Raw genomic sequence first — 54,498 nt, forward strand, 5'->3', positions numbered from 1 at the left:
CAAAAGTCACGCCACCACGCCGAAGAACGCCAGACCAGCACTGGAATTGACTTCAGCGCAATCTGGCGTTCCGGAAATAGCTAGGAAACTCCCGCTAGCTCCTCTCCCGCGCGTCTGATTACTTTCCGGGCCCGGGCCCGGAAAGCGGGCCCATGCTAGATCATGGGCCCGCTTTCGCAAGGTGGGCCCAGGCGGATGCCGACGCCGGGATCAGCGCATAATCCCGCCTAGCGCCACGGCCACCGACCCGTGAGTTTGCAGTGTCGACCCGTGAGTTTCGCTCGCCGAGCCGTGAGTTTCGCGGCGTTGAAACGTTTAATTCGCCCCAACACTCACGGCTCGGCAACGAGCGCGCGCTCAGGATCGGGCGTAGCGCAGAAAGAGCATGTCGCCAGCGCGCAGCACGTGCAGCAACTCCATAGCGCGGGTCACAGCACTAGCGCCAACGGCGATACGCCCAGCAGAGCCCCCCACCAGCACCGGGCTGAAACTCAGGCACAACTCGTCGACACAGTCCGCCGCGAGCAGGTCGCCGAACAGGTGCGGCCCCCCCTCGCACAGGATCTGCGGCAATCCGCGTTCGGCGAGCGCCGCCACCACGCGGTGCGGCTCGACTTCTTCGTCGCCGCACACGATCACGTCGGCCACCGCGGCGAGCGCGGCCCGCCGGTCTGACGGGGCGGCCGCGTGGGTCAGCACGATAGGGCGGGTCGCGGCTTCCCTGAAAAGCGGATGCCGCGGGTCGAGATCCAGACGCCCCGACACCACGGCCAGCGGAGGCTGGGCGGCCAGACCCGCCTGCGTGCGCCAGGCCGCGTCATCCACTGGTAAACGAATGCCGCCGTAGCCCTCGGCCCGAACGGTGCCGGCCCCGATGAGGATCACGTCGGTCAGTAGCCGCAGGGTGTCGAACACGAGTTTGTCGTCGGCGTTGTTCAGGCCGCCGCTCAGGCCGTCGATGGTTGCGGCGCCGTCGAGGCTCGCGATGAAGTTGACGCGCGTCCGCGGCGCCCCGCGGTCGGCCACCCGGTAGTGCTCGATCAGTTCCGCTCGTGGCGGCAGCTCGGCGCGCATCAGGTGAGGTTGTGACGCTCGTAGGCGGGCTGCCGAAGCCCGAGGATGGCCTCGGTCATGCGCACGGCATCGACCGCCGCGCGCACGTTGTGCATGCGCACGATCCGCGCCCCCTGCAGAATGCAGACCGTCATGGCGGCCAGCGACCCGTCGACCCGTTCGCCGCGCGGCCGATCGAGGCTCTCCCCGACGAAATCCTTATTGGAGACGGCCACCAGCGTCGGCAGGCCGAGCCCGGTAATCTCGCCGAGCCTCCGGGTGAGTTCGAGCGAGTGCTGCGTGGTCTTGTTGAGGTCATGGCCGGGGTCGATGATGATGCGGTCGGCCCGCACGCCCCGCCCGAGGGCTCGGTCGACGCGGGCGAGCAGAAACGCGCTGATCTCGCCGACAACATCGTCGTACTGCGGCGCAGGGTAGGGCATGCGCGGCGCCGCGAGGCTGTGGGTGATCACGAGGGTGGCATCGCTGTCGGCGACGACGTCGGCCATCGCCGGGTCGTGCACGCCGGTGGTGTCGTTGATCACGTGCGCGCCGGCGGCAATGCTCGCGGCTGCCACGGCCGGGTGGAAGGTGTCGACCGAGATGACCACGCCGGCGCCGCGCAGCGCCTCGACCACCGGAACGACCCGGTCGATCTCCTCCTCGATCGGCACGATTGGCCCGGGCGCAAACTTGGCGCCACCGATGTCGACCCAGTCTGCCCCGTCGGCAATGGCCTTCTGCGCCGCCAAAACGGATGCGTCGAGCGCGAACGTTGCACCCTGGTCGTAGAACGAGTCCGGCGTGCGATTGACGATCGCCATCACGGCCACCTCGCGATCGAAATCGAAGGTGCGGCCGCCGATCAACCGGCGCGGAGCATCCAGTTGAGGAAGCATCACTCCCGGAGCGGAGTTGATTCTCGTGCGTGTCATAACGGTCCTCACCATTGGAACAAATCGATTGTTCCATTCCATCATGTCGCCAACTCCTGCCGCGGAACGGATCGTCGGCCGTCGATCCCCGCACACGGACTTACTCTCAGCAAAGCTCCAGCTAACACGCAGATACTGGGGGCATGACTGACGGCCCCCGCATCCTTATCGTCGATGACGAACCCAATATCCGCGACCTACTCACCACCAGCCTCCGCTTCGCCGGCTTCGCCGTACGCGCAGTGGGCAACGGCGCGCAGGCTATCTCCGCCGTGCTCGAGGAGGAACCCGACCTCATCATTCTCGATGTCATGCTGCCCGACATGAACGGTTTCGGTGTCACCAAGCGCCTGCGTTCGGCCGGCTACACGGCCCCGATCCTGTTCCTGACGGCCAAGGACGACACCGAAGACAAGATCACCGGCCTCACCGTCGGCGGCGACGACTACGTGACCAAGCCGTTCAGCCTCGACGAGATCGTCGCCCGGATCAAGGCCATCCTGCGTCGCACCATGCACGCCGATGAAGATGCCGTCATTCGCGCCGGCGAACTCACCATGGATCAGGACACCCACGAGGTTCTCGTCGGCACCGAGGCCATCGAACTGAGCCCGACCGAGTTCAAGCTGCTGCGCTACCTCATGCTCAACCCCAACCGGGTTCTGTCGAAGGCGCAGATCCTCGATCACGTCTGGGAATACGACTTCAACGGTGACGCCGGAATCGTGGAGAGCTACATCTCCTACCTGCGCCGCAAGGTCGACGTGCACTCGAGCGAACCGCTCATTCAGACCAAGCGTGGCTTCGGCTACATGCTCAAGGCCGCCAAGGCGTAGTCACGGCGTTCGTTATACACAGCGAGCTTTCGTAGACTAAATCCTCTTATGCACGAAACCCTGTCCAGGCGGTGGAGCAGCATCTCCCTCCGTTCCAAGATCACCGGTGTCACGGTGTTGATGCTCACGCTCGGCCTGCTCGTTTCCGGCATCGGCACAATGGCCATGCTCAAGCAGTATGTGGTGACCCAGGTCGACACCCAGTTGCAGGTCGACACGCAGACCGCGCTCAGCGGTTACTCGTCGAGCGTGTTCTCGCAGGGTGACACCGAGGGCGTCGCTTCGGACTATTTCGTGGCCCTGTACGACCAGGACGGCGCGCTGATCACCCGCACCTGGCAGGAACGCGACCACGCCGAGCTGCCGGTTGTCGGCATGCCGCTCGACCTGAAACGGGTCTCGCAGCTTGACGGACAGATTCAAACTCTGTGGGACGCCGCCCACGACACCGAGTTTCACGCGATCATGGTTCCGGTCGTGATCAGCCCCACCGGCACCTACGGCACTCTCGTCATGGCCGTCTCGCTGCGGCCCACCGAGAACACCATGGCCACCTACCTCACGATCTTTCTGGGTTTCGGCGCCGGGGTCGTGCTGATCGGCGCCATGCTCACCCGCGTGCTCGTCACCACAACATTCGTGCCGTTGCGCGAGGCGGAGCAGACCGCGGCCGCGATCGCCGACGGTGACTTCAGCCAGCGTCTCGGCGGCGCAACGCCGAACACCGAGGTCGGACGTCTCAACCGCTCGCTCAACATCATGCTCAGCCGCATCGACCGGGCCTTCAAAGACCGCGCCCGCACCATTGACCAGATGCGCCGCTTCGTCGGCGACGCCAGCCACGAACTGCGCACCCCCCTGGTTTCGGTGCGCGGCTACGCCGAGCTGTACCGCATGGGTGCCCTGCAGACCCCCGAAGATGTTGCCCAGGCCATGGAACGCATCGAAAAAGAAGCCATTCGTATGGGCGGTCTAGTCGAGGATCTGCTCGAACTCGCCCGCCTCGACGAGACCAAGCCGCTCGCGCTCACCCCGGTCGACCTCGTTCCGCTGGCCCGCGACGCCGCCCTCGATGCCATGGCCAGCTCACCGGGCCGCCAGGTGACGGTGGTGACTCCCCCGCCCGTGGTTGCGTCACTCGAGGCTGACGCCGATCTGGACCACCACTTCGGTGACTCCGGCGAGATCGACAACGATGGAACGGAGAGCGTCACCACCGGCACGATTACCCGGCCGTCCGGAACGGGCACTCCGACCGGTGCTATTGCCTTCGCCGGCGCCACCCTGGCCCGGCTGCGCACCCGCAAACCGCGCCGCACAACCGCTGTGCTGCCCGATGCCGGCCTGACTGTGTTGCCCGTCGTGCCCCAGCTGCCGCCCGTGGTGATGGCCGAAGAGAACAAGATTCGCCAGGTCATCACCAACCTGATGGGCAATGCGATGCGGTTCACCGCCTCGGACAGCCCGATCGAACTCGAGGTCGCAGTCGACCCGCGCACCCTGCGGGCATCGATCGCCATCGTCGACCACGGCGAGGGAATCCCGCCGCAGATTCGGGAGAAGATCTTCCAGCGCTTCTGGCGCGCCGACTCCAGCCGCGCCCGCGAAACCGGTGGCAGCGGCCTCGGCCTCGCCATCGTCGCCGCCATCGTCGCCAGCCACAACGGCACCGTCGACGTCGTCGACACCCCCGGTGGCGGCGCCACCTTCCGGGTCTCGCTCCCCCTCGCCGGCACGCCGAGCGCGCCGCTGCACGCCCAGCCTGTCATTCCATAGCGGCCCTCCTGCACCGGCCGCGGCAGGCGGCATCCATTCACAAATTGACTGCCGGGCAGCGGATGCTGCACGCTCGCCTTCTACGCTCATGGTCACCAACATCCATGTTTGAGTAGCAGGAAGGCACACCATGACGAGCTTTCAGGTCGACAGCGATGCGGTGCAGAGCACCGCCAACACCGCACGCGGCACGATCGGTCGGGTGCAGGCCGATGTGGCCGAGCTCAACGCCCAGCTCACCAGCCTCGAAGGGTTCTGGACCGGCCAGGCGTCTGCCGCGTTCCAGGGGGCTTTCGCCGAGTGGCGCGGCATGCATCAGCAGCTGGAAGAGAGCCTGACCCTGCTCAACCAGGCGCTGAGCCTGGCCGGGCAGCAGTACGCCGAGACCGAGCAAGCCAACACCCGGCTGTTCGCGCGGTAGGCGATTCGTGGCCGGTCGGAGTGTGTTATCCCGCGCGGGATAGCACTACCGCACCCACCGCATCCCGAAAAAGCCCGGAAAGACGCGGATTTTCGGTTGCTAGAGTGACAGACGCGCTTACGCCGCCACCGCGGCCACTCGGACAGCCAGCCCGCGCACACGCGGCCGGCGCCACCCCGACATCACACCAAGCACCAAGGATGAGATGACTCTCTCTGCCCACACTCCCGCCACCGAACCATCGACCGGACCGCCTGGCCTCCCCCCGGAGAACAAAACCCGGGTGAACAAGACGGTCTTCTTCGGTTCAGCCTCCGGCATCATTGCCATCGCCCTCTGGGCGATCCTCGCCCCCCCGCAACGCGAGCGACGTCATTGCCGCCGTCGTCGGCTGGGTGTCGGTCAACCTCGGCTGGTATTACTTTCTGATCGTCACTGTCGTGCTGGTCTTCGTCATCGTCGTCGCGCTGTCCCGGGTCGGCAAGACCCGCCTCGGGCCAGACCACTCCAGGCCGCAGTTCAGCCTGTTCACCTGGACCGCCATGCTGTTCGCCGCCGGAATCGGCATCGACCTCATGTTCTTCTCGGTCTCCGAACCGGTCACCCAGTACCTCGCCCCGCCCACCGGTGACGGCAGCTCCGTTGAGGCCGCGCGCCAGGCCATGGTCTGGACCCTGTTCCACTACGGCCTCACCGGCTGGGCCCTCTACGCCCTCATGGGTCTGGCCCTCGGTTACTTCGCCTACCGGCAGAACCTGCCGCTGAGCATCCGTTCGGCGCTGTACCCGATCTTCGGCAAGAAGATCCACGGCCGGATCGGCGACGTGGTCGACATCGCCGCGATCCTCGGCACCATTTTCGGCATCGCCACGAGCCTCGGCATCGGCGTCGCCCAGCTCAACTACGGCCTCACTTTTATGTTCGGAACGCCGGAGACCCTGCTCGTGCAGGGCTCGCTCATCGCCCTGAGTGTGGTCATGGCCACGATCTCCGTCGTCTCCGGGGTCGAGAAGGGCATTCGTCGACTGTCCGAGCTGAACGTTCTGCTGAGCGTCGGCCTCATGCTGTTCATTCTGATTGCCGGCAACACGAGCTTTCTGCTCGACGCCATCGTCCTCAACATCGGTGACACCCTGAGCCGGTTCCCGGCCATGACCCTCGACACCTTCGCCTACGACCGCCCCGATGAATGGCTCAACTGGTGGACCCTGTTCTTCTGGGCCTGGTGGATCGCCTGGGCACCGTTCGTCGGGCTGTTCCTGGCCCGCATCAGCCGCGGCCGCACCATCCGCGAGTTCGTCGCCGGCACCATGATCGTGCCGTTCGCGTTCATCCTGATCTGGATCGCCGTGTTCGGCAACAGCGCCCTCGCCATCGTGATCGGCGGAGATGCCGGCTTCGGCGAGGTCGCCATGAATTCGCCGGAGCGTGCGTTCTATTCGCTGCTGGCCGAGTTCCCGTTCGCCCCGGCTACCGCCGCGATCGCGACCTTCACCGGACTGCTGTTCTATGTCACCAGCGCCGACTCCGGCGCCCTCGTCATGGCCAATTTCACCGCGCATCTCAAGGACTCCGAGTCCGACGGCCCGAAGTGGCTGCGCATCTTCTGGGCGGTGACCACCGGAGTGCTGACCATGGCGATGCTGCTGGTGGGCGGCATCCCGACCCTGCAAAATGCCACGATCATCATGGGGCTGCCCTTCTCCGCGGTGCTGCTGCTCGTCATGCTCGGGCTGTATCGGGCGCTTCGGTTGGAGCAATCGCTCACCGACAGTTACCGGGCCAGCCTGCCCGGCCTGTTGTCCGGTCGCAGCACCGACCCGGCCCGGGCGCGCAACTGGCGTCAGCGGCTGACCCGCGCCATGAGCTACCCTGGCCCACGTCAGGCCGAACGCTTCGTGTCGAGCGTGGCCCTGCCCGCCCTGCAGGAAGTGCGTGACGAGCTCGTGACGCAGGGTGCCGAGGTGACGCTATCGCAGGGCGTGGTCGATGGCCTGCAGATTCCGCACCTCGACCTCAACGTGTCGATGGGCGACGAGCGCGGTTTCAAATACCAGATCTACCCCGTGCAATTCGACACTCCGACCTATGCGGTGCGTTCGGCGAGCGCCAGCGGCAAGTATTACCGCATGGAGGTTTTCTCCCTCGAGGGCAGCCACGGCTACGACCTCATGGGCTACAGCAAGGAGCAGGTCATCACTGACGTGCTCGACCATTACGAAACCCACCTCGACTTTCTGCACCTGAACCGGGCAGAGCCGGGAAACACCGCCCTCGCCGAGGACCAGGTGGCTAAAGACAATTGGGAAGCCGATTTCGAATCGGACGAGGTCAAGCAATGAACACACCGATCAATACCGCGCCGCCGGCCACGCTGTTCATCAGCGGCGCCTGGGTACCAGCGAGCGACGCCGGCACCCGCGAGATCCACTGCCCGGCCGATCAGAGCCTGGTCGGCACGGTCAGCGAGGCGACCACAACGGATGTCCATGCTGCGATCCGCGCGGCCCGCACCGCCTTCGACAGCGGCCTGTGGAGCAGCGTTCCTGCGCCCGAGCGTGGTGATTTCCTGCTGCGCGTCGCCGCTGAACTGCGCGTGCGCCGGGCCGAGTTCGCCCGCGCCGAAACGCTCGACACCGGCAAGCGTCTGGTCGAGAGTGAAATCGATATGGACGACATCGCGAACTGCTTCGCCTACTTCGGCAAGATCGCCGGGCAGGACAGCGGACGCATCGTCGATGCCGCCGATGAAAACGTCGTCAGCCGCATCGTGCACGAGCCCGTCGGGGTCTGCGGGCTGATCGCGCCGTGGAACTACCCATTGCTGCAGGCCGCGTGGAAGATCGCCCCGGCCCTCGCCGCCGGTAACAGTTTCGTGCTCAAGCCGAGCGAGCTCACCCCGCACACCAGCATGCTCATGATGGTGCTGCTGGACGACCTCGGTCTGCCGGCCGGCGTCGCCAATCTCGTGCTCGGCGCTGGCGCTGTGGCCGGGGCCCCGCTCTCCAGCCACCCCGACGTCGACCTGGTCTCGTTCACCGGCGGTCTCGAGACCGGCCGGAAGATCGCAGCGGCCGCCGCCGGAACGGTCAAGAAGGTCGCCCTCGAACTCGGCGGCAAGAATCCCAACGTGATCTTCGCCGACGCCGACTTCGACGCCGCCGTGGACAACGCGCTGAACGGCGCGTTCGTGCACTCGGGGCAGGTCTGCTCGGCCGGCGCGCGCATCGTGGTGGAAGCATCCGTTGCCGAGAAGTTCGTCGACGAGCTCGTGCGCCGGGCCAACCAGATCCGTCTCGGCGGACCGTTTGACCCGGAAGCCGAAACCGGGCCGCTGATCAGCGCAGCGCACCGCGACAAGGTCACCGCCTACGTTGCGAAGGGCATCGCCGAGGGCGCCCGCCTGCGCTGCGGAGGAACCTGGGGCGCAGGCGACCTCGCGCAGGGCTTTTATTACACGCCGACCGTGCTCGACCAGGTTTCGAGCGGCATGTCCGTCGTGATCGACGAGGCTTTTGGCCCGGTCGTGACGATTGAAACCTTTGAGACCGAAGCCGAGGCCGTGCGCATCGCCAACGACACCGTCTACGGCCTGGCCGGAGCGGTCTGGACCCAGGACGCCGGCAAGGCCCAGCGCATGGCCAAGGCCTTGCGACACGGAACCGTCTGGATCAATGACTTTCACCCCTACCTGCCGCAGGCGGAGTGGGGCGGCTACGGCCAGTCCGGCGTTGGTCGCGAGCTCGGCCCGATGGGCCTCGGCGAGTACCAGGAAACGAAGCACATTTACCAGAACACCGCACCGGCCATCACCGGCTGGTTCGCCGCACGTTAGGACCACCGATGACCGTACTGACCCAGACCGACTTCGACTACATCGTGATCGGTGGTGGTTCCGCCGGGGCCGCTGTCGCCGCCCGGCTGAGCGAGGATCCTGCCCTTGAGGTGGCCCTCGTGGAGGCCGGTCCCGACGACCGTGGCATCGACGTCATCCTCCAGCTCGACCGCTGGATGGAGCTGCTGGAGAGCGGCTACGACTGGGACTACCCGATCGAGCCGCAGGAGCACGGCAACTCGTTCATGCGCCACGCCCGTGCCAAGGTGCTCGGCGGCTGTTCCAGCCACAACTCCTGCATCGCGTTCTGGGCCCCGGCCGAAGACCTGAACGACTGGGCGTTCAAGCACGGAGCCACCGGCTGGGACGCCGCCACCACCTTCCCGCTGTTCCAGCGTCTGGAAACCAACGAGGACCAGGCCCCGCACCACGGCCAGGACGGCCCCGTGCACCTGATGAACGTGCCGGCCACCGATCCGTGCGGCGTGGCTCTCCTCGACGCCTGCGAGCAGACCGGAATCCCGCGCACAACGTTCAACTCCGGTACGACCGTTGTGAACGGCGCGAATTTCTTCCAGATCAACCGGCAGGTGGACGGAACGCGCGCGTCGTCATCCGTTTCGTATATTCACCCGATTCGGGATCGCGCCAACTTCACTCTGCTCACCGGCATGCGAGCCCGCAAACTCACCTTCGACGGGAACAAGCGCTGCACCGGCGTACAGGTCGTCGATGCCAGCTTCGGCAAGACCCACCAGCTCACCGCGCGCGCCGAGGTCATCCTCTCGGCCGGCGCCATCGATTCGCCCAAGCTGCTCCTGCTCTCCGGCGTCGGTCCGGCCGAGCAGCTTGCCTCCTTTGGCATCGAGGTACTCGCGGACTCCCCCGGCGTCGGCGAGAACCTGCAGGACCACCCGGAGGGCGTGATTCAGTGGGAAGCGAAGCAGCCGATGTCCGAGACTTCCACCCAATGGTGGGAAGCCGGCATCTTCACGACGACCGAGGAGGGCCTCGACCGCCCCGACCTCATGTTCCACTACGGTTCGGTGCCCTTCGACATGCACACCGCCCGTCAGGGTTACCCGACGACGGAGAACGGGTTCTGCCTGACGCCGAACGTCACCCGGGCACGCTCCCGCGGTACGGTCAAGCTGCGCTCGAGCGACTACCGCGACAAGCCCATGGTGGATCCGCGCTACTTCACCGACCCACACGACATGCGCGTCATGGTCGCCGGCATCCGCAAGGCCCGGGAAATCGTGGCCCAGCCGGCCATGGCCGAGTGGGCCGGCGAGGAACTGTATCCGGGCGTCGCTGTGCAAACGGATGCCGAAATCACCTCGTACATCGAAAAGACCCACAACACGGTCTACCACCCGGCCGGGACCCTGCGAATGGGCGCCGTCGACGATGTGCTCGCGCCGCTCGATCCCGAGCTGCGGGTCAAGGGAGTTACCGGCCTGCGCGTCGCCGACGCGTCGGTCATGCCGGTTCTCGTCACCGTAAACCCGAACATCACCACGATGATGATCGGTGAGCGCTGCGCCGACCTGGTGAAGGCGGCCCGCAGCATCCGCTGACCTGCGCCGAGGTGTGCGTCCGGGCCCGATTTTTGCGAATAATGCGGTCAGCCTCACACCTCGGCGACGGAACATGAAAAAAGTGGGCGCCTCCCGAGGGAGACGCCCACTTTTGTGTGGTGCTAGCTGGCGGGGACTTAGAAGTCCATGCCACCCGAGGGGTCGCCGGCCGGAGCCGAGTTCTTCTCGGGCTTGTCGGCGACGACGGCCTCGGTGGTGAGGAACAGTCCGGCAATCGACGCGGCGTTGAGCAGCGCGGAGCGGGTGACCTTCACCGGGTCATTGATGCCGGCAGCGATCATGTCGACGTACTCGCCGGTGGCGGCGTTGAGGCCCCATCCGACGGGCAGGTTGCGTACCTTGTCGGCGACAACGCCGGGCTCCATGCCCGCGTTGAGTGCGATCTGCTTGAGCGGAGCGTCGATGGCGACGCGCACGATGTTCGCGCCCGTTGCCTCGTCGCCGACGAGAGCGAGAACTGCTTCGCTCTCGAATGCGGTCTTGCCAGCCTGGATCAGTGCAACGCCACCACCGGCGACGATGCCCTCTTCGACGGCAGCCTTGGCGTTACGCACTGCATCTTCGATGCGGTGCTTGCGCTCCTTGAGCTCAACCTCCGTTGCGGCTCCGGCCTTGATGACAGCAACGCCGCCAGCAAGCTTGGCGAGGCGCTCCTGGAGCTTCTCGCGGTCGTAGTCGCTGTCGGTGTTCTCGATCTCGGCGCGGATCTGCGAAACGCGACCGGCGATGGCTTCGACGTCGCCGGCACCCTCAACGATGGTGGTCTCGTCCTTGGTGATGACGACCTTGCGGGCGTTACCAAGCAGGTCGAGCGTGACGTTCTCGAGCTTGAGGCCGACCTCTTCCGAGATGACCTGTCCACCGGTGAGGATGGCGATGTCCTGCAGCTGAGCCTTGCGACGGTCTCCGAAGCCCGGAGCCTTGACGGCGACGGACTTGAAGATGCCACGGATCTTGTTCACAACGAGCGTGGCCAGGGCCTCGCCGTCGACGTCTTCCGCGATGATGAGGAGCTGCTTGCCGGTCTGGATGACCTTGTCCACGATGGGGAGCAGGTCCTTGATGTTGGAGACCTTGGAGTTGACGATCAGGATGTAGGGGTCTTCGAAGACCGCTTCCTGACGGTCAGGGTCGGTGACGAAGTACGCCGACAGGAAGCCCTTGTCGAAGCGCATGCCCTCGGTGAGCTCGAGTTCGGTGCCGAAGGTGTTCGACTCCTCTACGGTGACAACACCTTCCTTGCCGACCTTGTCGATGGCCTCGGCGATGATCGCGCCGATTTCGGTGTCGCCGGCAGAGATGGAAGCCGTGGCCGCGATCTCTTCCTTGGTTTCGATTTCCTTGGCGCTGGCGATGAGCTCGGCGATGACAGCTGCCGTGGCCTTCTCGATGCCGCGCTTGAGGCTGATCGGGTCGGCGCCGGCTGCGACGTTGCGCAGGCCTTCGCGAACCAGAGCCTGGGCGAGGACGGTTGCGGTGGTCGTTCCGTCGCCGGCTACGTCATCCGTCTTCTTGGCGACCTCTTTGACGAGCTCGGCACCGATCTTCTCGTACGGGTCGTCGAGCTCGATCTCCTTGGCGATGGACACACCGTCGTTGGTGATCGTGGGGGCGCCCCACTTCTTCTCCAGAACGACGTTGCGGCCGCGCGGGCCGAGGGTGACCTTGACGGTGTCGGCGAGAATATTCAGGCCGCGCTCAAGCCCACGACGGGCCTCTTCATTGAATGCAATGATTTTTGCCATATGTGTAACTCGTCCCTCCCGGACGTTCCAAACGATGATGGGGTTAGCACTCAGATGACGAGAGTGCTAGATCGATTCTGGCACTCTGGGGTCGAGAGTGCAAGCGAGCATCCGGGGTGATGCCGGGCTATCTGCAGCTGTCAGGGAACGAGATCGGCCGAGCCGGTGCCGTTGGGCACCAACTGGAACCAGGTATTGCCCGGTGCCAGCCGAATTGTCACTCCGTTGGCGTCGATGAGGCGGATCGGCGACGTCTGGGCATCCTTGCTCCAGGTGGCCGCGAGGGTCTTGCCGCCGGACGAGATTGACGCTTCACCGGAGGCGATCAACTCGGTCTTGGGGATACTGTCGGAGACGGTTACATCGACCCGCAGTACGACCACGTTGGTCGCCTTGAGCTGGGCCCCCTCGGGGGTCAGGTCGGGCGCGCCATCCTGAGCGCGCAGGTAGGCGGCCGCCTCGGCGTTCCAGGTCCAGCTGCGGGCGCTGGAGTTGGAGAACCTGGTGTTGATCACCGAAATCGGCGTACCGTCCGTGGCAGCGGATGCCGCGGCGAGGGTGGCCGCGTAGGCGTACTGCTGGGCGGGCGGGGCGACGGAGGCATTGCGGTTGACGAATTCCGACGCGGCGAGGATCACGTTGTGCGGGGCTGAAGTAGCGGAGGACCGCGAGAACAAGCCGCTCGTGTCGTAGTCGAAGATGGCGCTGATCTGGCCGGTCGCGTTCATCGCGTCGACGAATCGCTGCTGGCCGCCGGAGTAGGCGACCAGTCCACCGAAGGGGGCGATAATGTCGGGGTCCATCGGCCGGATCGACCGCACCGGTCCGAGCTGATCGGGAATGCTTGACTGCCAGACCGCAACATAGCGGGTGATGCCGCCCTCGACCAGTTCTTCGAACACGAGGTCGGTACGGTCAATGGCAACCTGCGGCCGGGCCGCAACGTGGTTGTCGATCTTGGCCGCCAGCGACGGGTGGGCCGACGAGCCGCCTTCGACGCTCAGCCCGGTTAGCGGTGCGATCTCGGTCGCCGCCGGGGCGACATAGTCAGAGGTCCAGGCCGTGCCGGTCGGTGTCGAGGAGGGGGCCGGGGCACTGCCGCTGCACGCGCTCAGGAGCAGTGCCGGCAGCACGAGGGCGAGCAGCCCCGCGGCCCGAAGCGGTCCAGCGGTGCGGGCCGTATTTTTCATAGTCACCGGTAAACACTAACGCCGCCCGTTGCAGCGGGCGGCGTTAGTGTGAAATGCGAGGCGGGTTAGGCCGGTCGAACCGATTCAGCCTGCGGGCCTTTCGCTCCGGCACCGACCTCGAAGACGACCTGCTGGCCTTCTTCGAGAACCTTGTACCCGCTCATGTCGATGGCGGAGTAGTGGACGAAGACGTCTTGGCCTCCCCCGTCGACAGTAATGAAGCCGAAACCCTTTTCAGCGTTGAACCACTTTACGGTTCCGTTCGCCATGTGTTACTCCTTGCTCAGTTTTCAACGGCAACCGCCCATTGGCTGTTCCGGGCCGTGCCGCAGAGACTGCGTTCATCCTGTGCGAGCAGCAAATCCCCGAGAGCAAGACGTCTGTTACAAGTTACCTACTGGTGCAAGTTTCCTTGGGCGAGCTTTCTTGATCCGGGCGGGTATTGCCCGAACAAAATGTGTGACCAAAACGCATGTTACTGAAATCGGAACAGAAGACTAGGGGCTTGACGAATCAAATCGTGGCCGCTAAGACCACGGCTTTCGTGTTTTGCTCAGTCAACCGGTGAAACATAGTCGTTGCCGACGACGACGGTCATACTGGCGCCGGAATCAACGAAATTGGTGGAGACCACGATCTGCGCTCCCGGAAGGGAAGCAGCGACGCCGCGGGCGGCGCCTTCCTGGCTCGCATCGGCGTAGTAGATCACCGTGGTCGCTTCCGTGTTCGTGCTGGCGTTCCCGGTGGCATTGACCACCCAGCCTGCAGCGGTGAGCGTGTCACTGACGGATGCTGCAACGCCGTCGTTCGCGGATCCGTTGAGCACGTTGATGGTCTGCGCCGGGTCGACGGTGGCAACGGCAGTGGGGACGGCGGTCGCTGTTGGCGTCGCGCTTGAGCTGCTCGCGGGCAGCCCGGGAATGTTGGAGAAGTCGAGGCGATTGTTGATTGCGAGGATGCCGACTGCACCGATGGCGATCAACAGCCCGGTGGCCCCCAGCGCCCACCAGAATCCGATCCAGCCGCGTCCTCTCTTGCCGGGGGCGCGATGGGCTCCCACCCGGTCGAGGGCATGCGTGTGGGTGTCGAAACGGTCTTTCGCAAATTTTTGCGCCATGGTGGTGGAATCCTTGGTTGGCCGGCCGGGCCGGAATCGAGCTGCAGCGCAAGGTTCCGTGCTGGCCGAAAAGCGGGTGGGTGCCTAGTCGCGGGTGGGCAGCGAGCGACTGGCGCGTGCCTCGGATCGGACGGAACGCATCCGCTGCAATCGTTTCACCAGCATGGGATCAAAAGCCAACGCCAACGGTGAGTCGACTAATGCGCTCAATAGTTGATAGTACCGGGCGGTCGACAGGCTGAAGGTGGCCCGGATGGCCTCCTCCTTGGCGCCGACGTGCCGCCACCATTGCCGTTCGAAGGCGAGCACGGCCTGGTCGCGTTCGCTCAACTGGGTTGTCGGGGCGTGCTCAGTCATTGCTGCATCCTTCCCCCGGTTGACTGTCTGTCAGGCTCATCCTATTTGCGGGCGGCTGGATGTTGCCTCCGGCACGCCCTGCCGCGGTGGGACACGCCGTGTGGAATGCGCGCGGGGCCAAGCGAGTTTAGGCTTAGTAGAAGCGGCCAGTGCCCGGTCGCCGGAACGAAGGGATCTGAACATGGACTACGAAATCAAGAAGTCAGACAGCGAATGGCGCTCCGAACTGGGCGCGGAGAAGTTTGCGGTGCTGCGCGAAGCCGGCACCGAACGCCCCGGCACCGGCGAGCTGCTCGACGAGGGTCGGGCTGGCCTCTACACCTGTGGCGCCTGCAACGCCGAGCTGTTTCAGAGTGGCACCAAGTTCGATTCCGGCTGCGGCTGGCCGAGCTTTTACGAGTCGGTTCGTCCCGAAGCGGTCGAACTGCTTGAGGACCGCTCCATGGGAAGCGTGCGCACCGAGGTGCGCTGCGCGAACTGTGGCTCGCACCTCGGCCACGTTTTTCCCGACGGTTTCGGCACTCCGACCGGCGACCGGTACTGCATGAATTCGCTATCGCTCAATTTCACGCCCGCTGAGTAGCGCGGTGTCGATGACGGGTGCGGTTGCCAGCTCGGCAGTGGCAGGTTCGGCCGGAGCGAATCCTGGTCTTCCCGGCCGGGACACGACCGGTTTCAGAACGGATACCGCGGCGGTCTTCAAAGCTGTCGCTGACCGGCGCAGTTATTCCAAGGTAACGACGCTCGCCCCCAGCCGGGCGGAGTTACTTCCGCTCGTGGCGGCGGCCGCGCGGGTGGCCGATCACGGCGCGTTGCGTCCGTGGCGGCTGCTCGAGCTGCGCGGCGACGCCCGCGACCGGCTCGGAGCGGCGTTTGTGGCAGCATCCGCTTGTGAAGGGCTCGAAGCGATCAAGCTGGCCGCCAAGCCGCTGCGCGCACCGCTGCTGATCGCGATCGTCGCGTCACGGCAGGTGAACTTCAAGGTGGCTGGCTGGGAACAGGATGCCGCGGCTGCGGGCGTCGCACACCTTCTCACGCTGCTGCTCGAAAACGCCGGCTGGGGGGCGATGTGGCGCACCGGGCCGTTGGTGCGATCAGCGCCGGTGCGAGCGTTGCATGGCCTTGCCGACGGGGAAGAGCTGCTTGGCTGGCTCTACGTTGGGGGAATTCCCGAGGAGTCGAAACCGTGCGTGCGGCTGTCGATTGATCCGGAGGAGTTTTTGGGGGTGCTGTAGCTCGGGGCCGTACGCTTCTTCCCCGGCCCACCTCGGAGCGCCGGCCCGTGATCTATCAGGGGCCCCTTTCCGGGCCCGGGCGGAAGGGACAGGACGTTCAAGGGCTGCGGTCAGGTGCGGGCGTGGCCGGGCCGGTGCCAGCGCACCGCGGCGATGACCACGGCGACGAGGGCGAGCGCGGTTCCGGCCACGGTCGTCACGCCGAGCGGATGCCCCTGAGTGGGCGCGAGCAGATCCAGCGCAAGGGCGCAGAGCAGCTGGCCGGCGACGATGCACAGGCCGAGCATGAGCACTCCGGTGGTACGCACGACGAGCGCGGCGCCGGCGATGAAGATGCAGCCGATGAGCCCGCCGGTATAGAGCCACGGGTTGCCCGGCAGATCGAGGGCGAAACCGACCAGCACACCGTGCACGAGCGCCGCGAGTACGAGCGCGACAGATCCGGTGAGAAAGTTCAGAAAAGTTGCCGTGAGCGCACTTTGCGCGGTGACCCGCACCTGACCGTTCACGGCCTGCTGCCAGCCCTGGCCGATACCCGCCACGAGGGGTAGCACGAGCAGCCAGAGCGCGTCGCTGCCGCCCAATTCGCCGCTCACCGTCCAGGCTACGGCGACCAGGGCGAGCACCGCGCCAACGATTTTGGACGCGTGCAGCGGTCGGCGCCCACCCGGACCGATGCCAAACCGGTCCATGAGTACACCACTCACGGTCTGACCGGCCACAACGGCGACAGTGAACAGGGCGATGCCGAGTGGCGCGGCGACAAGGCCCTGCGACAGTACGAACAGCGCGCCGGCCAGGCCGCCGAACAGGTGCCACCAGGACAGGGTTTTCGCTCGCACCGCGCGAGTGACGAGTTGCAGGCCGCGGCGCCCGCTTCGGAACACGACGAGGCCAAGGCTGAGAATGACCAGCCCGGAGCCGAAGGAGATGACGGCGGCAGTGAATCCGTCGCCGATTTGATGCCCGAGTTCGCCATTCACGCGCGATTGCACGGCATACATGGCCCCGATCAGCACCGAGAACAGAAGCGCCAGCCAAATCGGCACAGCAGATGCCGCTGGCGCGGCCGAAGCATCCGTTCGGGTCCGTGCGCTGTCCTCTGTCACTTGGCAATACTACGAGATGGGTGCGTGCGGGTTCTGCCCGGTGCTACCCAGTCGGGCTCCGATTCGCCCGGGGCCCACCTTAGGTCGCCGGGCCCATGATCTATCATGGGCCCAGTTTCCGGGCCCGGGCCCGGTTGAAAACAGCGCGCGGGGCGAGGCTTGGCGCGTCAGGCGGCGCGCACCTCGATTTCGCCGGGGGCTGCACCCTCGCTGCCGAAGACCAGGCGGCGGTTGGCGATCTTGTCGGTGAAGAAGCGATCGTGGCTGACCACCACGACGGCCCCGGGAAAGTGCACGAGGGCGCGTTCCATCACCTGGGTGCTCGACATGTCGAGGTGGTTGGTCGGCTCGTCGAGCAGCAGCACCGACGCTCCGGAGAGCAGGCATTGCGCCATGGCGACGCGGGCGCGCTGACCGCCCGAGAGAGCACCGATCTTCTGTTTGAGGTCGGCCTCGCTGAACTGGAACATGGTCAGAAAACGGTTGACCGACTTCTTGGTCGCGGTGAGGGCGAGGCTGCCGGGCATGGCGTTGACGGCATGACTGACGGTGTCGCTCTCGTCGAGTTCGGCGAGAATCTGGTTGTACGATACAACGCCGGCGCCGCTGGCCCAGGCGACGTCACCGTGGTCGGCGCTCTCCTCGCCGGTGAGCACCCGCAGCAGGGTCGTCTTTCCGCTGCCGTTACTGCCGAGCACGACAATGCGGTTGCCGCGGCGCACCTCGAAACTGAGGTTTTCGAACAGCACCTTGTCGCCGAAGCTTTTGGCCAGGCCGTCGACCCGGCAGAGGACGTCCTTGACGTGCAGGTTGCCGTAGATCTCGGTGATGATCTGGTCGACCGGGCGCGGTGTGCGCGACTTCTTGATGTGCGCCAGCTGATTGCCGAGCTGACGACTCTCGGCCTTGGCGGCCTCCCGACGGTCGGCAATCCCCTCGGCTTCGAAGGCGAGCAGCTCGGATTCGTGCACGAACTGTGCCTCGAGGGTCTTGAGGCGAAACTGCTTCTGCACGATGTACTCGCCGAAGTTGCCGGGGTACTCGTGCAGGTGAAAGTTCTCGACCTCGATGATGCGGGTGACGACAGCGTCGAGAAACTTACGGTCGTGCGAGACGACGATGGCAGCACCCTTGAAGCTCTTGAACCAGGCTTCGAGCCACTCAACCCCGGCCACGTCGAGGTAGTTGGTCGGCTCGTCGAGCAGCAGTACGTCGGGAGCTTCCAGCACGATCTTGGCCAGAGCAGCCCGGTTACGCCAGCCGCCGGAAAGCTCATCGATCGCGCAGACGCGGTGCGCCTCGTTGAATCCGAGGGTGGTCAGCGCGGTGTCGATGTGCCGCTTGTAGTCCCAGCCGTCCAGCCGATCCATCTCCTCGAACAGCTCACCCTGCCGCCCGATCAGCCGGTCGAGTTCGGCGCTGGCCGAGGAATCGAGGGCAATCGCCGCATCAATCGCGGCGAGCTCGGCCTCAACTGCCTTCACGGCCACGAACAGTTCGTCGAGCACCTCGGTTATGGTCTGTGCACCGTTGAGTTCGGAGAACTGGGAGAAATAGCCGACCCGAATGCCATCTTCGAGGGTGACCTCGCCGGCGTCTGGCGAGACCTGGTCGAGAATCAGCTTGAGAATGGTGGACTTGCCGGAGCCGTTCTTACCGATCAAGCCGACCCGGTCGCCGGGTTCGAGGCGAAAGAACGCCTCGCGCAGAATCTGCGTGTTCTCAAAGCGGATGCTGACATCGTTCAGCCGGATCAGGCTCATGTGTGTTTCCTCCCGGGGTTTCTGCAGCGGGCATCCGCTCGAAAAACCCCAGCCATCAGTGTACGTGGCGGCCCTGTGGGACCCTGGCGGCACAGAAAAACCCCTACATCCCAGTGGGGAGCAGGGGTTGAGAGGGCCGGCCACGGGACTTGAACCCGTAACCCCCACTTTACAAGAGTGGTGCGCTACCAATTGCGCCAGGCCGGCATGAGACCAGGGCCTCGAAAGACCATCCTAAATGATTCCCGGGCCTTTGCCGCCATCGGCCAGGCGAAGCGGATGCAACAGCGCGAGCAGCAGCATCCGCTTCATAGCTACCCGGCGGGTGTCGGGGTGGGGGTCGGCGTCGAGGTCGAGTAGGTCTCGCCGAGGGCCTGCTGCACGAAGGAGGCGAATTCCTTGGGGTCATCGAGCGAGCCGGTGTAGGGCTTGCCATTGACCAGAACGGTCGGGGTGCCGGTGATGGCCTTGATCGAGGAGTTGGCGATCGGACCGTCGAGGGATCGGTCGGTGGCGGCCTGAACCCAGGACTCGAAGGTTCCGTCGTCGATGCAGGTGTTAATGCTGGAGAGCGCGGTGCGTACTCCGGAATCCTTGACCACGGCCTTGAGCTCATCGTTGCTGCGGCCGGGCTTGTTTTCCTCGGGCTGGTCAACGAACAGCGCCGAGTTGAAGTCGAAGAAGTCATCGGGCGAGTAGTTGGCGACGCAGGCTGCAGCGTTGGCGGCTCGCAGGGAGTATTTGGTGCCGGCGGACTTGCTCTTGAGAATCGACACCGGGTGAATTTCGATGGTGGCGGCACCGGAGTCGACCCACTCGGCGATCTGCTCGGTATTGGCTGCTTCGAAGTCCGCACAGAACGGGCAGAGGTAGTCAAGGTAGACGCGAATGTTGGCGACGGCACCGGTGGGATCGGGTTCGGAGGGCCGAGCGGCGGCGTCGGGCTGCAGCGCCGGGGTGAGGGCCGTGATCATGCCTTCGCCGATGAGGACGCCATCGCTCGCCATGTTCCTGGGGCCGGGACCGGCCGGTTTGATGGAATTGACGATGATGACGGCAACGAGCACGACGATGGCGATGCCCGCGATGCCGATTCCGCCCTGTAGGAAGACCTTGTTGCGGCGGTCCTTCTTCTTCTGGCTGACGCGCAGCTGCTTGGCCTTGATGCGGGCCGCGTCACGGCGTCGGTTTTTTGAGGGACTGCTGTCGCTGGGTCCGCCAATAGTCATAAAGATCGCTTTCGAGGAGTGAGTGCGCGCGTTAGCGCACCTTTCGAATAGTAGATCCCCTGACTGGGAATCGACCAAACGGGGCGGGCGGGCGAAAACCGGCAGCGGGGCATCCGTCGTGCAATAATAAAAAGGTCGTGTGCTTCGGCGTGCGGCAGACAAATCCTATTCACAACGGATCGTCCGGCACGTTCCTGCCGGTGAAGGAGTAATAATCATGGCTTCAGTGACCTTTGACAAGGCAACTCGGCTCTACCCTGGTTCCACCAGGCCCGCTGTTGACCAGCTCGACCTGCAGGTCGCCGATGGCGAGTTCCTGGTTCTGGTCGGCCCGTCCGGCTGCGGAAAGTCCACCTCGCTGCGGATGCTCGCCGGCCTCGAAGAGGTCAACGACGGCAACATCCTCATCGGTGACCGCAACGTGACGGATGTTCCGCCGAAGGACCGCGACATCGCCATGGTCTTTCAGAACTACGCGCTGTACCCGCACATGACCGTCGCCGAGAACATGGGCTTCGCGCTCAAGATCGCCGGCATCAACAAGGACGAACGTGCCGCCCGCGTACTCGAGGCCGCCAAGCTGCTCGACCTGGAGCCCTACCTCAGCCGCAAGCCGAAGGCCCTCTCCGGTGGTCAGCGTCAGCGCGTTGCTATGGGTCGCGCGATCGTGCGTCAGCCGCAGGTGTTCCTGATGGATGAGCCGCTCTCCAACCTTGACGCCAAGCTGCGCGTGCAGACGCGTACCCAGATCGCCTCGTTGCAGCGCCGACTCGGCGTCACGACCGTCTACGTGACCCACGACCAGACCGAGGCGCTCACCATGGGCGACCGGATTGCTGTACTCAAGGACGGCATCCTGCAGCAGGTAGGTTCGCCCCGCGACCTGTACGCGAAGCCGCAGAACGTCTTCGTGGCCGGCTTCATCGGCAGCCCCGCGATGAACCTGTTCCTCGCGGACACCGTCGACGGCGGCATCAAGTTCGGCACCGCGACCGTTCCCGTGCAGCGCGACACCCTGGCCAGCTCCACCGGCAAGAAGGTCACCGTGGGAATCCGTCCGGAAGACATCCAGATGTCGTCGACCGCCGGCGAGGGCCTGCAGATCGAGGTCGACCTGGTCGAAGAGCTCGGCGCCGACGGCTACCTCTACGGTCACTCCACGATCGAGGGCAAGCGCACCGACATTGTCGCTCGCGTCGACGGCCGCTCGCACCCGAACGCCGGCGAGACGGTGTACCTCACGGCTACCCCGAACCACCTGCACGTGTTCGACGCTGAAACCGGCCTGCGCCTCGGCGGCGCCGTCACCGACTAGTCAGCTTTTCGAGTATTTTGGCTTTCGGCTGGAGGGAGTTCGCTCCCTCCAGCCTTTTTCTTAGGGTCACACTATGAGCGGTTCCCTCAATATCACCGCGGCCACGGCCGACCCGGCGCTGCTCGACCTGCCGTGGCATCTGCCCCTGGACGCCTGGCCGAACGAGAACATCGCCTCGCTGCCCAAGGGCATTTCCCGGCACCTGGTGCGGTTCGCTCACCTGAGCGGGCGGGTGGTCGCCATCAAGGAGACCACGAGCGAGATGGCCAAGCGCGAGTACGACATGCTGCGCACCCTGGCCAACCTCGAGATTCCCTGTGTCGAGCCGGTCGCCGTCATCACCAATAGAACGGATGCCGACCTCGACCCCCTGAATTCGGTTCTGGTCACCCGGCACCTCAAGTTCTCACTCCCCTACCGCGCCCTGTATTCACACGCGCTGCGCCCGGATACTGCCACCCGGCTGGTCGACGCCCTCGCCGTTCTGCTGGTGCGGCTGCACATGATCGGATTCTTCTGGGGCGACGTGTCCCTCTCGAACACCCTGTTTCGGCGCGATGCCGGTGCCTTCGCGGCCTATCTCGTCGACGCCGAGACCGGACAGTTGTATTCCGGTGGGCTGTCGAACGGCCAGCGCGAGAACGATTTGGAAATCGCCCGGGTGAACATTGCCGGCGAATTGATGGACCTCGAAGCCGGCGGCCGCGTCGCCGACGAACTCGACCCGATCCGGGTCAGCAACGGCATCGTTGCGGCCTACCGGCTGCTTTGGAAGGAGCTCACCGGCTCCGAGTCGTTCTCCAGTTCCGAACGGTGGCGCATCACCGAACGCGTCGAGCGCCTCAATAACCTCGGCTTCGACATCGAGGAACTCGCGATCAAGACCGATGGGACCGGTTCGCGCGTGCGGATTCAGCCCAAGGTTGTCGACGCCGGCCACCATCAGCGTCGCCTGCTGCGCCTGACCGGCCTCGATGCCGAAGAGAACCAGGCTCGTCGGCTGCTCAACGACCTCGACTCCTACCGCGCTGCGTATGGTTCGCCGGCCGCCGACGAGGAAATGGTCGCGCACGAGTGGCTCGTGCGCGTGTTCGAGCCGGTGGTGCGGGCGATACCCGTGGAGATGCAGGGCAAGCTCGAGCGGGCGCAGGTGTTCCACCAGCTGCTCGATCACCGCTGGTACATGGCGCAGAACCAGTCGCGGGACATTCCGCTCGCCGAGGCCGTGACCTCGTATGTGCAGGATGTGCTGCGGCACCGGCGCGACGAGGCAACCGTGATGGACCCGCTGACTGGCGCAATCACGCTGCCGATCCGCACGCAGCTCGGCGACGATACCACGGTCGACCCCGATGACGCCGACGACTGGACCCTCAAGGTCTAGCTCCCTCCTCTTCTTCGACCGGGCCCGGGCCCGGAAACGGGGCCCATGATAGATCATGGGCCCCGTTCCGTAAGGTGGGCCTGGAGCACCAGAACACCACTCTGACGCCAAGGTCGGATCGTGAGGCGGCGGGCATCCGCTTTGCTGATTAGGCTCGGGGAACGTCGTGCTCGGTCAGGAATTCGTGAAACAGGCGGGGCGAGTAGGCCGTGTCCCAGTCCCACCGATCGAAGCTGCTGACGCCAGGTCGCAGCAGGTTCTCGCGATCCTTTTCAACGATGACAACTTCTGAGGGATGACGGTCCCCCAGAATGGCGCCCCGGGTGTACTCAATTTTGCCGTCGAACTCGCCGATCTTGCGCACACCGCGCCAGAAGAAGTCGACCCAATACTCGCGCCCCTTCACCACAAAACGCACCTGAAGGTCGGGAATCTCGAAGCCCAACTCGGCCATGCGAACGCGACTGAGGGACTCGCCCGGGTTAGCTGAGAGCGGATTCGCGAATTCAATTGCGCGGCGCGCCTGGGCGCCTCCGTTCCGCGGATGCACACTGGTGAGTTCGGCATACAGAGCGTCTTTGGTGAGGGCCGGGGGACCAAGGGTTCCATGCTGGCGTTCCGTCTCCGCGCGCTCCTGCTCCACTCGTAGGGCGTGGTCCATCATCGTGACGCCGACGAGAAAAGTCGAATTGGCTGCCACGTCGATGAGGGTGCGGGGAAGGCTGGTGGCGGCGCATCCGTTCACCGTGACTGTTTCGGGCTCGACCACGCTGCGATGACTCGTGGTGAATCGGGCACTGCTCCCGCCAGCGGTGTCATTGTTGATTGCGTGCACGACCTGCGGCCACGGGCCGATGATGGGCAGGCCATGCAGCACCGCCGCCGAATGATGCGAGAGGAGCAGCGGCTGCTCGGCCGCGAGGACGGTGGCACGTACGAAGAGTCGATATCGGTCCTCGCTGTGGCCGGAGCGCCAGGCCGTCCCCAGGGCGTAAATTCCACGACGGATGCGCACCAGCTGCCCATTCGCAAGGAGTGCGCGCACGGCATGGGTGGTGAGTCCCGACGCGAGCAGGGATTCGGCAAGGATGAGGCCCTCGTTGCGGGCATTTGGTAGATCCAGGCTGTCAAGCATGGCTACTTTTTACCGGGTACGGGTCTCGAGCGTCGAAAAGTTGGCGGACTTGTGGGAACTGGATGGCGGCATCCGCTGTGGAGGAGAGCCGCGGGCCGCCGCGGAGCGCACGCCGGCCTCGCCCCGCTTGCCCGGCCGGGCCCACCTTACGGAACCGGGCCCATGTTCTATCATGGGCCCCGTTCCCGGGCCCGGGCCCCGTCGCAAAAGGAGACGGCGGCAGGGCCGCGCGGGCCGCCGCGCAGGGACTACTGCTTCGCGGCCTGCTTGGCCTTCTTGATCTCGGCGCGCAGGCGGGAGACCTCGTACAGGGTGACGCCGGCGGCGATTCCGGCATTGAGCGACTCGGTCGAGGCGCTGATCGGAATCGACACGATCGCGTCGCAGGTCTCGGTGACGAGGCGGGACAAGCCCTTACCCTCGCTGCCGACGACGATCACGATCGGGCGCTCGGCGAAACCGGTGCCGAGGTCGGGCAGCGACACATCGCCGTCGCCGGCCAGGCCGAGCACGAACACGCCCTGAGCCTTGAGGGCCTTGAGCGTCTGGGTCAGGTTGCTCGCCATCGCGACGGGCGTTCGGGCGGCGGCGCCGGCGCTGGTCTTCCAGGCTGAGGCGGTGACGCCGACCGAGCGACGCTGCGGAACAATGATACCGTGGCCGCCGAACGCAGCGGTCGAACGGATGATCGCACCCAGGTTGCGCGGGTCGGTGATGCCGTCGAGGGCCACGAACAACGGCTTGTGGCCGCGGCTGATGGTCAGTTCGAGCAACTCCATCGGGTGCGCGTACTCGTAGGCCGGAACCTTGAGCGCGAGGCCCTGGTGCACGGCGTCGCGACCGGCGAGACGGTCAAGCTCGGGGCGCATGACCTCGAGAATGGGGATGTTGCGGCTCGTCGCCATGAGCAGCACCTCTTTTACGCGCTCATCCATTTCGATGCGCGCCGCGATGTACAGGGTCAGCGCCGGAATCTTCGCGCGCAGCGCCTCGAGCACCGAGTTACGGCCGGTGACAATCTCGTGCTCGTCGATCTGCTGGGCGCGACGGGTCGAAGAGCCGCCGCCGCCGGTGTTGCCGGTGCCGCGCTGCGGGCCGCCCTGCGATGCGCCGCGGGCACCGCCGCGAGCAGCGGGGCCGCCACGCGAGCCGCCGCGGTTGGCGGAAGCATCCGCTGCGGGGCGGGAGTTGAAGCCGCCGGCCGCGGTGAAGCGCTCGGCAGCAGCCTTGCGCTTGCCCGCGGGGTGGTACGGACGGTCTTCGGCCTTAGGCGTGGGCTTCTTGCCCTCGAGCGCCTGACGGCCCTGGCCGCCGGAGCCGACTTGGGCTCCACGGCTGCCCTTGCGCACCGCTCCGGTACGCGATTTGCGGTCTAAGTTCTTCATCAGTCAAAGCTCCAATGGGCACCCGACGGGGTGTCTTCGATGGTAATTCCGGCGGCGACGAGTTCGTCCCGGATTCGGTCTGCGGCCGCGTAGTCGCGGTTTTCCCTGGCGAGGTTGCGGTCGCCGAGCAGCCGCTCGACCAACGCACTCAGGGCCACCATGGCCGGTTCGTCCGTCGCCACGGCCCAGCCGGGCGACAAAGGGTTGATTCCCAGCACTTCGCTCATCGCGAGTACCTCACTGCGAGCGGATGCCGCAGCGTGCAGGTCTTCGGCATCCAGCGCGGCGTTTCCGGCCCGCACGGTGTCGTGCAACACACCGAGCGCCTGCGGAACGGCAAGGTCGTCGTCCATGGCCGCGGCGAACTCGTCGGGCACGACCTCGACGCCACTCCCGGCGAACCGGGTACCGGCAAGGCGCCGGTCTGCACGGTCGAGAAAACTTTCGACGCGCTCGAGGGCCGCCTCGGCCTCGGCCAGGGACCCGTCGTTGTAGTCAATGGTCGAGCGATAGTGGGCCGCGCCGAGAAAATAGCGAACGACGATGGCGCGAGCCTGGTCGAGCAGTTCGGCCGCGAACACGGAATTGCCGAGCGACTTGGACATCTTCTGCCCGTTCACGTTCACCAGGCCGTTGTGCACCCAGTAGTTCGCGAAGTCGCTGCCGGCCGCGTTCGACTGGGCCAGCTCGTTCTCGTGGTGCGGAAACCGCAGGTCGAGTCCGCCGCCGTGAATGTCAAACCGGTCGCCGAGGTAGCGGGCTGCCATAGCCGAGCACTCGATATGCCAGCCGGGGCGACCAACGCCCCACGGCGATGGCCAGGCGGCTGAGGTCGGCTCGCCCTCCTTGTGGGCCTTCCACAGGGCGAAGTCGTGGGGGTCGCGCTTGCCGCGCGGCGAAGCATCCGCTGCCGCTTCCATATTGTCCGGCGACTGGTGCGTGAGCGCGCCATAGGCGGCCCAGCTCGCACTGGAGAAATACACGTCGGCCGAACCGTCAGCGGCAGGGTAGGCGTTGCCGCGTTCGATCAGGGTGGCGATGAGGGTCTGCATCTCGGTGATGCTCGCCGTCGCGCGCGGCTCGTAGGTGGGGGCAAGAATACCGAGGCGCTGGTAGCCGGCGGTGAACTCGAGCTCGTAGCGGTAGGCCAGCGCCCACCATTGCTCGCTCGAGCCCTTGGCGTTGATCAGAATTTTGTCGTCGATGTCGGTGACGTTGCGCACGAACGTGACGTTCAGTCCACGGTAGCTGAGCCAGCGGCGCAGCTGGTCGTAGACCAGGGCGCTGCGCAGGTGACCGATGTGCGGGCTGGACTGCACAGTGGGTCCACACACGTACATTCCGACCTGGCCCGGTTCGAGGGGGACAAAGTCACGCAAGGCCTGGGCCTTCGAATCGTACAGTTGCATGGTCACGCCTCCCAGTTTAGGTCAGGGGTCTGACCCGGCTCTGGTGCTGCGGGCGGGAGCGGGTAGAGCAGCGCCGTGGCCGTCGCCGCGACGCCCTCGCCGCGACCGGTGAATCCGAGGGCGTCGGTCGTGGTTGCTGCGATATTGATCGGTGCAGCGAGGATGCCGGCGAGTCGCGTTTCGGCCTCTGCCCGACGCGGCGCAAACTTGGGGCGGTTGCCGATAATCTGCACCGAGACGTTGCCGATCTGGTAGCCGGCGGCTGCGACCAGGCGCACCGTTTCGGTGAGAAAAACGTCGCCGTGGGCGCCGCTGAACCGCGGATCAGTCGTGCCGAACACGCTGCCGATGTCACCGAGACCGGCGGCGCCGAGCAGGGCGTCGCAGATAGCGTGGCAGGCGACGTCGCCGTCGCTGTGACCGCTGAGGCCGCGCTCCCCCGGCCAATACAGCCCGGCCAGCCAGAGCTCGGTGGTGTCGTCAGGCTCAGTGTCGGCGGCGAAGGCGTGCACGTCAAGGCCGGTACCGATGCGCGGGAGGAGCGGGAGCAGCGGCGGGGTTGCGGCGGCGTGCAGGATCAAGTCAGCTCGGTCGAGGTCTTCCGGCGTGGTGATCTTGAAGGCGAGGGCGTCGCCGGCAATGACGGAGACCGGGTGACCGGCGTCGGCGACAAGGGCTGCATCGTCGGTGAGCGCCTCGAACCGGCCGTTCTGCACGGCCCAGGCGCGGGCAGCGGCGAGCATGGCACGGGGAAATCCCTGCGGGGTCTGGACGGCCAAGAGTTCGGATCGGTCGACGGTGCCGAGGATGGCGCCGGAGGCGGCGACCCGTTTGATGGTGTCCACGACCGGGAGCCCCGGAATGATGCCGTGCCCGGTGGAACGCACGGCGTCGACGACGGCGTCGCACAAGCTGGCGGGGGTGAGAGCACGCGCGGCATCGTGCACGAGCACCACGTCAATACTCGGCAGCAGGGCGGCGAAGCCCTGGTCGACCGAGTCCTGACGGGTGCGTCCGCCGACGACGATCGTCAGGGCCGCCGCGGGCGACTCGTGACGAGCCGCGGCAGCGGCGGCGATGGCGCGGGCATCCGTTACCCGGTCGCTGGGGGCAACGACGATGATCTGCACGGGCGAACGCATTCCAAAAATGGAATCTAGGGCGTGGTCGAGCAGCGGGCGCATATGCAGCAAAACGAATGCTTTAGGTTCGGTGTGCCCCAGACGGATTCCGCTGCCGGCAGCGACGATGATCACGGCAACGGTGGGCGCATCGGGTGAGGGGTCGCCGAGCGGGCTGGCCGGCGGCAGGAGGGGAACAGTCATATCTGGAGGGTATCTATCTGGGCGATGCAGCGGGATGAACATGCAAAAGGCGGCACCTCGCGGCACCGCCCCTCACGAAGCAAAATAAAGAATCAGGAAGCGAGGACTTCATCCAGAACGGTGGAGGCCCGCTCTTCATCGGTCTTCTCGGCCAGGGCCAACTCGCTGATCAGGATCTGCCGGGCCTTGGCCAACATGCGCTTCTCACCGGCGGACAGGCCGCGGTCTTGGTCGCGACGCCACAGGTCGCGCACGACCTCCGACACCTTGATGACATCGCCGCTGGCGAGCTTCTCGAGGTTGGCCTTGTACCGGCGGGACCAGTTGGTGGGCTCCTCGGTGAACGGTGCCCGCAGCACTTCGAACACCCGGTCGAGGCCCTCCTGGCCGATCACGTCGCGCACGCCGACCAGGTCGACGTTCTCGGCGGGAACCTCAATTGTCAGATCACCCTGCGTGACGTTGAGCTTGAGGTAGAGCTTCTCTTCACCCTTGATGATGCGCGTTTTCACCTCGGTGATCGTCGCAGCGCCGTGGTGGGGATAAACAACAGTTTCGCCAACCTCAAACAGCATAGGGATCCCTTCAGCAACGTCCATAATACCACATCAAGGTGGTGCTAGAGTACGCGCGCCCCCGCGAGGCGCGGCGACGACATGTCGCCGCCCAGACTCGCCGCTAAGCTAGTGACAAAGCGAATTCTGCAGCGCCGGCCCACCGTCGACCGCTGCTTCGGTATGGAGGTCTTGTGAGAGCGCGCATCGCTGCATCCGTTGTATTGGCGGCCGGCATTCTGTTGGGCACGAGCGCATGCGGATTTTTCGCACCGCAGGCCACCTCGATCGAGTACAACGCGAGCGACGGAGTCAGCGGTGATGTTGGCGAGATCCACATTCGCAACGGTCTGCTGCTCTCGACCGACGGTGAACTGGCGAACCTGATCGTGTCCGTCGTGAACACGACCGACTCCGAGCAGAACCTGGTCGTGCAGTACGAGTCCAGCACCGGCACGGTATCGCAGGATATTCCGGTCGAGGCCAACACGACCGTGACGTTCGGCACCGAGGGTGAAGAATCGGTCATTCTCGAGAACATGGACAGCCAGCCCGGGTCGCTGTTTCCGGTGTTCTTCCAGTACGGCGAAGAGACCGGCGTCGAGCTGCTGTTGCCGGTGCTGACCGGCACTCAGGGTGAGTATTCGACCCTTCTGCCGACGCTCGCGCCGACCGAGACCCCCGAGCCGACTGAGACGCCCGCAGCGTAGGTTCTTCGGCACACAGGCCGCCATCCCCTCGGGGACGGCGGCCTGTTTTATGTCTGCGGCAGCCGGCGCCGAGCGGCCGGCGGGACGCGCGCGAGTGCGCGCATCCACTGCCTGCCTGGTCAAGCGGATGCCGCCCGTCCGTGACGGCTCAGGCCTCGAAGCGGTAACCGAGCCCGCGCACGGTGACGAGCATGGTCGGGTCAGACGGGACCGCCTCGATGCGCGAACGGATGCGTTTAATGTGCACGTCGAGCGTCTTGGTGTCGCCGAAGTAGTCCGTGCCCCAGACCCGGTCGATGAGCTGACCGCGGGTGAGCACCCGGCCGGCGTTGCGCAGCAGAAACTCGAGCAGCTCGAATTCCTTGAGCGGCATATTCACGAGTTCGCCGGAAACTGAGACGGCGTGCCGCTCGACGTCCATGCGCACGGTGCCGGCGGCAAGCGTGGTGTCGTCGTCATCGCCGCCCTGATCGTCGTGGCGCCGGAGCACCGCACGGATGCGCGCGACGAGTTCGCGCGTCGAATACGGCTTGGTCACGTAGTCGTCGGCGCCGAGTTCCAGCCCGACGACGATATCGATTTCGGAGTCCTTGGCGGTGAGCATGATGATCGGCACCGTCGACCGGGTGCGGATCTCGCGGCACACCTCGGTGCCCGGAATTCCGGGCAGCATGAGGTCGAGCAGGATGAGATCGCTGCCGTTCTGGTCGAATTCGCTGATCGCGCTCGGCCCGTCTTCGGCCACGACGACCTCGTAGCCCTCACGTTCGAGCAGGAAGCTCAGCGGCTCGCTCAGCGCGCTCTCGTCTTCGACCAGAAGGATGCGTGTCATGGTGTGTCTCCTGCGGCCGCACGTGCGGCTGGTTGCGGCTTCTTGGGGCCGGGTTCGATCGGCTGCGCCGCCTCGGGGAGACGGATGGTGAAGGTGGATCCGCTGCCCGGCTGGGACCAGACGCGAATGTCTCCGCCGTGGTTCTGCACGACGTGTTTGACAATGGACAGGCCCAGTCCGGTTCCGCCGGTGTGGCGCGAACGGGCCTGATCGACCCGGAAAAATCGTTCGAAGACCCGGTCCAGATCGGCCTCGGCAATGCCGACGCCCTGATCGGTGACGGTGATTTCGACGATCCCCTTCTGCAGGCGCACGCCAACGCCCACGCGCGACCCCTCGAGGGAATAGTTCACCGCGTTGGCGACCAGGTTGTGCACGGCCACGATGAGCAGGGCTTCATCGCCATAAACGTGGGCACCAGACTTCTTGCCCAGAACAATGGTGATGCGTTCCGCCTCGGCGACGACCCGACTTTGGTCGACGGCCGCGGCGACGATGTCGTCGACGCTGAGATTCTCCGGCTCGGCGAGCACGTCCTGCGCCTGCAGCCGGGACAGTTCGATGATCTCCTGGGTGAGGCGGCCGAGCCTGGCCGACTCGGTCGTCAACCGGTTGGCGAAGCGGCGAACCTGCGCCGGTTCATCCGCTGCCTTGTCGAGCGCCTCGGCGAGCAGACCGACGGAGGCGATCGGGGTCTTCAGTTCGTGGCTGATGTTGGCGACGAAGTCGCGGCGCACCTCGTCGAGGCGGAAGGCTTCGGTGCGGTCTTCGGCCAGGAGCAGCACGTAGCGAGTGCCGAGCCGGGCCAGGCGCACCCGAAACCGCATGCTTGCGTCGCCGAACGGGCCGCGGGAGAGCACGAGGTCTTCGCTGATCGGCTCGCCGGTGCTGCGCACTCGTCGGGCGAGTTCGAGCAGTTCGGGATGCACGAGCTGATGGTTCCAGACCAGACCGAGAGTGAGGGCGCCCGGGCTGGTCTTGATGACGTTGTTGGACGGGTCAAGCACGACGCCGGCGGTCTCGAGGGCGTCGAGCACCTGGTCGATTCCGTCGGGCACGGCCGGGTTGACCACTTCGCTGGCGCGGCGTCCGTGCCGTTCGGCGACGTGCAACAGGGTCACGAAGCCAGCCCCGACGCCGAGGCCGAGTGCCAGCGACAGCAACACCAGCAACGTCGATTCCATAACCTACAGGTTACTGACACTCTGGGGCTCTACTTCGCAGCGAAGGCCGCCGGAGACCTGTACTTTAGAAAGTGTTCAAGACCACGGCACCTGCCGTTAACCTAAATCCGGCATTCTAGGTCGGAGGCCAAGGCGGGTCTCACAGGCCCGTGCGTGCCCGCGCGGCAAGGAAGGACCACAGCATGCGCGACGTATTCCAGCAGGAGCTGGCAGAAGTTCAACAACGACTAGTCGAGATCTCTCGGCTCGTCGCCATCTCGATGGACAAAGCCACTCGCGCCTTCAACGAGAGTGACGTCAGCCTCGCCGAAGAGGCCATCACCGAAGACGAGAAGATCGACGAACTCACGGTCGAGCTCGACGAGCTCGCGATCACCATTTTGGCCCGCCAGCAGCCGGTCGCCCGAGACCTGCGAATTGTCGTGAGTGCCCTGCGCATCAGCGCCTCCCTTGAGCGGATGGGCGACCTTTCGACGCACATCGCCCAGCTGGCCCGCTACCGTTTTCCCGACAAGGTCATTCCCAAGGGGCTGCGCGGCACGTTCGCCGAAATGGGCGCGCTCGACGTGGTCATCGCGAATATGCTCACCGAGCTACTCCTGCACCAGGACATGGCCCTCGCCGAGACCATTCGCAATGAAGACGACAAGGTCGACGCGCTGCACGTGAGCGTGTTCGACGCCGTGCTCGGCGAAACCTGGAAGGGGCTCGCCGCCGACACCGTCGATGCGACCCTGGCCAGCCGGTACCACGAGCGATTCGCCGACCACGCGGTGTCCATCGCGAAGAAGGTGCAGTACCTCGGCACGGGGGCCTGGCACCAGGACAACAACGACTGACTTATTGCACGTGAGAGGCCCCGGAGCATGCGCTCGCGGGGCCTTTTGCGTGAAACTGATGCCCCGCCCGGTTGCGGCACGGGTGAGCGCACCCGATATGGGTGGCCGCGCTCGGTTTGGCGGCACGGCACGCAGGACCGCGCCCGATATCGGTAGCCGCTACGGTAACTAACGAACGGGCGTAGCGCGCACCAGTTTCGGGCGCGCTCAGAACCTGCGGGCAGATAGAAGGCCCCGGAGCACCTGCTCCGAGGCCTTCTATGCGGGCTACTTCTTGTTGCCCTGGGCTGCGACGGCGGCAGCTCCGGCGGCGGCGGCCTCGGCGTCGAGGTACTCCCCCGGGCCAAGCGGCATGAAGTCTTCGCCGAGCCGATATACCAGCGGGATTCCGGTGGGGATGTTCAGTTCGGCGATGTCGGCGTCGCTGATGCCGTCGAGGTGCTTGACCAGGGCGCGCAGGGAGTTGCCGTGCGCGGTCACCAGGACGGTCTTGTTCGCCTGCAGGTCGGGCACAATGTCGGACTGCCAGTAGGGCAGCATCCGCTCGACGACGTCTTTGAGGCATTCGGTGCGGGGAAGGTCGTCGCCGAGGTCGGCGTAGCGCGCGTCGTGCGCCTGCGAGAACTCGCTGGAGTCGTCGAGCACGGGCGGCGGGGTGTCGTAGGAGCGGCGCCACAGCATGAACTGCTCCTGGCCGAACTTGGCCTGGGTGGCCGCCTTGTCGAGGCCCTGCAGTCCGCCGTAGTGGCGTTCGTTGAGGCGCCAGGAGCGCTTGACCGGGATCCACGAGCGGTCGGCTTCTTCGAGCGCGAGGTTCGCGGTCTGGATGGCGCGGGACAGCAGGCTGGTGTGCAGCACGTCGGGCAGCAGGCCGGCGTCCTTGAGCAGTACACCGGCGCGCGCGGCTTCGGTGGCACCCTGCTCGCTGAGGCGAACGTCCACCCAGCCGGTGAACAGGTTCTGCTGATTCCAGGTGCTTTGGCCGTGGCGGAGGAGGACGAGTGTGTAGGGGGCAGACATGTGCCCACTCTATCGAGCGTGGGTGACGCAGTTGCGCCGGAGCGCACCCGCCGGCGGGGGCTAATTCAGGAAAACTGGTCACAACGGATGCCGCCACCCGCGCCGACACGCGGGAAGCAGCATCCGTCACAGAAGAGTTCCTGAATAAGCCATCGAAAGTCGGCGAGCCCGGGGACCCTGGAAGGTCAGCGAACGGGGGCGCGGACTCCGAGGCGGGGCAGGCGGGGAATGTCGGCGACCGACCCGGCGGACTGCGGCACGATGATCTCCTGGCCGGCCGAGATGGAGATGCCCTCGGACTCGACGTAGAGCGTCGATGCGCCCGGGATGGTGCGCTTGATCACGGCGAGCGCGATCGGTCCGAGCTCATAGTGGATGGCACTGGACGTGATGCTGCCGACAACGACCCGTTCGGGCTCGGCTTCGGGCCGGACGCGGTCGGCCTGCACCGGGTCGCCGGGCGCGGGCAGAACGCCTTCCGACCCGTCGAGGTGCAGCATGACCAGGCGGCGCGGCGGGTGGCCGAGGTTGTGCACCTTGGCCACGGTTTCCTGTCCGCGGTAGCAGCCCTTGCTGAGGTGCACGGCGGTGCGCAGCCAGTCCAGCTCGTGCGGGAGGCTCTTCTCATCGACCTCCCGGGCCCGGCGCGGACGCCACGCGGCGATGCGCAGCGCCTCGAGCGCGAGCAGTCCGGCCGGTTTTACCAGCGAAGCAGATGCTGCAGCGCCGGTTGGGACTGGGGCGGCCGAGTCGGAGGCGGGCGCTGTTGCGGCGGGCGTGGCGGACTCGGGCCTGACGGTCAGGGCGCCGGCGGCGAGTGCGTCACGCAGGGCGGGGAGGCTGGCGCGGGCCACGAGGGTCTCGGTGTAGGTCCAGCGGGTTCCGGGATGCTCGGGCGCCTCGGCATACTGATAGCCGCCTCGGGCGACGGCGGCCCAAGGATCCAGCCAGGTCAGCGGCACGCCGTTCGGGGCGGCGGCGGTGATGCCAACGGAGGCGGGGGCATCACTCATGGCGCCGATGGTGGCGTAGGCGAGGGTGTGGTCGACGACCTGCACCCGCAGCATGAACTTCATGCGGTCGAGGAAGGTTTGCAGGCCGGGCAGCTCGGCGGCCTCAACGAGGAGCCAGGTTTCGACGCCGTCATCGAGCACGCGGACGGCGTACTGAAGGTGTCCGTTGGGGTCGAGCAACAGCATCTCGGTGGATTCGCCGGGGGCGAGGGTTTTGAGTTCCTGGCTGGCGATGGAGTTGAGCCAGCTGAGACGGTCGGGGCCGGCGACGGAAAGCACGCCGCGGTGCGAGAGGTCGACGATGGCGTGTCCGGCGACGAGCGAGCGTTGTTCGATCATGGGGTTGCCGTAGTGCGCGGCGACGCCGGCATCGATTCCCGCGGATTGCACCGCGCCGGGCAGTCCGAGCAGCGGTGAGACGGTTGTTGCCGGGTCAGTCATGGCGCTCAATTCTGCCGATCCGGGTTGACGGTCGGCGATCGTGCTTGGGGGCGTGCTCGTTGGCACGGCTCATGCACTAACAACACTACGGCCCGCGGATTTATTCGACAGGCGAGCCGGGTCGCGGCCCGACCGGGCCCACCCTACGGCAGCGGGCTCATGATCCATCATGGGCCCGCTGCCCGGGCCCGGGCGAAAGAGGAGGGTGCGCGCTGCTGGGCCCACCTTATGACCGCGGGCCCAGTTTATAAACTGGGCCCAGGGGCGGAGCCCAAGCCCCGTCCCGATTAGGAAGGGACTACTGGACCCGGGCGAGGCGGCCGGAGGCGTGGGTGCGCAGGTTCTGGCCCAGGGCGGCGATGTCCCAGGCCCAGAGCAGGTCATTGTCGACCAGGCCGTAGAGGCGGGTGGCGGCCGCGTAGGGCTTGGATCCGGCGGTGCGCAGCACGGCATCCGTGGCGAGGTCGATACGGGGGCCCTTTACCTGGCCGAGGTAGAGTTCGGCGACGCCGCCGGGATGCACGAGCGTGACCTCGATGTCGAAACCACCGTCACGATTGCGCAACGTTTCAACGGCCGCCGCCGAGGTGAACGGGCGCTCCCCCGTGCCCGGCAGCATGCCGGGCCCCGGGTCGCCGTCACCCTGGTGACGGCTGAGCCGCCAGTAACCGGTTTCGGTGACCAGCGGGAGCTTCTCATCGGACAGCATCTCGGGCGGCAGCGTCGGGGCCGGCGTGGCGACATCCGTTTCAGAGGGAGCGTTTTGTTCAGCCAAAGCGGATGCGGCATCCGCCTCCAGAGCAGCGCCAGAATCAGAAGCGCCCTCGGACTCGGGCACAGCGGTATCCGATTCAGAGGCGGCCGCAGCCAGCGGCTCCAGCCAGGTGTACGAGCTGTAGTTCAGGTGCGGCAGGCCGTCGTGGCTGAAGCTGATGCGGTGGCCGAAGGTACGGCTGACCGACTCCTCGCCGATTTTGTATTCGAGCACACCGGAACCTTCCCAGACTCCGATCAGCCAGGAGAGTGGAACAAGTTCGGACGGCAAACCGACCGGAAGGTCAAACATGCTTACTTACCGCTGCCCCCGGAACAGCTTGAAAACGACCATGCCGGATACCCAGGCGATCGACAAGCTGGCCAGTCCGAGCAGGCCTAAAAAGAAAAGTTCCAGCGCTAACAGATCCATGCTGCGAGTCTAGCGGGAGCTCAGAGCAGAGCGACCACAATCGTCGCCGCGACGAGGATCACGAGGGCACCGGCGATGCTCAGCGTGACCCGTTTCACGTAACCTTCTTTGGTTCCGGTGGCGATCTGCAGTCCGAGCGTGACGAGCGTGCAGCCTGCCAGGGTGAGCCCGAACCAGCCGAGCGCCGACGCCGGGGTGGCGAGCAATCCGGTGAGAATGGCCCCCACAATCGCCAGTAACCACACGGTCGCGATCGTTCTCCAGTGCCAGCTCACGTCTCTATTGTGCCTGAACGGTCGCATCCCGTGGCACGCTAGTATGAAATTCGAGACACTTGGAGGGCGCCCGTGGCGCAGTTGTTGATCCTGACCTCGGCGGCCAACAATGACGTACTCCCCGCCCTGGCGTTGCTGTCACACAGCGCGAAACTGATTCCCGCCCAGGCGGATCAGCTCATTCACGCCCCGGATTCCGATCTGATTTTGGTGGATGCCCGCAGCAACCTCGCCGCGGCCAAGTCGCTCTGCCAGATTCTGCGCACGATGGGCACCATTACTCCCCTGCTTCTCGTCATTACCGAGGGCGGACTGGCCGCGGTCAGTCCGGACTGGGGCGTCGACGATGTCATTCTCGACACGGCCGGCCCAGCCGAAGTGGATGCCCGTATCCGCCTGAGCATCGGCCGGCTCGCCCAGACCGTGCCCTCGAACACGATCCGCGCGGCCGGAGTCGTGATCGACGAGGCGAGCTACTCGGCCAAGGTGCACGGAAAACCGCTCGACCTCACCTATAAGGAGTTCGAACTGCTGCGGTTCCTGGCCGCGCATCCGTCACGGGTGTTTACCCGTGAACAGCTCTTGAGCGAGGTCTGGGGCTACGACTATTTCGGCGGCACTCGCACGGTCGACGTGCACGTGCGGCGCCTGCGCGCCAAGCTGGGCGACCAGGAATCGCTCATCGGCACCGTACGCAACGTCGGCTACCGGTTCAATGTGCACGAGGAAAACGATGAGCGAGTTCCCAATTCTCTCCGCGCTTAGTAAAACGGATGCCGCCGGGCTGACCGAATTCCACCGCATCGCCGCGGAGGCGCTCGCCTTCGACGGCTACGCGCCCTTCAATGAGCAGGGGCTGTTCGACCTGCACAGCGGCCTGCGGACCGCTTATTTGGTGCGATCGAATGACCTCTTGGTGGGGGCGGCGCTGGCTGGGCGCGGCGAAATCGACCTGGTTATTACGCCGGAGTGTCGCCGAAGCGGGTACGGACGGGCGGCATGGGGCGAACTCGGCGCGCTCGAGCCCGGCGAGATGACCGCGTGGTCGCACGGCGACCACCCCGGCGCGCGCGCCTTGGCGGTCGAGCTGAACTTCGTCGCGGTGCGAACCCTTTTGGAATTGCGCAAGTCATTGCCGGACACCGAGGAGTCGGCATCCGTTTCCCTGGATGGCGCAGGCATTTCGGCGTTTCGGCCAGGCCTGGACGATGCGGAGTGGGTTGACCTGAACGCGCTCGTGTTTGCGACGCACCCGGAACAGGGCGCTATTACCGAGGCCGACCTGGCAGCGCGACAGGCCGAATCGTGGTTCAGCAGCGACGACTTTCTGATTCTGCGGGACGTTGACGGTCGCATGATCGGCTACAACTGGCTGAAGATTGACGGGGCGATCGGCGAGATCTATGTGATCGGGGTGCATCCGGATGCCGCCGGTCACGGCTTCGGCCGCGCGCTCATGCAGGCGGGGCTTCAGCGCTTGCACGCTGCCGGCTGCAGTACAGCCGCCCTCTACGTGGAGGCCGACAGTGCCGGCGCCGTGCACCTGTATCGGTCGCTCGGTTTCACCGACCACACGGTCGACGTGCAGTACCGCCGCCTCGCCGGCTGAGGCCATTTCACCCGGTCGGGGCCGACTCGCAGGGTAACACCGGCGAGTTAATCCGGTCGACACGCCAAATAGTCAACGGCTCAGAGAATATTTCGTCAGACGTTCACCCGGTTCGTCGCGGTGGCGTGACCAAGGGTGTCAGGATGGACAGATGGACGGCGAAATCACCCAGGCAGACTCCGGTCTCACAGACTTTGATGACGACTTTGACCCACTTTTCGGAAAACTCGACCCGGCGCTGCCCGCCGACCGCTACCTCGACCGGGAGCTCAGCTGGCTCGCGTTCAACCAGCGCGTGCTGGAACTGGCCGAGGACGAGTCCCTTCCGGTGCTGGAACGCACCAACTTTCTCGCCATCTTCGCCAGTAATCTCGACGAATTCTTCATGGTGCGCGTCGCCGGCCTGAAGCGCCGCATCCTCACCGGTCTGGCCGTGCCGACCAACGTCGGCCGGGCCCCGCAGGACGTACTCAGCGATATCTCGGCGATCGCCCACGACCTGCAGGAACGCCACGCACGCGCTTTTCAGAACCTGGTGCGGCCCGCCATGGCCACGGCCGGCGTCGACGTCGTCGACTGGCAGAGCCTCGGCGACGCCGACCGTCGCTCGCTGCGCACCTACTTCTCCAACCAGATCTTTCCGGTGCTGATGCCCCTGGCTGTCGACCCGGCGCATCCGTTCCCCTATATCTCCGGTCTCTCCCTCAACCTGGCCGTGCGGGTGCGCAACACCAAAACGGGCAAGCAAGAGTTCGCCCGGCTCAAGGTGCCACCGATGCTGCCGCGCTTCGTGCGGGTCGACCGCACCGAGTCGGTCGATCGCATCCGCTATATCGCGCTCGAAGACCTCATCGCCAACCAGCTCGGCGACCTGTTTCCGGGCATGGAGATTCTGGAACACCACGTGTTTCGGGTCACCCGTAACGAAGACGTCGAAATCGACGAGGACGAGACCGAGAACCTGATCAAAGCGCTCGAGAAGGAGCTGCTGCGGCGCCGGTTCGGCCCGCCCATTCGACTGGAGATCACCGAGGACATGGACGAGGTCACCCTCGGGCTGCTCGTGCGCGAACTCGACGTGACCGAGCAGGAGGTCTACCACCTGCCGGCGCCGCTCGACCTCGGCGGACTGTTCGACCTGCGCATCGACCGCCCCGACCTGCACTTCGCCAAGCACGTACCGACCACGGCCGCGCAGCTGCTGCCGAGCGAGCCGAACGCCGAGCAGGACATTTTCACGGCCGTCGCGCGGCGCGACGTGCTGCTGCACCACCCGTACGAGTCATTCGCCACGAGCGTGCAGGCGTTTCTGGAGCAGGCCGCGGCCGACCCGAACGTGCTCGCCATCAAACAGACGCTGTACCGTACCTCCGGTGACAGCCCCATCGTCGAGGCGCTCATCGCCGCCGCCGACAGCGGCAAGCAGGTGCTCGCCCTGGTCGAGATCAAGGCACGGTTCGACGAGCAGGCCAACATCACCTGGGCACGCAAGCTCGAAAAGGCCGGCGTGCACGTCGTCTACGGACTGGTCGGCCTCAAAACGCACTGCAAGCTCGCCCTCGTGGTGCGCTACGAGAAAGGCGTTTTGCGGCACTACAGCCACATCGGCACCGGAAACTACAACCCGAAGACCAGCCGCATCTACGAAGACCTCGGCTTGCTGACAGCGGATGCCCAGGTCGGCAAGGACCTCACCCGCCTGTTCAACGAGTTGTCGGGTTACGCCATCGAGAAAAAGTTCAAGCGACTGCTCGTGGCTCCCCTGCATTTGCGCAAGGCCCTGCTCAAGCAGATCCAGGCGGAAACCGACAACGCCCTCTCGGGGGCGACCAGCGGCATCCGCATCAAGGTCAACTCGATGGTCGACGAGGACATTATCGACGCGCTGTACCGGGCCAGCCAGGCCGGCGTGCACGTCGACGTCTGGGTGCGCGGCATTTGCAGCCTCAAGCCGGGCGTTCCCGGCATGAGCGAGAACATTCGGGTGCGGTCGATTCTCGGCCGGTACCTCGAGCACTCGCGCATCTTCTCCTTTCACAACCTCGGGGACACGCAGGTGTTCATCGGCAGCGCCGACATGATGCACCGCAACCTCGACCGCCGGGTGGAGGCGCTCGTGCGACTGGTCGACCCGGAACATCTGCTCGAAATCGAGGCGCTGTTCGAACGGGCCATGGACGATCGAACCTCCAGTTGGTGGCTCGATGACACCGGTCACTGGACCCGCCACGACGTCGACGAGAACGGCGTGCACCTCAGCGACATGCAGAACCGGTTGATGCAGCAGATCAGTGCCCGCAAACGACCGCCGGCGCGGCGCTGATGGCGCTCAAGACCACCGACCCGAACGTGTACGCCGCCGGAGCCGTCTGCTGGCGCCTGATCGACGGCCGCATGCACGTGCTGCTCATTCACCGCACCGTGCACGGCGATGTCACCATCCCCAAGGGCAAGGTGGATCCGGGCGAGTCGCTGCCCCGCACCGCGGTCCGCGAGGTCGCGGAAGAGACCGGGCTGGACGTGGCGCTCGGGGTTCCGCTCGGGGTATCGCACTACGACATGCCCGACGGCCGCACCAAGATCGTGCACTACTGGGCCGCCGAAATCACGCCGGACGCGATCGCGCGGTCAACCTTCGTTCCCAACGGTGAGGTCGCCGCGATCGAGTGGGTGACCATCAAAAAGGCCCGCAGCTACCTGAGTTACCCGGCCGATGTCGAGATTCTCGAGACGTTCTCCGCCCTCGTCGACTCCGGCGTCACCCGCACGTTCGCGCTGATCGCGCTGCGCCATGGCAAGGCTGCGCCGCGCACCGGCGCCGGCCCCGATGCGCGTCGTCCGCTGACGGCGCGTGGGGTGACGCAGGCAACGGGCCTCGTGGCCACGATCACGGCCTGGCGCCCGCTGCGCATTATCTCGAGCACGGCCGTGCGGTGCGTCACGACGGTGGCTCCGCTCGCCGCCGCTACGGGCATCCCGATCAAGCAGACGGATCTGATCAGCCAAGACGCGCTCGAAAGCGGTGAAGCGGATGTGCGCTCCATCGTCGGCAAGCGCGTACGCTCCCGCAAAACCGCTGTTTTCTGCAGCCACGGGCCGGTGCTGCCGGAGATCATGCGGGAAATCGCGCTGGCGACCGGGAGCCAGCCGACCACGGCGCTGTTCGACGCCGCAGACCTCGACACCGGCGGGTTCTCGATCGTGCACCTGTCGTCGGAGAACCCGGCCGCGGGCATCCTGGCCATCGAGACGTTCCGCGCAACCGCCTGACCCGCGTTTCGCGGGCCCGCTCGCTTTGGTCGATGGCGGTCTCGCGAAGCGTCGCTACGGGATCGGAACGGGAGTGATGCCGAACTGGGCGAGGCCGGCTGCGCCGCCGTCTTCGGCGGTGAGCACCCAGATGCCATCCTTGTGCACGGCGATACTGTGTTCCCAGTGCGCTGCGGCCTTGCCGTCGCTGGTGGCAACGGTCCAGTCGTCGTCCCGGGTGTAGGTATCGATCGATCCGAGCACGACCATCGGCTCGATGGCGACGACGAGGCCCGGCTTCACATCCGGACCCTTGGGGCGTACGCGGTAGTTGAACACGGGCGGAGCCTCGTGCATCGAACGGCCGATGCCGTGGCCGACATAGTCGGTCAGGATGCCGTAACTGCCCTGCGACTCCACGTAATCTTCGATGGCTTCGCCGACCTCGTTCAGGTGGCGCGCGGTGTGCAGCCGGGCGATGCCGTGCCACAGGGACTGCTCGGTGACATCGGACAGCTTCTGACGCTCAGCCACGACCTCGGGCCGCGACGCGTCCGGCAGCACGAAGCTGAACGCGGCGTCGCCGTTCCAGCCCTCGATAATGGCTCCGCTGTCGATCGAGACGATGTCGCCGGCCGCGAGGCGTCTCCCGGAGGGGATGCCGTGCACGACGTCGTCGTTCACTGAGGCACACACTGTGTGGTGATATCCGGCTTCGAGCTTGAAGTTCGGCTTGCCGCCGAGCGCGACGATGGCGGCCTCGGCCGCAGCGTCGAGTTCGAGGGTGGTGGCCCCGATCACCATGGCCGCGCGGGCGGCCGCGAGCGATGCCGCGGTGGCCAGGCCCGGCGCGACCATGAGGCGCAGCTGGGCGGGGTTCTTGTAGATGGAACGACCAAAACTCACTGATTTCCTACAAACTAGCTCCGAGAAGGGGAGCGATCTTTTCTTATTTAGGTGGTGGTGCAGATGATGATGGGCCGAGTCAGGCCCAGCCCCAAACGGGTATTAGAGCGTGCTGCTGTCGGGGCGCAGGCCGCCCTCGGCCAGGGCCGCGAGGATGCGGTCGGTGACCGCCTCAACGGCGCCCAGACCATCGATCGTGACGACGAGGCCACGAGCGCTGTACACATCGATCAGCGGAGCGGTCTGCTCCGCGTAGACGTCCAGACGATGACGGATGACGTCGGCCGTATCGTCCGCGCGGCCCTGCTCGGCCGCACGCTTCAGCAGCCGCGCGACGACCTCGTCAGTGTCGGCGGTGATGAGAACGACGACGTCGAGCTGGGTGCCCGCTGCACTTAGCAGACGGTCGAGCTCAGCGACCTGGTCGGTCGTGCGCGGGTAGCCGTCAAGCAGAAAGCCGTCGGCAGCATCCGCTTCGTTGAGCCGGTCAGCGACAATGGCGTTGGTGAGGGTGTCGGGAACGTATGCCCCGGCGTCCATGAACGACTTGACCTCGACCCCCAGCGGGGTGTTGTTGGTCACGTTGTAGCGAAAGATGTCGCCGGTGGAGATGGCGGGAATATCGAAGGCGAGCGCCAAGCGCTCCGCCTGGGTGCCTTTGCCAGCGCCGGGCGGGCCGATCAGTAGTAAGCGCGTCATTTAAGAAGCCCCTCATAGTGTCGCTGTTGCAGTTGCGAGTCGATCTGCTTGACCGTCTCGAGCCCCACGCCGACGATGATGAGAATACTCGCGCCGCCGAACGGAAAGTTCTGGTCGGCGCCGATAACCGAGAATGCGACGAGTGGAATCAACGCGATAAAGCCCAGGTAGAGCGAGCCCGGAAGCGTGATGCGGGTCAGCACGAAGTCGAGGTACTCGGCGGTCGGGCGGCCGGCGCGGATGCCGGGAATGAATCCGCCATACTTCTTCATATTGTCGGCGACTTCTTCGGGGTTGAACGTGATCGCCACGTAGAAGTAGGTGAAGCCGATGATCAGGAAGAAGTACATGGCCATGTACAGCGGCTGGTCCCCACCGGTGAGGTTGTTGGAGATCCAGACGACCCAGGCCGGAGCCTCGGTGCCGGCGGCCGGCTGGTTGAACTGCGCGAGCAGGGCAGGCAGGTACAGCAGAGAGGAGGCGAAGATCACGGGGATCACGCCGGCCATGTTGACCTTGATCGGAATATAGGTGTTGTTGCCGCCGTAGGTGCGACGCCCCACCATGCGTTTGGCGTACTGCACCGGTATTCGCCGCTGGGATTGCTCGACGAAGACCACGCCGGCGACCACCAGAATTCCGACGATCAGCACGATGATGAGGGTGTCGAGGCCCTGCTGCTGGCCGATGGACCCGAGCGATCCGGGGAACAAAGCTGCGATCGAGATGAAGATCATGAGCGACATGCCGTTGCCGACGCCGCGTTCAGTGACGAGCTCACCCATCCACATGATGACGCCGGTGCCGGCGGTCATCGTGATGACCATGAGCATAATGGCGTACCAGGCGTCGTTGGTGATCAGCTGCGTGCACTCGGTGCTGGCGGATGTGCCAAACAAGGCGCCGCTGCGGGCGACAGTGATCAGCGTGGTCGACTGCAGAATGCCGAGGGCGATCGTGAGGTAGCGGGTGTACTGGGTCAGTGTGCTCTGACCGGAGGCACCCTCCTTATAGAGGGTGTCGAAGTGGGGGATGACCACGCGCAGCAGCTGCACGATGATCGAGGCCGTGATGTACGGCATAATTCCGAGGGCGAACACGCTGAGCTGGAGCAGGGCGCCACCGCTGAACAGGTTGACGAGCTCGTAGAGGCCGCTCGATCCCTGGTTGGCTGCCAGACACAGCTGCACGTTGCCGAAGTCCACGAACGGGGCCGGGATGAACGAGCCCAAGCGGAACAGAGCAATAATGCCCAGGGTGAAGCCGATCTTCTTGCGAAGGTCGGGTGTGCGGAAGATCCGCGCAATGGCGCTGAACAAAAAGGCCTCCAGATATTTACGCAGACCGACCCGCGCGGGTCGACTTAAAACGATCGAGCTTGTCGAATCACACCAAACGATTTAACTCGATTGACGGATTCGACAAGCTCGATGGAGCGTCTACGGGTTTACTTTACAGATCCGCCCGCGGCAACAATTTTCTGCTCGGCTGAAGCAGAGACCTTGTCGACCGTCACGTTCAGCTTAACGGTAATCTCACCGGTACCGAGAACCTTGACTTTTTCGTTGTCACGAACCGCACCCTTGGCGATCAGGCTGGCGATGGTGACATCGCCGCCGTTCGGGTAGAGCAGTTCGAGCTTTTCCAGGTTGACAACCTGGTACTCGACGCGGAACGGGTTCTTGAATCCACGCAGTTTCGGGGTGCGCATGTGCAGAGGCATCTGCCCACCCTCGAAGCCGACGCGTACGCTGTAACGCGCTTTCGTGCCCTTGGTGCCTCGACCCGCGGTCTTACCCTTGGATCCTTCACCACGGCCAACGCGCATGCGGGCCTTCTTCGCTCCGGGAGCCGGGCGAAGGTGGTGTACCTTCAGCACGTGCTCGCGGGGCTCAGTCGGCTCGGCTGCAACGGGGGCCTTCTTCGGTGCTGCGGCCTTTTTGGGGGCAGCGGCCTTCTTCGTGGCGGGCTTGTCGGCTACCTTGGTAGCTTCCTTCTCGTCAGCCATTAGTCAATCTCCTCGACCTTTACGAGGTGAGCGACGGTGTTGACGTAGCCACGGTTCTGCGAGTTGTCCTCGCGGATCGTAACGGCGCCAATGCGTCGCAGACCCAGGCTGCGAAGAGTGTCGCGCTGGTTCTGCTTCTCACTAATTTTGGACTTGATCTGTGTGATCTTCAGCTGGGCCATCAGGCACCTGCCTTCGCGGTTGCGGCTGCTGCAGCTGCAGCAGCGTCGGCACGCAGGAAACGGGCCGGAGCCACGTCTTCATAGGCCAGGCCGCGGCGAGCCGCAACCGCACGCGGCTCTTCGAGCTGGTGCAGTGCCTCGACCGTGGCGTGCACGATGTTGATGGTGTTCGACGAACCGAGCGACTTGCTCAGCACGTCGTGGATGCCAGCGCATTCGAGTACGGCGCGCACCGGGCCACCGGCGATAACGCCGGTACCTGCTGCTGCCGGACGAAGCAGAACGACGCCGGCTGCAGCCTCACCCTGTACGGGGTGCGGGATGGTCAGGCCAACGCGAGGAACGCGGAAGAAGTTCTTCTTCGCCTCTTCGACGCCCTTGGAGATAGCGGTAGGGACCTCGCGGGCCTTACCGTATCCAACGCCGACCAGTCCGTTACCGTCGCCGACAACGACGAGAGCGGTGAAGCTGAAGCGACGACCACCCTTGACGACCTTCGACACGCGGTTGATGGTGACGACGCGCTCCAGGAACTGGCTCTTGTCGGCATCGCGGCTTCCGCGGTCCTTGTTCGGGTTGCGCTCACGGCCACCACGACGAGCCTCGCGGGGCTCGTTCTGCGGCGGGGTCGTGGACGCAGCGGTTTCAACCGGTGCAACCGCAACGGCCTCAACAGGTGCTGTGGTTTCGATCTTTTCAGTGCTCACAGGTTCAATCCACCCTCTCGAGCTCCTTCAGCGATGGCAGCGACGCGTCCTGCGTACTTGCTGCCACCACGGTCAAATACAACGGCTTCGATGCCGGCGGCTTTCGCACGTTCAGCAACGAGCTCACCGACCTTGCGGGCCTTGGCGGTCTTGTCACCATCGAAGGTGCGCAAGTCCGTTTCGAGCGTGGATGCCGACGCAAGGGTGAAGCCCTTGCTATCGTCGACGACCTGCACGAATACGTGGCGAGCCGAGCGCGTGACGACGAGGCGCGGGCGAAGCGCCGTTCCCTCGATCTTCTTGCGAAGACGGGTGTGTCGACGTCCGCGGGCTGCGGCCTTGCTCTTGCCTCTAGTTCCGAGTCCCATGGCTACTTACCGCTCTTTCCGGCCTTGCGGCGAACAATCTCGCCGGCGTAACGCACACCCTTGCCCTTGTAGGGCTCTGGCTTGCGAATCTTACGGATGTTGGCGGCAACCTCGCCGACGGCCTGCTTGTCGATTCCGCTGACCGTGAGCTTGTTGACGCTCTCCACGGTCAGAACGATGCCGACGGGCGGCTCGACGACGACCGGGTGCGAGAAGCCGAGGGCGAACTCAACAGAGGTGCCCTTCTGCGCCGCGCGGTAACCGGTACCGACGATTTCGAGACCCTTGGTGTAACCAACGGTTACGCCGATGATCTGGTTGTTGATCAGGGTGCGAGTCAGACCGTGCAGCGAACGCGACTGGCGTTCGTCGTTCGGACGGGTGACGAGAACGTGACCGTCCTCGATCGACACCGTGATGGGGTTGGAAACGACGAGCGCGAGCTCGCCCTTCGGGCCCTTGACGGAGACGGCCTGGCCGTCAGCCACAACCGTGACCCCGGCAGGGATCGGGATGGGGAGTCTTCCAATACGTGACATTCTCAGTTACCACACGTAGGCGAGAACTTCTCCGCCTACGCCCTTCTTCTCAGCCTGGCGGTCGGTAAGCAGACCGCTGGAGGTGGACAGGATGGCAACGCCGAGGCCGCCGAGAACCGTGGGGATCTCAGTCGACTTTGCGTACACGCGCAGGCCGGGCTTGGAAACCCGCTTGATGCCGACGATGGAACGCTCACGGTTCGGACCGAACTTGAGGTCCAGCGTGAGGGTCTTGCCTACTGTTGCATCCTTGACGGTCCAGGCAGAGATATAACCCTGTGCCTTGAGGATGTCAGCGATGTGCGCTTTCAATTTGCTATGCGGCATCGACACTGTGTCGTGGTACGCCGAGTTAGCGTTGCGCAGTCTGGTCAGCATGTCTGCGACCGGATCTGTCATTGTCATTTTGTGGTGCCTTTCTCGCCTGGTTTCATCATCCGTTACGCGAATGACGACCTGTGGTGGTGAGGAAACCGATCGGTTGAACGGCTTCCGGGGTGAAAATCTGTGTGCGCCTGGCATTTCTGCACGGCGGGACCAACCATGAGTTGGGAGCTCGCAAGCGCAAGCTCCCAACTCTAGTTGAAAAACGCTACTTCTGTGCGTCGGCCGTCTTGAACGGGAAGCCGAGCGCCTTGAGCAGCGCGCGACCCTCATCGTTGGACTTCGCGGTCGTAACAACCGTGATGTCCATACCGCGAACGCGGTCAATGCGGTCCTGGTCGATTTCGTGGAACATAACCTGCTCGGTCAGACCGAAGGTGTAGTTGCCCGCACCATCGAACTGCTTGTCGGACAGGCCGCGGAAGTCACGGATGCGAGGAAGGGCCAGGCTGAGCAGCCGGTCCAGGAACTCCCACATGCGGTCGCCACGAAGGGTGACGTGGGCGCCGATGGGCTGTCCCTCACGCAGTTTGAACTGCGCGATGGACTTGCGAGCCTTGGTGACCTGCGGCTTCTGGCCGGTGATCTTGGTGAGGTCAGAAACCGCACCGTCCATCACCTTGCCGTCGCGTGCTGCTTCTCCGACACCCATGTTGACGACAATCTTCGTCAGGGTGGGGATACGGTGCACGTTGGTGAAGCCGAGTTCCTCGGAGAGCTTGGCACTGATCTCATCGCGGTACTTCTGCTTCAGACGCGGCAGGGCCTTGACGGGCGCGGTGCCCTCAGGGGCGGTGCCGGTAACGGTGTCAGTCATTAGAGGTCCTTCCCTGACTTCTTGGCGTAACGAATGCGGACCGTCTTGGTGACGCCGTCCTTCGTTACCTCTTCCTGGCGGAAGCCGACGCGGGTCGGCTTCTTGGTCTCCGGGTCGACGATGGCAACGTTGGACACGTGGATGGCGGCTTCGAAGGTCTCGATGCCACCCGTCTTGGTGCCGCGCTGGGTCTGTCCGACGCGAACGTGCTTGGTCACGAAGTTGATGCCCTCAACGAGGACACGGTTCTTCTCGACGTCGACGGAGATGATCTTGCCCTGCTTGCCACGGTCTCCGCCGCGAGCCTGGCTGCGGCCGCTGATGACCTGTACGAGGTCACCCTTTTTGATTCTGGCCATGATTAAATAACCTCCGGTGCCAGCGAGATGATCTTCATGAACTTCTTGTCGCGAAGCTCGCGACCGACCGGTCCGAAGATTCGGGTGCCGCGGGGGTCACCGTCTGCCTTCAAGATCACTGCAGCGTTCTCATCGAACTTAATGTAGGAGCCGTCTGGACGACGGGTTTCCTTCTTGGTGCGAACGATGACAGCTTTGACGATGTCACCCTTCTTGACGTTTCCGCCCGGGATTGCATCCTTGACCGTGGCGACGATGACGTCGCCCAGGCCGGCGTAACGACGGCCTGAGCCACCGAGAACGCGGATGGTCAAGAGTTCCTTGGCGCCGCTGTTGTCGGCAACCCGTACTCGTGATTCTTGCTGAAGCACTTTATAACTCCTTTACGTCAAGTAAGCGCGAGGCTTACTTGGCCTTCTCAAGAATCTCGACCAGGCGCCAGCGCTTGGAGGCGCTAAGCGGACGGGTCTCACTGATCAGGACCAGGTCGCCGATGCCGGCGGAGTTCGCCTCATCGTGCGCCTTCAGCTTGGATGTACGGCGGATGACCTTGCCGTACAACGGGTGCTTCACGCGGTCTTCGACCACGACAATGATGGTTTTGTTCATCTTGTCGCTGGTCACGTAACCACGCAGCGTCTTGCGGTAACCGCGAACGAGAGCTTCTGCCTCGGCTGCGACGACCGTTTCGTCAGTCTTCGCCATGACTAGGCCTCCTTCGTCTCGACGGTCTCGGCTGCAGCGTCGTCCGTGGACTCGTCTGCGGCCTTGGCCTTCTTGGTTTTCTTGTCGGCCTTCTCAGCCTTGGCCGGAGCCGGGACTGCGACCGGGGTCGCACGAATGCCCAGCTCGCGCTCACGGAGAACCGTGTAGATGCGAGCGATATCGCGCTTGACCGCGCGGAGGCGGCCGTGGCTCTCGAGCTGACCGGTGGCCGACTGGAAGCGCAGGTTGAACAGCTCTTCCTTGGCCTTCTTCAGCTCTTCGAACAGCTTCTCATTGTCAAAAGTGTCGAGCTCGACTGGGGCGAGCTCCTTGGTTCCGATCGCCATTATGCGTCGCCCTCCTCGCGCTTGATGATGCGTGCCTTGAGGGGCAGCTTGTGAATTGCACGGGTAAGTGCCTCTTTCGCAACGGCGTCGGTGACACCACTGAGCTCGAAGAGAACGCGACCCGGCTTGACGTTGGCAACCCACCACTCGACCGAACCCTTACCGGAACCCATGCGGGTTTCGGCCGGCTTCTTGGTCAGCGGGCGGTCGGGGTAGATGTTGATCCACACCTTTCCGCCACGCTTGATGTGACGCGTCATGGCGATACGAGCGGACTCGATCTGACGGTTGGTCACGTACGCGGGGGTCAGCGCCTGGATGCCATAGTCACCGAAGGAGACCGTGGTGCCACCAGTAGCGTGGCCGGTACGACCCGGGTGGTGCTGCTTGCGGTGCTTGACTCTACGTGGAATCAACATTATTTAGCCTCAACTCCTGCTGCGACCGGTGCCGCTGCCGGAGCATCTGCACGAGGTGCACGGCGCGGTCGATCGTCACGACGCTCGGGGCGGGACGACTTAGCGTTGGCCTGCTCGCGAGCGAGTTCCTTGTTGGTGATGTCGCCCTTGTAGATCCAGACCTTCACGCCGATGCGGCCGAAGGTGGTCTTGGCTTCGTAGAAGCCGTAGTCGATGTTCGCGCGAAGCGTGTGCAGAGGCACCCGGCCTTCGCGGTAGAACTCGCTGCGGCTCATCTCGGCGCCACCCAGACGACCGGACACCTGGATGCGAACACCCTTGGCGCCGGCGCGCTGTGCGCCCTGCAGGCCCTTACGCATCGCGCGGCGGAAAGCCACACGTGCGGAGAGCTGCTCGGCGATACCCTGCGCGACCAGCTGGGCATCCTGTTCGGGGTTCTTGACCTCGAGGATGTTCAGCTGAATCTGCTTGGCGGTGAGCTTCTCCAGGTCAGAGCGGATGCGCTCGGCCTCCGCGCCGCGGCGACCAATCACAATGCCCGGACGGGCGGTATGAATGTCAACGCGAACGCGGTCACGAGTGCGCTCGATCTCGATGCGGCTGACGCCGGCACGGTCGAGGCTGGTGCTCAGCAGGCGACGAATCTTGACGTCTTCTGCGACAAAGTCAGCGTAACGCTGACCCGGCTTGGTCGAGTCAGAGAACCAACGCGATACGTGATCGGTGGTGATTCCCAGACGGAAGCCATAGGGGTTTACTTTCTGACCCATTACTTCGTACCCTCCTCAGGAGTGGTGAGCACAACCGTGATGTGGCTGGTGCGCTTCTTGATTTCGAATGCGCGACCCTGGGCACGAGCCTGGAAACGCTTGAGGGTCGTACCCTCGTCGACGAATGCCCGGCTGATGAACAGGTCCTGCTCGTCCAGATACGTGTTGGCTGCATCTGCCTTGACCCGGGCGTTGGCGATGGCCGAGGCCACCAGCTTGTACACCGGATCGGATGCGCCCTGGGGCGCAAACTTCAGAATTCCCAGCGCTTCATGCGCCTGCTTGCCGCGGATCATGTCAACGACGCGACGAGCCTTCTGGGGGGTAACGCGGATGTGACGCACGCGTGCGATCGACTCCACCATTTCTTCTCCTCCTTCACGTCCCCGCGCTAGCGGCGACGGCCCTTCTTGTCGTCCTTCACGTGTCCACGGAAGGTGCGGGTGGGCGCAAACTCGCCGAGCTTGTGGCCGACCATGCTCTCGGTGACGAACACCGGGATGTGCTTGCGTCCGTCGTGCACTGCGATGGTGTGTCCGAGCATGTCGGGGATGATCATCGAGCGGCGCGACCAGGTCTTGATTACGTTCTTGCTCTTGGCTTCGTTCGCCGCGAACACCTTGCGAAGCAGGTGGTCGTCAACGAAAGGGCCTTTCTTAAGACTTCTTGGCATCGTCTACTCCTACTTACGCTTCTTGCCGACGGTGCGGCGACGAACAATGAGCTTGTCGCTTTCCTTATTCGGGTGGCGGGTGCGCCCTTCCTTCTGGCCCCAGGGGCTGACGGGGTGACGTCCACCGGACGTCTTACCCTCACCACCACCGTGCGGGTGATCGACCGGGTTCATGGCAACACCACGAACGGTCGGGCGAACGCCTTTCCAGCGCATACGTCCGGCCTTGCCCCAGTTGATGTTCGACTGCTCGGCGTTACCGACCTCGCCGATCGTCGCGCGGCAACGAGCATCCACGTTGCGGATTTCACCAGACGGCAGACGAAGCTGGGCGTAGACGCCCTCCTTCGCGACCAGACGAACGGATGCTCCAGCGGAGCGGGCCATCTTGGCGCCGCCACCCGGACGCAGCTCGATCGCGTGAATGATGGTACCGGTGGGGATGTTCTTCAACGGCAGGTTGTTGCCGGGCTTGATGTCAGCCCCGGCTCCCGACTCGATGATGTCGCCCTGGCTGAGCTTGTTCGGCGCGATGATGTAACGCTTCGTGCCGTCGATGAAGTGCAGGAGCGCGATGCGCGCCGTGCGGTTCGGGTCGTATTCAATTTCAGCGACGCGGGCGTTGACGCCGTCCTTGTCGTTGCGCTTGAAGTCGATCACGCGGTACTGGCGCTTGTGGCCACCACCGATGTGACGGGTCGTGATGCGGCCCTGGTTGTTACGTCCACCGGTCTTGGAGAGGGGACGCAGAAGCGACTTCTCCGGGGTGGAACGCGTGATTTCCGCGAAGTCGGCAACGGATGAACCGCGTCGACCCGGGGTCGTGGGCTTGTACTTACGAATAGCCATTAGTTATCCCTCTGCCTGTCGCTTAGCCGACGGCCGTGAAGATGTCGATGGAGCCAGACTTGAGCGTGACAATGGCACGCTTGGTGTCCTTGCGCTTGCCCATGCCGAACTTGGTGCGGCGAGTCTTGCCCACGCGGTTCAGGGTGTTGATCGAAGCGACCTGCACCTTGAAGATCTTTTCGATCGCGAGCTTGATCTCCGTCTTGTTCGAGCGGGGGTCAACGATGAAGGTGTACTTACCCTCGTCAATCAGGCCGTAGCTCTTCTCAGAGACAACCGGAGAGATGATGATGTCGCGGGGGTCCTTGTTGGTCGCGATAGTCATTATGCGGCCACCTCTTCCTTCTTGGTCTTGCTCTCCACAAACGCGTTGAACGCGGCGGTGGTGAAGACAATGTCGTCGCTGACGAGCACGTCGTAGGCGTTGAGCTGGTCCCACGAGAGGATGTGCACCGTCGGGATGTTGCGAATGCTGCGCAACGTGATCTCGTCGGTACGCTCAAGAACAACCAGCACGTGCTTGCTCGTGGCGATCTGCGAGAGCAGCTCCAGGGCAATCTTCGTGTTGGGGGTCTCAGCCGTGAACAGTGCCTCGACGATGTGCAGGCGGCCACCGCGGGCGCGGTCGCTCAGTGCACCCTTGAGGGCTGCGGCAATCATCTTTTTCGGGGTGCGCTGGTCGTAGCTGCGCGGGGTCGGTCCATGGACGATTCCACCACCGGTCATCTGAGGAGCGCGGATCGAGCCCTGACGAGCGCGACCGGTTCCTTTCTGCTTGAACGGCTTGCGGCCGGCACCGGAAACTTCTCCACGGCGCTTGACCTTGCTCGTTCCCTGGCGTGCGGCAGCGAGCTGCGCAACAACGACCTGGTGAATGAGAGGAATGTTGGCGGGAACGTCGAAGAGCTCGTCGGGAAGCTCGGCAGAGCCTGCCTTCTTGCCCTTGGCGTCAATGATGTCGAGTGCTGTAGCCATAAGGACTACGCTCCCTTCACTGCGTTGCGAACGAATACGAGGCGGCCACGAGCACCGGGAACGGCACCCTTGACGAGCATGAGGCCCTTATCGGCGTCAATAGCGTGCACCTTGAGGTTCAGCACGGTTACGCGCTCGCCACCCATACGACCAGCCATGCGCATGCCCTTGAAGACACGGCTCGGGGTCGAAGAAGCACCGATGGAACCGGGCTTGCGGTGGTTACGGTGCGAACCGTGTGAGGAGGAAACACCCTTGAAGTTGTGACGCTTCATAACACCGGCGAAGCCCTTACCCTTGCTGGTGCCCATGACGTCAACCTTGGTGCCGGCAGCGAAAACACCGTCAACGGTGAGCTCCTGGCCGAGGTTGTAGTCAGCGGCATCCGCGGTGCGGAGCTCGGTGATGTGGCGACGCGGCGTGACGCCGGCCTTGTCGAAGTGACCGGCAAGGGGCTTGTTGACCTTGCGCGGGTCGATGGGGCCAGCGGCGATCTGAACGCCGTTGTAGCCGTCGACGGCCTTGGTGCGAACCTGCGTGACAACGTTCGGCGCGATTTCGATGACGGTAACGGGAACAAGCTTATTGTTCTCGTCCCACACCTGGGTCATGCCGAGCTTCTTGCCAAGGAGACCCTTGGTGGTTTTGGTATCTGCGTAAGACATCGCGGGCCCTAGAGCTTGATCTCGATGTTGACGTCGGCCGGAAGGTCGAGGCGCATGAGCGAGTCAACAGCCTTCGGGGTCGGGTCGATAATGTCGATCAGACGCTTGTGGGTGCGCATTTCAAAGTGCTCCCGGCTGTCCTTGTACTTGTGAGGAGAACGGATGACACACACCACGTTCTTCTCGGTCGGAAGCGGCACCGGGCCGACGACTGTAGCGCCCGCACGGGTCACTGTGTCGACGATCTTGCGCGCCGAAATGTCGATGACCTCGTGGTCATACGACTTAAGTCGAATGCGGATCTTCTGTCCCGCCATGTCGAACTCTCTCTCTGTCGAGGCGTCTTACAGACAACGGCACTGTTTGCCGAGGTTGCATTGGACGCCGTAGTAGCACTGCTGCTGAAAGCACCACTGTTCAAATGTCAATTTGATTCACGTACGAATAAACGACGCTCATCATCAACGCCGACTCCCAGAGCAGAACCTGGGGGACGACACGGTTTTACCCACGCCGACCAGATCGTTGATTTATGCTGCGCTCTGCTCCCTGCGGCCTAGCCTGCGATCGTTGCTCTTGCGACAAGTGTTCTTCGTAGAGGGTGACGCGACTATGCACTGCCTGGCAGTGATTCCGGCGACGCGTAGCGCACGCCAAAAGTGTTGAACTAGAAGAGTCTGCCACACAGTTGCCACTTCGTGCAACCCGGGCGTGTCGCACGCGTCTCGTCAGCTCGTTCTTATCGGGCGATTCCCAGACGGAGGACCGCGGCCGGCCACGGTCCTGCACTCTGCTGCTCTGCTGCTCTGCTGCTCTGCTGCTCTGCTGCTCTGCTGCTCTGCTGCTCTGCTGGTCTGCTGGTCTGCTGGTCTGCTGGTCTGCTGGTCTGCGCGGGGCTAGCCCTGAATGCCGGCGACGACGCGCGGACTCTGGTCCGCGCAGCTCTTGGCGGCGGACTCGGTCAGCACTCGCTCGGCCATGATTTGACGCGACTGGTCGGAGAGGCCCGATGTCGGGTATTCGGCCAGCACCTTGGTGATGATTTCGGGGATCGACAGG

The 54,498-nt window shown here is 64.7% G+C and carries 60 protein-coding genes, 1 tRNA gene and 1 pseudogene (1 of these 62 only partly in view); 16 read left to right on the forward strand and 46 right to left on the reverse strand.

Translation table 11 applies throughout. The annotated features are described in order from the left end of the window. Window positions 1-357 precede the first annotated feature (357 nt). Both E3T43_RS15550 and folP read right to left on the reverse strand, forming a co-directional pair. The gene (locus E3T43_RS15550) at window positions 358-1,074 is read right to left on the reverse strand and encodes a pyrimidine reductase family protein (protein ID WP_134473104.1); all 717 of its coding nucleotides are present in this window, start codon (window positions 1,072-1,074) and stop codon (window positions 358-360) included. Next, entirely contained in the window at window positions 1,074-1,988 is a 915-nt protein-coding gene (folP, locus tag E3T43_RS15555; protein ID WP_134473105.1) for a dihydropteroate synthase, read from the reverse strand. The genes E3T43_RS15550 and folP overlap by 1 nt, the downstream gene beginning before the upstream one ends. Before the next feature lie 143 nt (window positions 1,989-2,131). Between folP and E3T43_RS15560 the strand changes: the two genes are divergently transcribed. The 6 genes and pseudogenes from E3T43_RS15560 to E3T43_RS15585 all read left to right on the forward strand — a co-directional run bounded on the left by E3T43_RS15560 (window position 2,132) and on the right by E3T43_RS15585 (window position 10,436). Beyond that, entirely contained in the window at window positions 2,132-2,824 is a 693-nt protein-coding gene (locus E3T43_RS15560; protein WP_092112483.1) for a response regulator transcription factor, read from the forward strand. 48 nt (window positions 2,825-2,872) lie between these two features. After that, a complete protein-coding gene (locus E3T43_RS15565; protein ID WP_134473106.1) occupies window positions 2,873-4,600 on the forward strand; it encodes a HAMP domain-containing sensor histidine kinase in 1,728 nt (575 codons plus the stop codon). Window positions 4,601-4,730: 130 nt separating this feature from the next. Next, a complete protein-coding gene (locus E3T43_RS15570) occupies window positions 4,731-5,021 on the forward strand; it encodes a WXG100 family type VII secretion target (protein ID WP_092451076.1) in 291 nt (96 codons plus the stop codon). 205 nt (window positions 5,022-5,226) lie between these two features. Continuing rightward, window positions 5,227-7,363 (forward strand): annotated as a pseudogene (gene betT / locus E3T43_RS15575) (choline BCCT transporter BetT). Continuing rightward, entirely contained in the window at window positions 7,360-8,856 is a 1,497-nt protein-coding gene (locus tag E3T43_RS15580; RefSeq protein ID WP_134473107.1) for an aldehyde dehydrogenase family protein, read from the forward strand. The pseudogene betT and the gene E3T43_RS15580 overlap by 4 nt, the downstream one beginning before the upstream one ends. Window positions 8,857-8,864: 8 nt before the next feature. Continuing rightward, window positions 8,865-10,436 carry a GMC family oxidoreductase gene (locus E3T43_RS15585; RefSeq protein WP_134473108.1) on the forward strand — a complete coding sequence of 524 codons (1,572 nt, stop codon included), beginning with the start codon at window positions 8,865-8,867 and terminating at the stop codon, window positions 10,434-10,436. Window positions 10,437-10,573: 137 nt separating this feature from the next. On the opposite strand, the gene groL is transcribed toward E3T43_RS15585, so the two are convergent. The 5 genes from groL to E3T43_RS15610 all read right to left on the reverse strand — a co-directional run bounded on the left by groL (window position 10,574) and on the right by E3T43_RS15610 (window position 14,866). Next, the gene (gene groL / locus E3T43_RS15590; protein WP_092451084.1) at window positions 10,574-12,202 is read right to left on the reverse strand and encodes a chaperonin GroEL; all 1,629 of its coding nucleotides are present in this window, start codon (window positions 12,200-12,202) and stop codon (window positions 10,574-10,576) included. Between the two features lie 140 nt (window positions 12,203-12,342). Further along, entirely contained in the window at window positions 12,343-13,392 is a 1,050-nt protein-coding gene (locus E3T43_RS15595) for a DUF3048 domain-containing protein (RefSeq protein WP_241979047.1), read from the reverse strand. Window positions 13,393-13,457: 65 nt separating this feature from the next. Further along, window positions 13,458-13,661 carry a cold-shock protein gene (locus tag E3T43_RS15600; protein WP_035834941.1) on the reverse strand — a complete coding sequence of 68 codons (204 nt, stop codon included), beginning with the start codon at window positions 13,659-13,661 and terminating at the stop codon, window positions 13,458-13,460. A gap of 284 nt (window positions 13,662-13,945) precedes the next feature. Then, window positions 13,946-14,509, reverse strand: coding sequence for a LytR C-terminal domain-containing protein (locus E3T43_RS15605; protein WP_134473110.1), 564 nt, complete (start codon window positions 14,507-14,509; stop codon window positions 13,946-13,948). A gap of 84 nt (window positions 14,510-14,593) precedes the next feature. Beyond that, entirely contained in the window at window positions 14,594-14,866 is a 273-nt protein-coding gene (locus tag E3T43_RS15610) for a DUF3263 domain-containing protein (protein WP_134443813.1), read from the reverse strand. 181 nt (window positions 14,867-15,047) lie between these two features. Between E3T43_RS15610 and msrB the strand changes: the two genes are divergently transcribed. Both msrB and E3T43_RS15620 read left to right on the forward strand, forming a co-directional pair. Next, window positions 15,048-15,449: a peptide-methionine (R)-S-oxide reductase MsrB gene (gene msrB, locus E3T43_RS15615; RefSeq protein ID WP_134443814.1), complete on the forward strand. Its 402-nt coding sequence runs from the start codon at window positions 15,048-15,050 to the stop codon at window positions 15,447-15,449. Between the two features lie 10 nt (window positions 15,450-15,459). Then, complete coding sequence (locus tag E3T43_RS15620) at window positions 15,460-16,101, forward strand: nitroreductase family protein (RefSeq protein WP_134473111.1); 642 nt, start codon at window positions 15,460-15,462, stop codon at window positions 16,099-16,101. 110 nt (window positions 16,102-16,211) lie between these two features. Here the strand turns inward: E3T43_RS15620 and E3T43_RS15625 are convergent, their stop codons facing one another. From E3T43_RS15625 to E3T43_RS15640, 4 genes are all read right to left on the reverse strand, one after another. Next, window positions 16,212-17,210 (reverse strand): DMT family transporter, encoded by a 999-nt coding sequence (locus tag E3T43_RS15625; RefSeq protein WP_241979037.1) that lies wholly within the window; start codon window positions 17,208-17,210, stop codon window positions 16,212-16,214. A 167-nt stretch (window positions 17,211-17,377) separates the two neighbouring features. Beyond that, window positions 17,378-18,973, reverse strand: coding sequence for an ABC-F family ATP-binding cassette domain-containing protein (locus E3T43_RS15630; RefSeq protein ID WP_092451093.1), 1,596 nt, complete (start codon window positions 18,971-18,973; stop codon window positions 17,378-17,380). Between the two features lie 134 nt (window positions 18,974-19,107). Further along, window positions 19,108-19,180, reverse strand: a tRNA-Thr gene (locus E3T43_RS15635). Window positions 19,181-19,287: 107 nt separating this feature from the next. After that, window positions 19,288-20,202 (reverse strand): thioredoxin domain-containing protein, encoded by a 915-nt coding sequence (locus E3T43_RS15640; protein WP_092451095.1) that lies wholly within the window; start codon window positions 20,200-20,202, stop codon window positions 19,288-19,290. A gap of 217 nt (window positions 20,203-20,419) precedes the next feature. On the opposite strand from E3T43_RS15640, the gene E3T43_RS15645 reads away from it, so the two are divergent. After that, window positions 20,420-21,517: an ABC transporter ATP-binding protein gene (locus tag E3T43_RS15645; protein ID WP_092451097.1), complete on the forward strand. Its 1,098-nt coding sequence runs from the start codon at window positions 20,420-20,422 to the stop codon at window positions 21,515-21,517. A gap of 73 nt (window positions 21,518-21,590) precedes the next feature. Then, window positions 21,591-22,901, forward strand: a complete 1,311-nt coding sequence (locus E3T43_RS15650) for a DUF4032 domain-containing protein (protein WP_134473112.1) — start codon at window positions 21,591-21,593, stop codon at window positions 22,899-22,901. A 148-nt stretch (window positions 22,902-23,049) separates the two neighbouring features. On the opposite strand, the gene E3T43_RS15655 is transcribed toward E3T43_RS15650, so the two are convergent. From E3T43_RS15655 to E3T43_RS15675, 5 genes are all read right to left on the reverse strand, one after another. Next, window positions 23,050-24,036: a type IV toxin-antitoxin system AbiEi family antitoxin domain-containing protein gene (locus E3T43_RS15655; RefSeq protein ID WP_134473113.1), complete on the reverse strand. Its 987-nt coding sequence runs from the start codon at window positions 24,034-24,036 to the stop codon at window positions 23,050-23,052. Window positions 24,037-24,284: 248 nt separating this feature from the next. Further along, window positions 24,285-25,421 (reverse strand): 23S rRNA (guanosine(2251)-2'-O)-methyltransferase RlmB, encoded by a 1,137-nt coding sequence (gene rlmB / locus E3T43_RS15660; protein ID WP_092451103.1) that lies wholly within the window; start codon window positions 25,419-25,421, stop codon window positions 24,285-24,287. After that, window positions 25,421-26,836, reverse strand: a complete 1,416-nt coding sequence (gene cysS / locus E3T43_RS15665) for a cysteine--tRNA ligase (protein WP_134473114.1) — start codon at window positions 26,834-26,836, stop codon at window positions 25,421-25,423. The genes rlmB and cysS overlap by 1 nt, the downstream gene beginning before the upstream one ends. Further along, complete coding sequence (ispD, locus tag E3T43_RS15670; RefSeq protein WP_134473115.1) at window positions 26,833-28,155, reverse strand: 2-C-methyl-D-erythritol 4-phosphate cytidylyltransferase; 1,323 nt, start codon at window positions 28,153-28,155, stop codon at window positions 26,833-26,835. The genes cysS and ispD overlap by 4 nt, the downstream gene beginning before the upstream one ends. A 92-nt stretch (window positions 28,156-28,247) precedes the next feature. Next, a complete protein-coding gene (locus E3T43_RS15675) occupies window positions 28,248-28,730 on the reverse strand; it encodes a CarD family transcriptional regulator (protein WP_104135553.1) in 483 nt (160 codons plus the stop codon). Between the two features lie 173 nt (window positions 28,731-28,903). On the opposite strand from E3T43_RS15675, the gene E3T43_RS15680 reads away from it, so the two are divergent. Then, window positions 28,904-29,419, forward strand: coding sequence for a hypothetical protein (locus tag E3T43_RS15680; protein WP_134443821.1), 516 nt, complete (start codon window positions 28,904-28,906; stop codon window positions 29,417-29,419). 148 nt (window positions 29,420-29,567) lie between these two features. On the opposite strand, the gene E3T43_RS15685 is transcribed toward E3T43_RS15680, so the two are convergent. Both E3T43_RS15685 and E3T43_RS15690 read right to left on the reverse strand, forming a co-directional pair. Beyond that, window positions 29,568-30,251, reverse strand: coding sequence for a response regulator transcription factor (locus E3T43_RS15685; protein WP_092451113.1), 684 nt, complete (start codon window positions 30,249-30,251; stop codon window positions 29,568-29,570). Continuing rightward, a complete protein-coding gene (locus E3T43_RS15690) occupies window positions 30,248-31,435 on the reverse strand; it encodes a cell wall metabolism sensor histidine kinase WalK (RefSeq protein ID WP_092451115.1) in 1,188 nt (395 codons plus the stop codon). Before E3T43_RS15690 ends, E3T43_RS15685 begins: the two co-directional genes overlap by 4 nt. Window positions 31,436-31,617: 182 nt before the next feature. On the opposite strand from E3T43_RS15690, the gene phoU reads away from it, so the two are divergent. Continuing rightward, window positions 31,618-32,274, forward strand: a complete 657-nt coding sequence (gene phoU / locus E3T43_RS15695) for a phosphate signaling complex protein PhoU (RefSeq protein WP_104132048.1) — start codon at window positions 31,618-31,620, stop codon at window positions 32,272-32,274. Window positions 32,275-32,541: 267 nt separating this feature from the next. On the opposite strand, the gene E3T43_RS15700 is transcribed toward phoU, so the two are convergent. The 4 genes from E3T43_RS15700 to E3T43_RS15715 all read right to left on the reverse strand — a co-directional run bounded on the left by E3T43_RS15700 (window position 32,542) and on the right by E3T43_RS15715 (window position 36,209). Further along, the gene (locus E3T43_RS15700) at window positions 32,542-33,294 is read right to left on the reverse strand and encodes a phosphoglyceromutase (RefSeq protein WP_092451119.1); all 753 of its coding nucleotides are present in this window, start codon (window positions 33,292-33,294) and stop codon (window positions 32,542-32,544) included. Window positions 33,295-33,479: 185 nt separating this feature from the next. After that, entirely contained in the window at window positions 33,480-34,748 is a 1,269-nt protein-coding gene (locus tag E3T43_RS15705; RefSeq protein WP_134473116.1) for a folate-binding protein YgfZ, read from the reverse strand. Window positions 34,749-35,046: 298 nt separating this feature from the next. After that, on the reverse strand, window positions 35,047-35,814 hold the full coding sequence (locus E3T43_RS15710; RefSeq protein WP_134473117.1) for an FABP family protein: 768 nt from the start codon (window positions 35,812-35,814) through the stop codon (window positions 35,047-35,049). A gap of 140 nt (window positions 35,815-35,954) precedes the next feature. After that, window positions 35,955-36,209, reverse strand: a complete 255-nt coding sequence (locus E3T43_RS15715; protein WP_092451125.1) for a hypothetical protein — start codon at window positions 36,207-36,209, stop codon at window positions 35,955-35,957. 72 nt (window positions 36,210-36,281) lie between these two features. On the opposite strand from E3T43_RS15715, the gene E3T43_RS15720 reads away from it, so the two are divergent. The 4 genes from E3T43_RS15720 (at window position 36,282) to E3T43_RS15735 (ending at window position 41,088) form a co-directional block, all read left to right on the forward strand. Beyond that, window positions 36,282-36,974, forward strand: a complete 693-nt coding sequence (locus E3T43_RS15720) for a response regulator transcription factor (protein ID WP_134443825.1) — start codon at window positions 36,282-36,284, stop codon at window positions 36,972-36,974. After that, window positions 36,943-37,818 carry a mycothiol synthase gene (gene mshD, locus E3T43_RS15725; RefSeq protein ID WP_166791352.1) on the forward strand — a complete coding sequence of 292 codons (876 nt, stop codon included), beginning with the start codon at window positions 36,943-36,945 and terminating at the stop codon, window positions 37,816-37,818. Before E3T43_RS15720 ends, mshD begins: the two co-directional genes overlap by 32 nt. 151 nt (window positions 37,819-37,969) lie before the next feature. Then, on the forward strand, window positions 37,970-40,141 hold the full coding sequence (locus E3T43_RS15730; RefSeq protein ID WP_134473119.1) for an RNA degradosome polyphosphate kinase: 2,172 nt from the start codon (window positions 37,970-37,972) through the stop codon (window positions 40,139-40,141). Next, on the forward strand, window positions 40,141-41,088 hold the full coding sequence (locus E3T43_RS15735; RefSeq protein WP_134473120.1) for an NUDIX domain-containing protein: 948 nt from the start codon (window positions 40,141-40,143) through the stop codon (window positions 41,086-41,088). Before E3T43_RS15730 ends, E3T43_RS15735 begins: the two co-directional genes overlap by 1 nt. 54 nt (window positions 41,089-41,142) lie before the next feature. Here E3T43_RS15735 and map read toward each other — a convergent pair whose 3' ends face one another. From map to E3T43_RS15855, 24 genes are all read right to left on the reverse strand, one after another. Next, window positions 41,143-41,973, reverse strand: coding sequence for a type I methionyl aminopeptidase (gene map / locus E3T43_RS15740; RefSeq protein WP_241979038.1), 831 nt, complete (start codon window positions 41,971-41,973; stop codon window positions 41,143-41,145). A gap of 102 nt (window positions 41,974-42,075) precedes the next feature. After that, window positions 42,076-42,672 carry an adenylate kinase gene (locus E3T43_RS15745; protein ID WP_134443829.1) on the reverse strand — a complete coding sequence of 199 codons (597 nt, stop codon included), beginning with the start codon at window positions 42,670-42,672 and terminating at the stop codon, window positions 42,076-42,078. Then, window positions 42,669-43,991 carry a preprotein translocase subunit SecY gene (gene secY / locus E3T43_RS15750; protein ID WP_134443830.1) on the reverse strand — a complete coding sequence of 441 codons (1,323 nt, stop codon included), beginning with the start codon at window positions 43,989-43,991 and terminating at the stop codon, window positions 42,669-42,671. Before secY ends, E3T43_RS15745 begins: the two co-directional genes overlap by 4 nt. A gap of 128 nt (window positions 43,992-44,119) precedes the next feature. Then, on the reverse strand, window positions 44,120-44,680 hold the full coding sequence (rplO, locus tag E3T43_RS15755; protein ID WP_134443831.1) for a 50S ribosomal protein L15: 561 nt from the start codon (window positions 44,678-44,680) through the stop codon (window positions 44,120-44,122). After that, entirely contained in the window at window positions 44,680-44,862 is a 183-nt protein-coding gene (rpmD, locus tag E3T43_RS15760) for a 50S ribosomal protein L30 (protein WP_066597599.1), read from the reverse strand. The genes rplO and rpmD overlap by 1 nt, the downstream gene beginning before the upstream one ends. Beyond that, window positions 44,862-45,569, reverse strand: coding sequence for a 30S ribosomal protein S5 (rpsE, locus tag E3T43_RS15765; protein WP_370449991.1), 708 nt, complete (start codon window positions 45,567-45,569; stop codon window positions 44,862-44,864). Before rpsE ends, rpmD begins: the two co-directional genes overlap by 1 nt. Beyond that, on the reverse strand, window positions 45,566-45,937 hold the full coding sequence (gene rplR / locus E3T43_RS15770; RefSeq protein ID WP_092107252.1) for a 50S ribosomal protein L18: 372 nt from the start codon (window positions 45,935-45,937) through the stop codon (window positions 45,566-45,568). The genes rpsE and rplR overlap by 4 nt, the downstream gene beginning before the upstream one ends. Window positions 45,938-45,939: 2 nt before the next feature. Beyond that, complete coding sequence (rplF, locus tag E3T43_RS15775) at window positions 45,940-46,476, reverse strand: 50S ribosomal protein L6 (protein ID WP_092451139.1); 537 nt, start codon at window positions 46,474-46,476, stop codon at window positions 45,940-45,942. A 6-nt stretch (window positions 46,477-46,482) separates the two neighbouring features. Beyond that, complete coding sequence (rpsH, locus tag E3T43_RS15780) at window positions 46,483-46,881, reverse strand: 30S ribosomal protein S8 (RefSeq protein ID WP_092107248.1); 399 nt, start codon at window positions 46,879-46,881, stop codon at window positions 46,483-46,485. A 187-nt stretch (window positions 46,882-47,068) separates the two neighbouring features. Continuing rightward, window positions 47,069-47,677, reverse strand: a complete 609-nt coding sequence (gene rplE, locus E3T43_RS15785) for a 50S ribosomal protein L5 (RefSeq protein ID WP_092451141.1) — start codon at window positions 47,675-47,677, stop codon at window positions 47,069-47,071. Beyond that, window positions 47,677-48,036, reverse strand: coding sequence for a 50S ribosomal protein L24 (gene rplX, locus E3T43_RS15790; RefSeq protein WP_092451143.1), 360 nt, complete (start codon window positions 48,034-48,036; stop codon window positions 47,677-47,679). Before rplX ends, rplE begins: the two co-directional genes overlap by 1 nt. A 2-nt stretch (window positions 48,037-48,038) precedes the next feature. Next, a complete protein-coding gene (gene rplN / locus E3T43_RS15795; RefSeq protein ID WP_092451145.1) occupies window positions 48,039-48,407 on the reverse strand; it encodes a 50S ribosomal protein L14 in 369 nt (122 codons plus the stop codon). 34 nt (window positions 48,408-48,441) lie between these two features. Further along, window positions 48,442-48,741, reverse strand: a complete 300-nt coding sequence (gene rpsQ / locus E3T43_RS15800) for a 30S ribosomal protein S17 (protein ID WP_092451147.1) — start codon at window positions 48,739-48,741, stop codon at window positions 48,442-48,444. A 2-nt stretch (window positions 48,742-48,743) separates the two neighbouring features. Further along, window positions 48,744-49,088, reverse strand: coding sequence for a 50S ribosomal protein L29 (gene rpmC / locus E3T43_RS19580; protein WP_134443832.1), 345 nt, complete (start codon window positions 49,086-49,088; stop codon window positions 48,744-48,746). Beyond that, window positions 49,088-49,507 (reverse strand): 50S ribosomal protein L16, encoded by a 420-nt coding sequence (gene rplP, locus E3T43_RS15810; protein WP_092451151.1) that lies wholly within the window; start codon window positions 49,505-49,507, stop codon window positions 49,088-49,090. Before rplP ends, rpmC begins: the two co-directional genes overlap by 1 nt. After that, the gene (gene rpsC / locus E3T43_RS15815) at window positions 49,507-50,277 is read right to left on the reverse strand and encodes a 30S ribosomal protein S3 (protein WP_092107240.1); all 771 of its coding nucleotides are present in this window, start codon (window positions 50,275-50,277) and stop codon (window positions 49,507-49,509) included. Before rpsC ends, rplP begins: the two co-directional genes overlap by 1 nt. Next, on the reverse strand, window positions 50,277-50,642 hold the full coding sequence (rplV, locus tag E3T43_RS15820) for a 50S ribosomal protein L22 (protein WP_092339439.1): 366 nt from the start codon (window positions 50,640-50,642) through the stop codon (window positions 50,277-50,279). Before rplV ends, rpsC begins: the two co-directional genes overlap by 1 nt. A 26-nt stretch (window positions 50,643-50,668) precedes the next feature. Further along, window positions 50,669-50,950, reverse strand: a complete 282-nt coding sequence (gene rpsS, locus E3T43_RS15825; protein WP_092107237.1) for a 30S ribosomal protein S19 — start codon at window positions 50,948-50,950, stop codon at window positions 50,669-50,671. A 9-nt stretch (window positions 50,951-50,959) separates the two neighbouring features. Continuing rightward, window positions 50,960-51,799, reverse strand: coding sequence for a 50S ribosomal protein L2 (rplB, locus tag E3T43_RS15830; protein ID WP_092451153.1), 840 nt, complete (start codon window positions 51,797-51,799; stop codon window positions 50,960-50,962). A 22-nt stretch (window positions 51,800-51,821) separates the two neighbouring features. Beyond that, entirely contained in the window at window positions 51,822-52,124 is a 303-nt protein-coding gene (rplW, locus tag E3T43_RS15835; protein ID WP_092107233.1) for a 50S ribosomal protein L23, read from the reverse strand. Continuing rightward, on the reverse strand, window positions 52,124-52,774 hold the full coding sequence (gene rplD / locus E3T43_RS15840; RefSeq protein WP_092451155.1) for a 50S ribosomal protein L4: 651 nt from the start codon (window positions 52,772-52,774) through the stop codon (window positions 52,124-52,126). Before rplD ends, rplW begins: the two co-directional genes overlap by 1 nt. Window positions 52,775-52,779: 5 nt before the next feature. Next, on the reverse strand, window positions 52,780-53,439 hold the full coding sequence (gene rplC / locus E3T43_RS15845) for a 50S ribosomal protein L3 (protein ID WP_092451157.1): 660 nt from the start codon (window positions 53,437-53,439) through the stop codon (window positions 52,780-52,782). 8 nt (window positions 53,440-53,447) lie between these two features. Beyond that, window positions 53,448-53,756: a 30S ribosomal protein S10 gene (gene rpsJ, locus E3T43_RS15850; protein WP_035834607.1), complete on the reverse strand. Its 309-nt coding sequence runs from the start codon at window positions 53,754-53,756 to the stop codon at window positions 53,448-53,450. A 579-nt stretch (window positions 53,757-54,335) separates the two neighbouring features. Continuing rightward, on the reverse strand, window positions 54,336-54,498 hold the 3' end of the coding sequence (locus E3T43_RS15855) for a hypothetical protein (protein WP_134473121.1). The gene runs 296 nt beyond the window's last position; the window shows 163 of its 459 coding nt (coding positions 297-459); its start codon lies off the right edge, out of view; the stop codon is at window positions 54,336-54,338.

The sequence above is a fragment of the Cryobacterium sp. Hh7 genome (assembly GCF_004403155.1).
Taxonomy (GTDB): domain Bacteria; phylum Actinomycetota; class Actinomycetes; order Actinomycetales; family Microbacteriaceae; genus Cryobacterium; species Cryobacterium levicorallinum.

What these genes read in the sequence shown, in the direction of transcription:
- E3T43_RS15730 (WP_134473119.1), top strand. Translation starts at nt 37,970, where the DNA reads ATGGACGGCGAAATCACCCAGGCAGACTCCGGTCTCACAGACTTTGAT.
- E3T43_RS15630 (WP_092451093.1), bottom strand. Translation starts at nt 18,973, where the DNA reads ATGAGCCTGATCCGGCTGAACGATGTCAGCATCCGCTTTGAGAACACG.
- rplV (WP_092339439.1), bottom strand. Translation starts at nt 50,642, where the DNA reads ATGGTGGAGTCGATCGCACGCGTGCGTCACATCCGCGTTACCCCCCAG.
- E3T43_RS15675 (WP_104135553.1), bottom strand. Translation starts at nt 28,730, where the DNA reads ATGCTGTTTGAGGTTGGCGAAACTGTTGTTTATCCCCACCACGGCGCT.
- rplP (WP_092451151.1), bottom strand. Translation starts at nt 49,507, where the DNA reads ATGTTGATTCCACGTAGAGTCAAGCACCGCAAGCAGCACCACCCGGGT.
- rpsS (WP_092107237.1), bottom strand. Translation starts at nt 50,950, where the DNA reads ATGCCAAGAAGTCTTAAGAAAGGCCCTTTCGTTGACGACCACCTGCTT.
- E3T43_RS15610 (WP_134443813.1), bottom strand. Translation starts at nt 14,866, where the DNA reads ATGACTGAGCACGCCCCGACAACCCAGTTGAGCGAACGCGACCAGGCC.
- E3T43_RS15685 (WP_092451113.1), bottom strand. Translation starts at nt 30,251, where the DNA reads ATGACACGCATCCTTCTGGTCGAAGACGAGAGCGCGCTGAGCGAGCCG.
- phoU (WP_104132048.1), top strand. Translation starts at nt 31,618, where the DNA reads ATGCGCGACGTATTCCAGCAGGAGCTGGCAGAAGTTCAACAACGACTA.
- E3T43_RS15735 (WP_134473120.1), top strand. Translation starts at nt 40,141, where the DNA reads ATGGCGCTCAAGACCACCGACCCGAACGTGTACGCCGCCGGAGCCGTC.
- msrB (WP_134443814.1), top strand. Translation starts at nt 15,048, where the DNA reads ATGGACTACGAAATCAAGAAGTCAGACAGCGAATGGCGCTCCGAACTG.
- E3T43_RS15655 (WP_134473113.1), bottom strand. Translation starts at nt 24,036, where the DNA reads ATGCTTGACAGCCTGGATCTACCAAATGCCCGCAACGAGGGCCTCATC.
- ispD (WP_134473115.1), bottom strand. Translation starts at nt 28,155, where the DNA reads ATGACTGTTCCCCTCCTGCCGCCGGCCAGCCCGCTCGGCGACCCCTCA.
- E3T43_RS15710 (WP_134473117.1), bottom strand. Translation starts at nt 35,814, where the DNA reads ATGTTTGACCTTCCGGTCGGTTTGCCGTCCGAACTTGTTCCACTCTCC.
- rlmB (WP_092451103.1), bottom strand. Translation starts at nt 25,421, where the DNA reads ATGAAGAACTTAGACCGCAAATCGCGTACCGGAGCGGTGCGCAAGGGC.
- E3T43_RS15640 (WP_092451095.1), bottom strand. Translation starts at nt 20,202, where the DNA reads ATGACTATTGGCGGACCCAGCGACAGCAGTCCCTCAAAAAACCGACGC.
- E3T43_RS15585 (WP_134473108.1), top strand. Translation starts at nt 8,865, where the DNA reads ATGACCGTACTGACCCAGACCGACTTCGACTACATCGTGATCGGTGGT.
- E3T43_RS15570 (WP_092451076.1), top strand. Translation starts at nt 4,731, where the DNA reads ATGACGAGCTTTCAGGTCGACAGCGATGCGGTGCAGAGCACCGCCAAC.
- rplX (WP_092451143.1), bottom strand. Translation starts at nt 48,036, where the DNA reads ATGGCCAGAATCAAAAAGGGTGACCTCGTACAGGTCATCAGCGGCCGC.
- groL (WP_092451084.1), bottom strand. Translation starts at nt 12,202, where the DNA reads ATGGCAAAAATCATTGCATTCAATGAAGAGGCCCGTCGTGGGCTTGAG.
- mshD (WP_166791352.1), top strand. Translation starts at nt 36,943, where the DNA reads ATGAGCGAGTTCCCAATTCTCTCCGCGCTTAGTAAAACGGATGCCGCC.
- rplE (WP_092451141.1), bottom strand. Translation starts at nt 47,677, where the DNA reads ATGACTGACACCGTTACCGGCACCGCCCCTGAGGGCACCGCGCCCGTC.
- rplO (WP_134443831.1), bottom strand. Translation starts at nt 44,680, where the DNA reads ATGGCTGACGAGAAGGAAGCTACCAAGGTAGCCGACAAGCCCGCCACG.
- E3T43_RS15650 (WP_134473112.1), top strand. Translation starts at nt 21,591, where the DNA reads ATGAGCGGTTCCCTCAATATCACCGCGGCCACGGCCGACCCGGCGCTG.
- E3T43_RS15705 (WP_134473116.1), bottom strand. Translation starts at nt 34,748, where the DNA reads ATGACTGACCCGGCAACAACCGTCTCACCGCTGCTCGGACTGCCCGGC.
- E3T43_RS15605 (WP_134473110.1), bottom strand. Translation starts at nt 14,509, where the DNA reads ATGGCGCAAAAATTTGCGAAAGACCGTTTCGACACCCACACGCATGCC.
- rplB (WP_092451153.1), bottom strand. Translation starts at nt 51,799, where the DNA reads ATGGCTATTCGTAAGTACAAGCCCACGACCCCGGGTCGACGCGGTTCA.
- rpsJ (WP_035834607.1), bottom strand. Translation starts at nt 53,756, where the DNA reads ATGGCGGGACAGAAGATCCGCATTCGACTTAAGTCGTATGACCACGAG.
- rpmC (WP_134443832.1), bottom strand. Translation starts at nt 49,088, where the DNA reads ATGGCGATCGGAACCAAGGAGCTCGCCCCAGTCGAGCTCGACACTTTT.
- E3T43_RS15565 (WP_134473106.1), top strand. Translation starts at nt 2,873, where the DNA reads ATGCACGAAACCCTGTCCAGGCGGTGGAGCAGCATCTCCCTCCGTTCC.
- rplD (WP_092451155.1), bottom strand. Translation starts at nt 52,774, where the DNA reads ATGGCTACAGCACTCGACATCATTGACGCCAAGGGCAAGAAGGCAGGC.
- E3T43_RS15645 (WP_092451097.1), top strand. Translation starts at nt 20,420, where the DNA reads ATGGCTTCAGTGACCTTTGACAAGGCAACTCGGCTCTACCCTGGTTCC.
- E3T43_RS15595 (WP_241979047.1), bottom strand. Translation starts at nt 13,392, where the DNA reads ATGAAAAATACGGCCCGCACCGCTGGACCGCTTCGGGCCGCGGGGCTG.
- E3T43_RS15700 (WP_092451119.1), bottom strand. Translation starts at nt 33,294, where the DNA reads ATGTCTGCCCCCTACACACTCGTCCTCCTCCGCCACGGCCAAAGCACC.
- rplF (WP_092451139.1), bottom strand. Translation starts at nt 46,476, where the DNA reads ATGTCACGTATTGGAAGACTCCCCATCCCGATCCCTGCCGGGGTCACG.
- E3T43_RS15600 (WP_035834941.1), bottom strand. Translation starts at nt 13,661, where the DNA reads ATGGCGAACGGAACCGTAAAGTGGTTCAACGCTGAAAAGGGTTTCGGC.
- folP (WP_134473105.1), bottom strand. Translation starts at nt 1,988, where the DNA reads ATGACACGCACGAGAATCAACTCCGCTCCGGGAGTGATGCTTCCTCAA.
- rplW (WP_092107233.1), bottom strand. Translation starts at nt 52,124, where the DNA reads ATGACTATCGCGACCAACAAGGACCCCCGCGACATCATCATCTCTCCG.
- E3T43_RS15580 (WP_134473107.1), top strand. Translation starts at nt 7,360, where the DNA reads ATGAACACACCGATCAATACCGCGCCGCCGGCCACGCTGTTCATCAGC.
- E3T43_RS15745 (WP_134443829.1), bottom strand. Translation starts at nt 42,672, where the DNA reads ATGACGCGCTTACTACTGATCGGCCCGCCCGGCGCTGGCAAAGGCACC.
- E3T43_RS15550 (WP_134473104.1), bottom strand. Translation starts at nt 1,074, where the DNA reads ATGCGCGCCGAGCTGCCGCCACGAGCGGAACTGATCGAGCACTACCGG.
- E3T43_RS15620 (WP_134473111.1), top strand. Translation starts at nt 15,460, where the DNA reads ATGACGGGTGCGGTTGCCAGCTCGGCAGTGGCAGGTTCGGCCGGAGCG.
- rpmD (WP_066597599.1), bottom strand. Translation starts at nt 44,862, where the DNA reads ATGGCCCAGCTGAAGATCACACAGATCAAGTCCAAAATTAGTGAGAAG.
- rpsH (WP_092107248.1), bottom strand. Translation starts at nt 46,881, where the DNA reads ATGACAATGACAGATCCGGTCGCAGACATGCTGACCAGACTGCGCAAC.
- rplR (WP_092107252.1), bottom strand. Translation starts at nt 45,937, where the DNA reads ATGGGACTCGGAACTAGAGGCAAGAGCAAGGCCGCAGCCCGCGGACGT.
- rpsC (WP_092107240.1), bottom strand. Translation starts at nt 50,277, where the DNA reads ATGGGTCAGAAAGTAAACCCCTATGGCTTCCGTCTGGGAATCACCACC.
- E3T43_RS15560 (WP_092112483.1), top strand. Translation starts at nt 2,132, where the DNA reads ATGACTGACGGCCCCCGCATCCTTATCGTCGATGACGAACCCAATATC.
- rplC (WP_092451157.1), bottom strand. Translation starts at nt 53,439, where the DNA reads ATGTCTTACGCAGATACCAAAACCACCAAGGGTCTCCTTGGCAAGAAG.
- E3T43_RS15690 (WP_092451115.1), bottom strand. Translation starts at nt 31,435, where the DNA reads ATGGAATCGACGTTGCTGGTGTTGCTGTCGCTGGCACTCGGCCTCGGC.
- rpsQ (WP_092451147.1), bottom strand. Translation starts at nt 48,741, where the DNA reads ATGGCGAAGACTGACGAAACGGTCGTCGCAGCCGAGGCAGAAGCTCTC.